The organism is Stenotrophomonas maltophilia group sp. Smal13 (assembly GCF_030236855.1).
Lineage (GTDB): Bacteria > Pseudomonadota > Gammaproteobacteria > Xanthomonadales > Xanthomonadaceae > Stenotrophomonas > Stenotrophomonas maltophilia_A.
In genome coordinates, this window is sequence record NZ_JASJSQ010000042.1 from 1 (window position 1) to 42441 (window position 42441).

The window sequence follows — 42441 nt, forward strand, 5'->3', positions numbered from 1 at the left end:
AGGTGGGGCGGTGTCGGAGTGCGGGGTGTCAGCCGCATGGATGCGGCTGCCAAGCTTACAGGGATGTACTTGCAGCGTGTCCCGCCACCCCACCCCGGTCCGACCCAGCAGGTAAGAACAGCGAGCCGACCAACCTGCTGTTGATCTTGATGTTGATCTGTAAGCAGTCGCGGCCGCAGGCCGCGCGGAACACTCACAGATGCCGCAGTTCCTGCTTCAGCGTCGCCACGCAGCGGCGGCTGACTTCCAGCGGTTGCTTGCCATGGCGCAACATCGCCTGCACCTGCCCACCCGTGCCACGACGCAGCTCCACCAGCTCATGGCGTGCCACCAGGCAGTTGCGATGGATGCGGATGAAGCGGCTGGCGAACTCTTCTTCCAGCGACTTCAACGACTCCTCGATCAGGTCCTCGCCGCGCGCGTGGTGCACCACCACGTACTTCTCTTCGGCCTGCAGGTAATGGATGTCGTCCAGCGGAATCAAGCGCAGGCTGCCGCGCAGGCGCGCGCACAGCATGCTGCGCGCCTGCTGCCCGCGGTGGTCCTGTGGCTGGCCATCGCGGCCGGCCAGGAACGTGCGCGCGCGCGCGATGGCCGCGGCCAGACGCTCGGCACGTACCGGCTTCATCAGGTAATCAATCGCGGCCGCCTCGAACGCCGACAGCGCATGCGCATCGTAAGCGGTGCAGAACACCACCGCCGGGCGCGGCTCGAAGCTGGCCAGGTGGCGGGCGGCTTCCAGGCCATCCAGCCCGGGCATGGCGATATCCAGCAGGACCAGGTCCGGCTGCAGTTCCGCGCACGCGTGCAGGGCCTGCTCGCCGTTGCCGGCCTCGGCCACTACATCCACACCGTCCTGCGCGGCCAACAGGCTGCGCAGGCGCTCACGCGCCAGCGGTTCGTCATCGGCGATGACTACCCTCACGATCGCTCCCTCACTGGATCGGCACTGTCACCTGGCAGGCATAGTAGCCCTCGCTCCAGCCAGCCGTCATCCGCGCGGCGCTGCCGAAGCGCCAGGCCAGCCGATGGCCGATGCTGTGCTGGGCATGGCCGGCACCGCGCGCCAGGGCCAGCCCGGGGGCCTGCGGGTCGGGCGCCGGATTGCGCACGCAGATCTGCAGTTCATTACCCTCGCGCATCAGCTGCAACTCGATGGTGCCACCCTCGGGCAGCCGCGAGATGCCATGCAGCACGGCGTTCTCCACCAGCGGCTGCAGTACCAGGCGAGGCAGGGGAAGATCCCAGGGCAGCGGTTCGTCGTGCTGCCAGCGCACCTGCAGGCGCTCGCCCAGGCGCAGTGATTCGATCGACAGATAGCGCTCGGCCAGCTCGCATTCGTCACGCAGGGTGGAATCACCCTCGCCCGCCCCCAGCGCGGCACGGAACAGATCGGACAGGTCCAGCACCGCACGCTCGGCCACGACCGGGTCGCGATGCAGCAGGCTGGCGATCAGGTTCATGCTGTTGAACAGGAAATGCGGGCGGATCCGCGCCTGCAGGGCATCGGCCTGTGCGCGTGCGTTGGCCTGTACCTGCGCGGCCCAGCGATCACTCACATAGAAGTAGCGCAGGGCCAAGGCAGTGATCAGCGCCGTCGTCGCCGCGCTGCCCAGCGTGAAGCGCCAGAAGCTGATGCCGCGGGCGAAGTTGTCGCCAAGCACCGCGTACAGGGCATGCACGATGCCCGCGCAGACCACCGCGATCAGCGTCGCCAGTGCGATGGCCGAGACCGCCCCCAGAACCTGTGGCAACCTCGACAACGCGTTCCGCAGCAGGCACAGGCTGGCCGTTACGGCCAGCGCCAGCCACAACGCGAAACCACTGGCCGACAGCAGTTCGCCCACAGTCCAGTGGCGGCTGCCATCCGGGGCCAGGGCCAGCACCACCACCACCAGTTCGGCCAGGCCGAGCATCGCCGCCAGCCGCGGCAGGCGGCACAGTTCCGGCATCCAGGGCGGGGCGCTGGCCGGCGGCATGGGTCAGGCAGCGCCCAGGCGTTCCTGCAACCAGTCACCCAGCGCCTGGATCTCTTCGGCGCAGACCTGGTGGGCCATCGGGTAACTGTGCCATTCCACCTCCAGGCCCAGCGCCTGCAGTGCCTGCGCACTGTGTGCGGCCACCGCCTGCGGAATCACCGGATCGCTGCTGCCATGGGCCATGAACACCGGCACCTGCACGGCGCCTTCAGCGCGCTTTGCGCCGTCGGCTTCGGGCAGGTAGGTGGACAGCGCGATCAGGCCGGCCAGCGGCGCAGTGCGTGACAGCGCGGCGGTCAGGATGATCGCGCCCCCCTGCGAGAAACCGGCCAGGAAGATCTTCTCCGGCGCGATGCCACGCTCGATCTCGCGCGCGATCAGCGCATCCAGCTGCACCACCGATTCCTGCACGCCCACCATGTCGGCGCGCGATCGGAAATCCATGCCGACGATGTCGTACCAGCCGCGCATCGGCACGCCGTTGTTGATCGTGATCGGCCGCACCGGTGCATGCGGGAACACGAAGCGCAGCGCCGGCCAATGCGGACGCACCAGCTCCGGCACGATCGGCGCGAAGTCGTGGCCATCGGCACCGAGGCCGTGCAGCCAGATCACCGACCACTGCGGCGAGGCGCCGGTCTCCTGTTCCACCGTTTGCAGCATGATGCGGCTCCTTCAAGTTCGAGCCGCATTATGCCGCTGCCGCGGGACGATCAGTACAGCGGCGGTTGTTCGGCCGCTTCCCGGCGCAGCTGCGCGGCGCGTACCAGCACCGGCGGCGGGATGTTCTCCTCGGGGATATCAAGCAGGCCAAGACGGTGCAGGAAGGCGCCGGGGCCACGCGAAGACGTCAGTGCCACCACCGGTACCGCCAGCACCATGCCGATCACCACCGGCGCCATCCACGCGGCCAGCGATGGCGACACCGCCCAGGCCAGCATGCCCATGAAGGCGCCGAACACCCCCAGCCCACCGTAGCCACGGATCAGCGCCAGCCACGAAATGCCACCATCGTCACGCTGCTGCGCGTCCCACCCCGAATCGCGGCCGGACAGCACTTCGGCCACGCCGCGCGACTGCACGTACATCACCACCGGCGCCATCAGCGCGGCCAATACGGTTTCCACCAGCATCGAGACGAACGCGCGCAGGGCACCGCCACACCCGCGGCGGTCGACCGGGTCCAGCAGCATCGCCAGGTAACCCAGCACCTTGGGCAGCAGCAGCACCGCCATGGTCGCCGCGAACAGGCGCACCACCTGTTCCTCATCCTGGGCCCGCCAGTACACGCTGGGCGACAGGTGCAGCAGCGCGTTGAAATCGATGCCTTCCTGGAACAGCGGGATGGCGATGCCGATCAGCATCAGCATCGCCCACATCGGCGCGGTGAAGTAATGACCGATGCCGATCAGCATGTGCATGCGGCTGATCCAGTGCAGGCCACGGCTGCCGACCACCTTGCCGTGCTGCAGGTTGCCCTGGCACCAGCGGCGGTCGCGCACCAGCAGGTCGGTCAGGGTCGGCGGACCTTCTTCATAGCTGCCGCCCAGGTACGGCACCATGTGCGCGGCCCAGCCCCCCCGACGCATCAGCGCCGCTTCGACGAAGTCATGACTGAGCACGTGGCCACCGAACGGCTTGCGCCCCGGCAGCGCCGGCAGCCCGGCCTGATCGGCGAAGGCGCGGGTGCGGATGATGGCATTGTGGCCCCAGTAATTGCTCTCGGCACCGTGCCACCAGGCCACGCCACGGGCGATCACCGGACCGTACACACGGCCGCCGAACTGCTGCATGCGCGCGAACAGGGTGCGCCCGCCGATCACCGACGGCAGGGTCTGGATCAGGCCGACGTCGGCGTTGTGCTCCATGCCCGCGACCAGGCGCACGATGCTGTCGCCGGTCATCAGGCTGTCGGCGTCCAGGATCAGCATCTGCGGGTAGGCGCCGCCGAAGCGGCGGACCCAGTCGGCGATGTTGCCGGCCTTGCGCCCGCTGTTGTCGCCACGGCGGCGGTAGAACAGCCGCGCCTGGCCATCGGGCACGCGCTCGCGCAGTTCGGCGAACACCTGCTCCTCGGCCCGCGCGATGTCTTCGCGCCGGGTATCACTGAGCACGAAAAAGTCGAACCGGTCGAGCTGGCCGGTGGCGGCCACCGACTCGTAGATCGCCTGCAGGCCGGCCAACAGCCGGCGCGGATCTTCGTTGTAGGTCGGCATCAGCAGCGCGGTGCGGCTGTGCACCGTCGGCAGTGGCTTGTCCGGGTCGATGCCGAGGCGATACCCCCGGTCGAACACGGCAGTCAGGAAGCCGGCCACGGCGCTGGCGAAAGACAGCGCGATCCAGGCGAACAGGCCGACAAACAGCACCAGCAGGCAGGCCTCGAGCACGCTGATGCCATTGGCCGACAGCACCCGCCACATCATCCGGGTAGCGATGGCGGTCATCGCCAGCGTGCCGCCGAAGATATAGAACCGGCGCAGGCCGATCAGCCGCGGCGAGGTGCGGTGGCGGCGAACCTTCAGCTGGCCTTCGCGCAGGGTCTGCTCAGGCATCTGCAACGGCGATTCGGCCGGCAGCAGCGTCCAGCCGGCATCAAGCCGGGACGTATCTGCTTCCGCATGGATGGTCTGCACCTCCATTGCCGCCTACTCCGCGCAGTCGGCACGGCCGGCCATCCCGGCCGGGCTGCATGCACCAAGGTTCCCGGCGCGCTTTCCCGGCGCCCGCACTTGTCCTGGCTGCGTCGGCGTCACGCCACGCAGTCGCTGTCTGTCACTACCGGAACCCACACGATCTCCAACGGGGCGGAATCGAAAATGCGGCTCAGTCTAGGGCGCCGGATGTAAGCCGAGTGCGAAGGTCTACGCCGGGATTTATCCCCATTCAGCAAACAGCAGGCGAGTGCCGGGGCAGGGGAACGGATGTCACTTGGTCGCCCCAGGTACTGGATCGTAACAAACGCGAACGGTTATCATTTCATTAACCAGGCAGGTCACCGTCTTCCGCACGGCCGAGACCCACCCAGCTGCGCCGGTTCCAACCCAGCGCCCAACGACCCATGGAAGGGGGCTGCCTGCTGTCTGCGTGCGCCTGCTGCTTCCACCGGGTCCCCCTCCTCCGATGGAAGCCGTCATGTCCCTGTCGTTCCGTACCCCTTCCGCGCGCCTGCCGCGCACCCGCCTGGCCTGCGCTCTGGCCACCGCCTGCCTGCTGGCCCTGCCCGGCCTGGCCGCCGCAGAGGCCAGCGCCGATGCCTCCACCAAGGATCTGGATACCGTGGTGGTCACCGCCTCGGGCAACCAGCAATGGATCAAGGATGCACCGGCCAGCATCAGCGTGATCAGCCGCGAGGACATCGAGCGCCAGCCGGTGCACGACCTGGCCACCCTGCTCAGCCGCGTGCCGGGCGTGACCGGTGGCCTCAGCGCGGTCGGCGAGCAGTCCAAGATCAAGCTGCGTGGCATGCCGTCCAATTACACGCTGGTGCTGGTGGACGGCAAGCGCATGGGCAGCTCGGCCTCGACCAACTACCGGCCCGACCTCGGCCGCCAGGATCTGAACTGGATCTCGCCCGACCAGATCGAACGGATCGAGGTGGTGCGCGGACCAATGTCGTCGCTGTACGGCTCCGACGCCATGGGCGGGGTGATCAACATCATCACCAAGCGCATCGGTGATGACTGGAACGGCAGCGCCACCCACAGCTATACCCGCCCGGGTGATGGCAAGCGCGGTGATACCCAGCAGATCGGTGCGACGTTCTCCGGCCCGCTCGGCGACCGCTTCGGCCTGCGCATCGGTGCCAACAGCATGCGCCGCGACTCCGACCGCTCCAACGGTGGTGTCTATGGCAATGCCTACGCCGGCGAGAAGGACCGCAATGTCGACGCGCTGCTGCAGTGGAAGCTCAGCGATGCGCAGGAACTGTCGCTGGAAGCCGGCCACGGCGTGCAGCAGGCCTTCATCGACGCGTCGCTGGAAAAGCAGGACGAAGGCGCCTGGGGTGCCAGCGAACTCAAGCGCAGCTCGCTGGCGCTCAACCACGATGGCAAGTGGAGCTTCGGCAACTCGAAGCTCAGCGCCTACTGGACCGAGTACAAGAACGACATCGGCGCCACCGGCCGCTCCGAGGCGACCGATACGATCATCGAAGGCAGCCTGACCACGCCGTTCACCCTGGGCGTTGAACACCAGTTCGCCGTCGGTGGCCAGTGGAAGCGCCAGGAACTGACCAATACCGATACCATCGGCCGCGCGCCGATCGACTATGCCGGCAATGCCGTCAGCGGCTCCAACCTGGAAGTGGATACCTGGGCACTGTTCGTTGAGGACGAACTGAAGCTGCACCGCACGCTGGCGCTGACCCTGGGCGCACGCCTGGACCACCATGAGAAGTTCGGCAGCCACGTCAGCCCGCGTGCGTACCTGGTCTGGCACCCGGCCGAACAGTGGACGATCCGCGGTGGCGTCTCCAAGGGCTTCCGCGCGCCCAGCCTGACCGAGAATTCGGCCACCGCGGCCACCCAGTCCGGCGGCCGCGGCTGCACCTCGCTGATTCCGCTGGGCTATACCCGTGGCGGCTGCTACATGGCCGGCAACCCGGACCTGGACCCGGAAACCAGCACCAACCGCGAGATCGGCATCAGCTTCGACAACGACCTGCTCGATGCCGGCCTGACCTACTTCCATACCGACTTCAAGAACAAGATCGAATACGCGCCGCTGGGCGAGTTCAACGGCATCTGGTGGACGCGCATGAGCAACGTGCAGCGCGCACGTACCAGCGGCATGGAAGGCAACCTGAACTTCCGCTTCGGCGAGCAGTGGCGCTGGCGCACCTCGGCCACCTGGATGAAGGAAGCCAAGAACCTGACCACCGGCAGGAACCTGATCGATACGCCGGAGTTTTCCGGCTATTCGTCGCTGGACTGGACGCCCAACACGGTGTTTTCCAGCAGCCTGTCGGCGCAGTACACCGGCAAGCAGACCGGTACGGCCACGACCTTCCTCAAGGCCTACACCCTGTATGACCTGACCGCTGCCTGGAACGTCAACGAGGTACTGACCCTGCGCGGCGGCGTCAGCAACCTGGCCGACAAGAAGCTGTATGCCGAAGGCTCCACCGACTATTTCGTGGCCGGGCGCAGCTACTTCATGAGCATGACCGCGCGGTTCTGACCGGCGGCGCGCGCCGCCATCGCGCTGGCAGCACGCCAGCGCGATCGGCGGTGTTGCGGATTACTCGCTTTCCAGCGCGGCCGCGGCCGCGTTCTGCGTAGCGGCCGTGCGTGCACGGTCCATCGCTACCGCCAGTTGCTGGCGTGCGAGCAGTTGTTGTGCCTGCACCACTTCAGGTGTCGGCAGGAGCACCGGTCCCGGTGCGTTTTCCGGTATAGCAGGTGTGGTCATGCAACCTCCATGGACATCCCACCGCCGCCCGGGTTCAGCTGGGGCGGCAGCGGAACTGCGCACCCTATCCTAAAAACAAGGCGGATGGGTGACGGTGCGGCGCCCCGCCGCAGGCCTGCACATGCCGGGCGCGTCACATTTTTGACGGTTGAGGGTAGTTTCCTGAACCGTCGGCCTCGTATCATGTAACCGTTTTCCTACAAGGACGTAATCGTCAATGAACGCCGTCGACCTCTCCCGCTTCAGCCCGAAGTGGCAGTTCCGCTTCAATTTCTTCCAGCAGCACGGCGCTCCGAAGGAGCCGCGCTTCAAGGAAGCCTGGAAGGCGCTGTCCTTCGGCGACCGCCTCAAGATCAACATCAACTTCTTCGCCTTCTTCTTCGGCTTCATCTACCTGTTCATTCTGGGCATGTGGCGCAAGGCGCTGGTGGTGATCGGCATCGGCCTCGTGCTGGGCATCGTGTCCCTGTTCCTGCCGGATATCATCGCGCGCCCGCTGTTCATCGCCATGAACTTCCTGGTTGCCGCCAGCACCAACTACAGCTACTACCTGGAGCAGGTGAAGGGCAAAGCCAGCTGGAATCCCTTCGAGGGCATGTTCTGACGCGATGCTGCCGCCGCACTCCGGCCTGGCATAGCATCAAGCAGAAATGAAGACGCCCGGCCTTGGCCGGGCGTCTTCATGTGCGCGCAACAGGATCAGGCCGCGCGGCGGACCGTAGCCACCGGCTCGGCCTGCAGGCGGAAGCGCGAGACCGCCACCGCCAGCTGCTCGGCCTGTTCTTCCATCGCACGCGCGGCGGCACTGGCCTCTTCCACCAGTGCGGCGTTCTGCTGGGTGGTCTCGTCCATCTGCACCACGGTCTGGTTGACCTGCTCGATGCCCGCCGACTGCTCGCGCGAGGCTGCCGAGATCTCGGCCATGATCTCGTTCACTCGGCCGACCTGGCCGACGATTTCCTGCATGGTGCGGCCCGCGCCGTGCACCAGCTGCGCACCGGCACCGACCTGCGCCACCGAGGCGTCGATCAGCTCCTTGATCTCCTTGGCCGCGCCTGCCGAGCGCTGGGCCAGCGCACGCACTTCGCTGGCGACCACGGCGAATCCGCGGCCCTGTTCGCCGGCACGCGCCGCTTCCACCGCCGCGTTCAGCGCCAGGATGTTGGTCTGGAACGCGATGCCATCGATTACCGAAATGATCTCGGCAATGCGCTGCGAGGAGGCCTCGATCTGTTCCATGGTCTGCACCACCTGGCTGACCACCTGCCCGCCTTCGCTGGCCACGCCCGCTGCGGAGCCGGCCAGGGTGTTGGCCTGCAGCGCGTGGTCGGCATTCTGGCGCACCGTGGAGGTCAGCTCTTCCATCGAGGCCGCGGTCTCTTCCAGGTTCGCCGCCTGCTGCTCGGTGCGGCGCGACAGGTCACTGTTGCCTGCGGCGATCTCACCCGCCGCCAGGCGGATGCTGGCCGCCGACTGCTGGATCTGGCCAACGATCTGGGTCAGCTGATGCACGGTGCTGTTGGCATCGTCGCGCATCACCGCGAACACGCCGTGGAAGTCGCCCTGCATGCGCGCGCTGAGGTCGCCTGCGGCAATCGCGCGCAGCAGCGTCGACAGCTCGGCCAGGTTGTGGTCGCTGACCTGCATCATGGTGTTGAGGGTTTCCACCATGCGGCGGAAGTCGTGGTCGAAGCGCAGCGTGTCGCCGCGCACCGCGAAATCGCCGGCCGCTGCGGCGGCGGCCAGCTGCTGGATCTGATCGTTGATCGCCGCCAGGTTGCTCTTGGTGGTGGCCATTGCAGCGGTGAACACCGCCTTCTCGCCCGGCAGCGCTTCCATGTCCACGCTCAGGTCACCCACCGCATAGCGCTGCATCACGTCGACCAGGCGCTGGGTGACGGCGTTGCTGGAGGCCACCAGCTGGTTGCTGTCAGCCACCATCCGGCCGTACTCACCGGGGAACGCCGAGGCGTCCATGCGGTAGCTGATTTCACCGGCGTCATGGCGACGCGCCATTTCCACCTGCGCCGCCATCACCGACTGCAGCTGCCCCCGCATGCCCTGCATCGCGTCCAGCAGGCGGCCCACTTCGTCGTTGCTGCGTGCCGGCAGGGTGCTGTCCAGCTTGCCCGCGGCGACGTCGCCGGCCACGCGCACGGCTTCGGCCAGTGGGCGGATCGCCAACCGGCGCAGCAGCACATAGACACCGGCACTCAGCGTCAGCGCGGCCACCACACCAACCAGCAGGGTCAGCCACAGCAGCTGGCGCGCCTCGGCCACGATCACCGCGTGCGGCATCACCACACCCAGTGCAAAGCGCTGCGGCGCATCGCCCACACGCAGCGGCACGTATACGCGCACGTTGCCGGCGGCATCCGGAGTGAAGGCTTCGAACCGGCGGTCGGCGGCGATGTCTGCCAGCATGCTGCGGGTCAATGCGTCGCCACGCGGCTTGCCGATTTCGGCGGCATTGGCCGAGGCCAGCACCACGCCATTGGGCGAGAGCAGTTCGACGCGCCCGGCGCCCATCGGCTTCAGCGTGGCCAGGTGCTTCTGCAGCGCCGCCAGCGAGAAGTCCACAGTGAACACACCGAGGAACCGGCCGTTTTCGATGATCGGCGTGCTCAGCGTGCTCATCAGCACCTGCTGGCCACCGATGTCATAGGCGTAGGGCTCGCTTACCTTCGCCAGCTTGTCGCGGCTGGGCACCATGTACCAGTCACCGGAGCCACTGGCCGTCTCGGTGTAGTCGGTCATCGTCGACTGCTGCGGCCTGCCGTCGTGCCAGGCCCAGTAGCTCATGTAACGACCGGTGGCATCGTGCGCTTCGGTGTTGACGAACTCGGCATCCTTGCCATCGAAGGCGTCGGCCTCCCACATGGTGCTCTTGCCCAGCCACTCGGGGTGGGTGCGCAACTGCTCGCCCAGCACGGCAGCCAGGCTGGCACGGTCCGGAACATCGCCGCGCGCGCGCTGGGCGAGCACGGCCTCGACCATGGCGTCGTTGCTGGCAAAGGCGGTGCCCAGATCGGCCGCGACCTGGCGGGCTTCCGCGGTGGCTTCGCTGGCCATGGTCTGGCGCGAGGCGTCGATCAGGCTGGCGCTGGCCTGGCGGTAGATCAGGAACGCAGTCAGGCCGAAGCACAGCAGCGCGATCGCAGCGGTGCCCAGCATCAGCTTGTGGGCGATGCTGCCCGGGCGGCGGGCAGCGGCGGAGCGGGGAGAAGGCATGGAAGGATCCGCAAGGCAGTTCAGGACGACCGGCACCGCGAGGGCACCGCGCAGGTGCGCGATCCGTCGCGCAGGCCACCGGCCGCCGGGACACGCCCGGCGCTGGAAGCGCACCGGGTTAGCGGCCGCCTGCGAACGAGGTTGAGGCGGTCCATCTGCACATTCCTGAACCTGCTCAGGGTCGGGTCAGGAACCCGCCCCGCTGCCGCCCTATTCGGCCACGCGGTCCTTGATCCATTCCGCCCGCGGCAGCACCTCGATGCTGCCAACCGCGTACTGCTGCAGCACGTCGTCCGGGCCGAAGCGCGGCTGCCAGCCCAGTGTGCTGCGCATCAGTGCACTGTCGTAGACGCGGTCAATGCTCAGCGGCAGCGGCCAGCCACGGCGCTCGAACTCGGCCAGCAACTGCGGGGCACGGCGGGCCAGCACCCTGCGGGGCTGGGTCGCCAGTTCCAGGCAATCCTCACGCAGGAACGGCGTCGGTGCGCAGGCAATGTAGCGTGCGAAGGCAGCGCCCTCATCGTGCAGCAGCGCGGCATGTGCGCTGGCCACGTCGCGCGCGTCGATACCGCGGTGCAGGCGGAACATCGCCATCCGCTCCGGTGGCTCGGGGAAACAGCGGGCCATGCGCAGCACGCGCACGCTGAAGCCCGGCGCCGCAGCGGCTTCAGCCAACGCCTCGGCCTGCAGCTTGCTGCGATGGTAGATGGTGCGTGGCAGCGGCTCGGTATCTTCATCGATCCAGCGACAACCGCCCGCCACCACCGCATGGCCATACAGCGCCGTGGTGCTGGTCAGCACGAAGCGGCGTGCACCGGCCTCGCGGGCAGCCTGCAACAGGTGTGCAGTCGCCTCCACATTGATCTGCTGGAATACCGCATCCGGCACCAGGCCGACATGGGGTGCGTGCAGGGCGGCGGTATGGATCACCGCGTCGACGCCCTGCACTGCCCGGATCACGGCCTGACGATCGGTGACATCGGCAATGATGCGGGTGGTGGCGAATGGGCTGCGATCCAGCCCCACCACTTCGTGGGCCGCCGCCAGCGCGCCGAAGATCGCACGCCCGATCCGCCCGGAACTGCCGGTCAACAGAATCTTCATTGAGTCCATTCACTCGAAGCGCCCGGGAACTACCGGGATGCATCGATTCTAGGCACGCTGCATGTCGTCTGCGATAGGGCGCGGTTGCAATTGTGCGTTCATTCTGGCGATGCCGATCGGGCGAGCAGCTGCCGGGCGACGAACAGCGGATCGTCACCGCCTGCTGCATCAGGCGTGACGCCGGTGCGTTCCCAGTTGGTTCCGGTACGGAGGTTGATCGGCTGCCGGTCGGGAATGCTGATCTGATAGCCATCCGGCAGCAGCACTGGATCATCGAACATATGTGCCGCACCGCCACTTCGACTACCAACGACACGTGCCCGCCCCTGCGCCTGCAGCGAGTACGCGACGAATTCGGCGGCCGACCCGGTGCGGCGGTCGATCAGCACCACCAGCGGCTTCAGGTACAGCCCCAGGCTCGCCGGTGGCAACGGTACCGGACTGCGCTGGCCACGGCGTTGCAGTGACTGCACCTGGGTGATCTCCGCCGCCAGCAGGGTCCGCACCAGCAGGTCCGCACTGCCGTCATCGCCACCACCGTTCTGGCGCAGGTCCAGCACCAGGCCATCGGTGTCGGCCAGCAGGGTGAAGGCAGCAGCCAGCTTCGGCCGGGCCAGATCGAGCGGATAGAAGGTGCTCAGGCGCAGGTAACCGATGTTGCCTTCCAGCACCCGCACCTCGCGCACGCCCGCACCATTGCTGCGCGCATCCGCGCGCCAGGCCATCAGCCAGTCGTCCTGGCCGGCGCGGGCATCCACCCGCTCGACATGGAAGTGGCCATCGAACACGTCCAGATCCTGGTTCAAGCGTGCGCTGAACGCCTTGGGGTCCGCGCAGCTGTCCACATAGCGCTGCTGGGTGGACCAGCCGCGCACGGCCTCGGCAATGTGCGCGCCTTCGGCCACGTCCAGGTACTGCGCCTGTATCGCCGTGGCCGCCGCCTGCAGCACCGCGTCCTGGGCCGGGCAGGACGCCGCCAGCAGCGCGCCCAGGATCCACGAAACCGCCATGACCGCACCCCATGTTGATGATATGTAAGTGCTTATATATCATCGCCACCATGGATCTCCAACATGCCACCCTGGGAACACTGCTGCGGGCCCTGCTCGACCAGCTGGACCCGGCGGTCGAGCAGGCCTACCGCGACCTGAAACTGGACTACCGGCCGCGCTACACCCCGGTGCTGCGCACGCTGATGGCGCAGGGACCCTGCCGCATCAAGGATCTCGCACTGGCCTGCGGGCTCAGCCATTCGGCGCTCAGCCAGACGGTTTCAGCAATGGTGCGCGACGGCTGGCTGCACGCTGCGGTCGGTGAAGACAGCCGCGAGCGCATCCTGCAGCTGAGCCCGCGCGCGTTGCAGGCGTTGCCGGCGCTGCAGGCGCAGTGGCAGGCCACGGCACGCGCGGCGCGCAGCCTCGATGCCGATCTTGGACAGTCATTGGAGCAGGTGCTGCGCGACGCACTGCAGGCACTTGAACAGCGGCCGTTCGCGCAGCGACTGCGCGGCACGCCCCAACGCTGAGGCGCTTACTGCTCGGCCGCCATCTCGATTTCGCTGAGGAACGTCCAGCTGCCATTGGCCAACCGCAGCTCCAGCGTGCGGCACTGCGCGGCCAGCGGCGCGGCGTTGCCCAGCACGTATTCCTCTTCGGTCGAACCGCTCAGTCCGGCCTGGGGGAATGGCGCCGACAGCACACCGATCTTCACCGCAGCGGCGCCCGGCTCGGCACACATCACCTCCACAGCTGTCGGCGTGACGATGCCCCACGCCGGGCGGGTCATCGTATGCAGGCCGATCCAGTCCACCCGCCGGCGCTGGCCCAGGTCGATGGTGATGCTGGCGTTGCCATGCACGCCTACCCAGCCGGCATCCATCGGGTTGCGCGGATCCCCCACCCGGCGATCGAACAGCTCGTGGCCACTGCTGTCCGGATAGTTTGCATCCGGTGCCACGCTGTAGCTGTACGTGGTCTGCACCGGATCGACGAGGTAGGACGCGCCGAGCCCATACAGCCCGCGATAGGTGTTCATCAACCGCGGAGATTCGGCATAGCCCTGGCCGGGGCCGACCACCTCGGACATGTGGTACTGGTTGAGCCAGGCAACGCGCTTGCCGGCCGAACGCGCGCTCCACAACTGCTGGTTGATGCGCTGCACCGACGCGGAGCGATAGGCACCGGACAATCCGTTGCCGGTTTCCAGGAACAAGGGACTGCCATGGTTGAACAGTTCGATGTCGGCCCACAGGCCGCTGGCCCCCAGCGCCGCCGACAGCGCCTCGTAATACGCCTCGGTGGAATGACCCGGGCGATCCCACTGGAACAGGCGTGCATGCGAGGCGGCGCCGATGCCGTCCTGCCAGATCTGCACATCCACGCCGGTGGCCGTACGGAACTGTGCAGCAGCCCGGCCCACGCTGGCCGGATCCACGCTGGATGACGCCAGGTAGGGGGCCACCATCACCGGCCGCGAGGGTGTACTGCCTTTGAGCGCCGTCACGATCGCACGGTAGAACGGCGCGCGATCAGCCGGCACCTGTGCTGGCTCGTCGGTGATGTACCAGCCAGCGAACGCCGGATGCGATCCGTACTGTTGGCCCAGCTGGGCCAGCGACTGCGCCGCATCCTGTGCCACGGCCGTTGCGTTCTGCCCCTGCCAGAAGGTGGCGCACTGCCCCGAGCTGTAGGTGGTGCCGACCACGACCTTCATGCCGCGCGCGGCCGCCGCATCGAGCACGGTGCCGAGCTTGCCGGGAAAGCCGGCAATCCATTCGAAATCCTGCACGCCGCTGGCGCAGCCGACGCCGGCACGGGTGGCACGCACCTGACCGAGGATGATCGTGTCGTTGCCCAGGTCCTGCAGTTCATCCAGGAACAGCGGCAACTGCGCGGCCGGCAGTTGTTCGTCGCTGCCCGAGTAGCCAACGTGGACGAAGCTGCCGGACAACAGGGGGCTGGCCGCATGGACGGGGGCGGTACAGGCCAGCACTGCGATCAATCCAATCCTGTTCATGTTCTACGTCCCTGTCGTGGCCAGGCGAGTGGCGTTGTTGCGCATCCTATCAACAGCAACGGTGGCCCCATCATGATCACCGGTGGATGCACGTGTGCTTCTACGCAACACTCCATCCTCACTGTCTTCCTGCGGCCCTGCTGCCGCAGTTGAGCGAGATCGCCGCAGCGAAGGCAGCGCCCGCCTGAATGGCTGCCTGATCAGCCCCGTGCGCAGGGCGCGTGAAAACCGGGGCGAAGATGGCGACCTGGACTTAGCGTGCGATGGCCAAGCATGGACGCCGTCGTCTACGAAGGCGACGCCCACACCGCAGGAGATTTCACATGACTGAGCAGAACCCGCGCAGCTCCAACCGGGGTTTCGCATCAATGGACCAGGAAAAGCAGCGCGCGATCGCTGCCAAGGGCGGGCGCGCCGCACATGCCTCCGGCAACGCACATGAATTCAGTCCGGCCGAGGCACGTGTCGCGGGCCGCAAGGGCGGCGAGGCGATCAGCCGCAACCGCCAGCACATGGCCGAGATCGGTCGTGAAGGTGGACACGCTCGCCACGCCAATGCGCGCCAGCAGCAACAACAGCCTCAGGAGATCGAACGCACGGCAGCGGGTCCGCAACGCCAGCAGGGCTGAATGCAGCGCGTCAGGCCGGTGCGCGCTGCCGATACAGCCCGAGCGCCGCAAGCAGGGCCAGCGCACCGGCCACAGCCATCGCCCATCCGAAACCACTGGCCATCGCACTGCGATACCACGTCAGCATCTGCGGCGTGGCGTGCATCGAGCCCGGTTGCAGGATCAGTTCGCGCGCCTGTGCCACCAGCCCCCGCTGCCCGGCCGCCTGCGCGGACGCGGCGAACTGCTGCACGGCGCGTTGGCCCATCAGGCTGCCCAGCAGCGCGATGCCCAGGCTCATGCCTGCCTGACGCAACGCGTTCATCGTGGCTGAGGCGATACCCGCGCGCTCGACCGGCGCGCTGGCCATGACCGCCATGCCGGTCGCCGGCACTGCCAGCCCCATTCCAATGCCAAGCAGCACCAGCACAGCACTGGAATAGGCGTGCGAAGTAGCCGGTTCGAACGTGGCCATCGCGCACAGCGCCGCCCCGGCCAGGGCATAGCCCAGCACCAGCGCGGCGTGCAGCCCGAGGTGGGCGACCAGACGCCCGAACAACAGCGACACGGCACCCATCAACAGGAACTGCGGGGCCAACTGGGAGCCTGCCAGCGCAGCGTTGTGCCCCTGCGCCTGCTGGAAGAACAGCGACAGGAAGAACAGGCTGGCATAGGCAGTGAAGCCCAGCACGAACGAGGCCAGGTTGAACATGCCGAAGCGGCGGTCGGCAAACAGGTCCAGCGGCAGCAATGGGCGTGCCACCCGGCGTTCGACGATGCCGAACAGGATCAACCCGGCAGCTGCCACGCCCAGCGCCAGCAGCGTCACCGGGGCCAGCAGGCCATGCGCGCCGATCGCGATCAGGCCATAGCTCAGCGCACCCAGCGCGACGACGCTGAGCAGCTGCCCGGCAGGGTCCAGCGCAGCGTGCTGCGGATGCCGCCGCTCCGGAATTCCCCAGGCGCCCAGCGCCAGCGCGAGCAGGCCCAACGGCAGGTTGATCAGGAAGATGCTGGGCCATCCGACGCGCTGTACCAGCACGCCGCCCAGCAGCGGGCCAAGCACCAGGGCCAGCGCACTGAACGCCGACCAGCCACCGATCGCACGTGCACGTTGGCGCGCGTCGGGAAACGCGTGGCTGAGGATCGGCATTGCGGCGGGAATCAACAAAGCGCCCGCGATGCCCTGCACTGCACGCCCGGCTACCAAGGTCGCAAGATTGCCGGCACAGGCGCACAGCAGCGACCCCAGCGTGAAGGTGGCGACGCTGAGCAGCCACATCCGCCGATGACCGTAACGGTCCCCAAGCGGCCCCGCCGACAGCATCAACGCCGAAAGCGCGATTGCATACGCATTGATCACCCACTGCAGGCCGGCCATGTCGGTATTCAACGCCTGCTGCAGGGTCGGCAGGGCGACGTTGACGATGCTGATGTCCAGAGAGGCGAGGAATGTGCCGAGGTAGGCCGCCAGCACCAGGGCCGGCCGCTGGAAACGTCGCATGTACGGCTCCCGGGGGAAGGATGTGTGCGCATCCTAGCCATTGACTGACCGTCGGTCAATGACTGACGGTCAGTCGGTGCCACAGGCCAGCTAGAATGGCTCCCGTCGCACCCGGATCCCTCCCACATGCAGACCCCAGCTGTCGCCAGGCCACGCACCAAACCTGCGGAAACCCGCCAGGAAGAACTGATGGACGCCGCGCAGGCGCTGTTCCTGTCAAAGGGAGTGGATGCCACCACCATCAGCGACATCGTCGCCGCAGCCGACGTTGCCAAGGGCACCTTCTATACCTACTTCGCCTCGCGCACCGAGATTCTGCAGGCGCTGGCGCAGCGCTATACCCAGCGTTTCATGGAAGACGTCGACCACGCCGTGCAGCGCTACCCGGCCAGCGATGGCGTAGCACGCCTGCGCGCCTGGATCCGCGCCAACATCGAACTTTATGTGCGCACCCATGCACTGCACGACGTGGTGTACGCCAACCATCATCACCACCAGCGTGGCAACGCCGAACGCAATGCGATCCAGCAGCAACTGCTGGGCATCCTCGAAGCAGGCAATGCCGCAGCTCTGTGGCAGCTTCCAGCGCCCAAAGTCACCGCCTCGTTGATCTATGCCGGCGTGCACGGCGCCACCGACGACCTGATCGCCATACCCGCACAGGATGCCGATGCCTTCATCGCCGCCGTGGTGGATGATTGCCTGCGCATGGTCGGCGTGCCACCAACCGGTGCCAAACGTCGCTGACGGGCTTTCTGCTGCTCAGATGTGGGCGAGGATGTTCAACAGCCGCCCGAACGGGTCACGGACGAAGAAGCGGCGCACACCCCAGGGCTCATCGGCGGGGCCATATTCCAGCGGGATGCCGGCCGCGCGCATGCGCTCCAGTACCTGTTGCAGATTGTCGACTTCTATCGACAGATCCGGCACCGCCGTGCCGGATCCCCCTTCAGTGGCAAAGCTGACCTGCGCCAGCGCGCTGCCCTCGCCGCCATGGGTGATGATCCAGCCGTGGTCCATCACCACCGGCATGCCCAGCAGCTCGCCATAGAACGCTGCGGCACGCGCAGGGTCAGGCGTGGCGATGTTGGCGACGACACGTTTGACGGCCATGTGCAGCGGCTCCGATGCGATTCCCCATCCTCGCCGCTGCGTGCATGGCCTGCAAGCGGGCGGCGCTGAAACAGAAGAGCCCCGTCAGGGACGGGGCTCGTCATCAATCCTGCATTGCCACTGCTTACACAGCGCCGCAGCGATCCATGATGCAACGATCGTATTCGTACTGGCATTCCATCGCATCACCGCCACCGGACAGACACGCCTGGTAAGCCTTCCAACAGGGAAGATCGCATGGCGGAATCGGCCCAGCCACAGCAACCGAACCGCTGCAGGCCAAGGCGAACACCGCACCCACGATCATTTTCCTGAAAGTACGCATCGACATCACTCCTTGATAAGCCTGGTGAGCCCAGGCCGGGCCACGGTAGCGAGGCCTCCGGGAGATGGAGTGAACGCAAGCGTCACGCCCAATTAACGTGTTCATAAAATTCCTGCCACATAGCTGGGGGGTATCGCCGTGCCTTGGCGTTAACGGCTTTGTAGTCCGTCATCCAAGGAAGTTGTCCGATGAATCACCCGCTGCACGGCCGTTCGTCCCACTCCCGTTCTCCGCTGCATAGCCGCCTCGCACTGGCTGTAGCCAGTTCCCTGCTGCTGGCTGCTGCTACGCCCGCCATCGCCAGCGACTCACTCGACACCTGGCAGCAACAGCGACAATTGCAGGCGGCCTGGGCGCAACCTGCCACCTCGGCGCCCTCTTCCACGCCCCTTCAGTTGCCGGTTGCAGCAGCCGCAGCAGCAGCCAGCACCACTTCGATTCCCGGTAAGCCGGGTGACCCGGCCAGCTGGCGCACGGACGAATTCAATGCCGACTGGGGTCTGGGTGCAATGAATGCCCAATTTGCGTACGCGCGGGGGCTGACCGCCACTGGCGTCCGGCTGGGGGTGTTCGACAGCGGCACCGGCTTGGATCACCCGGAATTCGCCGGCAAGAATCATCGCAGCATCACTATTGCTGATCTGTTGAGCGATGGCAGCCGGTGTACGAACAGGACTGCATTGACGGGTCCGGATGCATGCTTCTCCAGTGCTGGCGATGAGGTGCAGGTTCAGCGGTATACGCTTGATCCCAAGATGCCCAAGTTCATTGCCGATCTGATTCTGCGCGACCCGCAGATTAGCGAGCTCCTGCGAAACGCATCCTATGAGGATCATGGCACCCATGTGGGTGGCACCATCGCTGCCAATCGGGATGGCGCAGGCATGCATGGCGTGGGATTCGGTGCAGATCTGACCGTCGCCAGATTGTTCTTTAACAGCGTCACCGAGATCTATCTCAAAGGACTCGGTCTTGATACGCGGGTTAAGTCCACAGGGCCAGAGAATTCGGCGCTTGTCGATCTATACGATCAGATGAACACCCAGGGCGTGCGTGCGATCAATCACAGCTGGGGATTGGCTGAAGAGCCCAAGTCAGCAGCTGAATTTGATAGCCGATACAGCGATCCCGAATGGCTTGAGAGACTCTCCATCTTCGCGGACGGCGCACGCGCCAGGGGCATGATTCAGGTCTGGGCAGCCGGCAACACTGATGTGGAAATTCCCACGCCTGAGGAAAGTCCGATTGCCGGCATATATGCAACCTTGCCGCGAGCCCTTCCCGACATCGAGCGGTACTGGCTCAGCGTGGTCAACGTCCAGGAGGACTTGACGCTGAGCAATCGATCAAACAAATGTGGCCTGAGCGCCAACTGGTGCATTGCGGCGCCTGGGACAGACATCAACTCAACTACCTACGACCCCTCTGCCCCGCCAACGGCAGATATTCGCACCGATGCGAATGGCAACATCTCGCTTGACGTAACTCAGCGCGTGCCGACGCACGGCTATGGAGAGAAGAGCGGAACGTCCATGGCGGCCCCGCACATTACCGGTGCTCTCGGGCTGCTTTTTGAGCGCTTCCCCTATCTCGATAGCGCACAGGTCCGCGACGTGCTGCTGACCACCGCCCGCGATCTGGGCGATCCGGGCGTCGATGAGATCTACGGCTGGGGCATGGTCGACCTGCGCAAGGCCATCGAAGGCTACGGCTCGCTGCGCGTGGACACCAACGTGGTGATGAACCAGAAGGCCGGTGGCCTGAAGGTGTGGGAAGGCGATGCCTGGGATGACTGGACCAACGACATCGGCGGCCCCGGCAAGCTGACCAAGTCCGGCATCGGCTGGCTGCGCCTGAGTGGTGGCAACACCTTCAACGGCGCAGTGCTGCAGGACGGCACGCTGGAATTGAACGGCACCAACACACTCACGTCAGCGGTCGAGGTCCAGGGTGGCCAGTTCCTGCTCAACGGCTCGCTGGTCTCCACCGCCCTGAACACCACCGGAGGCGTGAGCACGGTCAGCAGCAGCGGCCTGCTGAAGGACAGCAACCTGACGGTCAACGGTGGCGTGGTGTCCTTCAACGGCACGCAGACCGGCGGCACCACCACGGTCGGTGCCAACGGCCTGCTGAAGGGCATCGGCACGCTGGGCAACACCCGTGTGGACGGCATCATCGCGCCCGGCAATTCGATCGGCACGCTGACCGTCAACGGCAACTACGTGCAGGGCGCAACCGGCGTCTATGCCGCCGAACTTGCCCCGGGCGGCCGCAGTGACCAGTTGCACGTAACCGGCACCGCCACTCTCGGCGGCACCCTGGTCGCACTGCCGGAGCCGGGTACCTACTACCTCGGCGAGCAGTTCAATTTCATCCGCGCCGACGGCGGTGTCAGCGGCCAGTTCGCGAAAACCGACTTCAGCGCGTTCTCGCCGTTCCTGCAGTTCAGCCTGGCCTACGGCGCCAATGGCACCCGCATCGACGTGACCCGGGGTGCCTCGCTCGCCAGCGCCGCCACCACGCCGAACCAGCGTGCGGCCGCGGCGGTGGCCGATGGACTGGCGATCAACCAGGGCCTGCCCAAGCCGCTGACCCAACTGTTCCCGCAACAGGTGGGTGGCGTGCTCGATGGCCTCAGCGGCGAGCTGCATCCGGCCACGGCGCTGGCCCTGGTCGAGGGCAGCCGCTATGTGCGCGATGCCGCACTGTCACGTCGTGCCGGCGCCGCCGCACCCGGTGCCGATGCGGGTGATGCCACCGGCGCCTGGGTGCAGGCACTGGGCGGCAACAGCAAGCTGGATGGCAACAGCAACACCGCGCGCACCGACGCCAACAGCAACGGCCTGCTGGTCGGCATGGACCGCGAGTTCGGTGGCTGGCAGATCGGCGTGCTGGCCGGTACAGGCCGCACCGACGCGAAGCAGCAGGAGCGTCGTGCCAAGTCGAAGATCGACAACACGCACTTCGGCGCCTATGCCAGCCACACCTGGGGCGGCTTCGGCCTGCGCGGTGGCGTGGCATGGAGCCGCAACGAAGTGAAGAGCACGCGTGATGTTGCCTTCGCCGGCTTCAGCAACAGCCTCAGCGCGCGCTACAACGCACGTACGCGCCAGGCCTTCATCGAAGCGGGCTACCGCTTCGGCAATGCGGAAGGTGGGCTGGAGCCGTACCTGCAGGTCGCCCGCGTGGAAGTGGACCTGAAGCAGGTCAACGAGCGTGGCGGCGCGGCCGCACTGCACGGCAAGGTGGACGACACCGGCACCACCATCGCCACCGCTGGCCTGCGCTTCGACAAGGGCCTGAAGGCATCGTTCCAGCAGGACAGCTGGCTGCACCTGCGCGGTGGCGTGGGCTATCGCCGCGCCTTCGGTGACCGCAGCCAGGTGGCCAACCTGGCCTTCGCCAACAGCAGCACCACCTTTGCAGTCGAGGGCGCACCGATTGCCGACAACGCCGTCGTGGCCGAGCTGGGCCTGGCGGCGTGGCTGACCCCGCGGCAGCAGCTGGAGCTGGGCTACAGCGGCCAGTTCGGCAGTGAAAGCCGCGACCATGGCGCCACCGCACGCTGGTCTGTGCGCTTCTAAACACGTGCTCTCTTGACGGGTTGGGGCGGCCTTGCGGCCGCCCCCTTTTTTGCCCGCCACCCAGCGTTATGCGCGATGCCGCAGCGCGGCGGCACCTGCCAGGCTGGCAAGTGGCAACAGCAACCCATAGGCCACCAGCGGCCACACGGTATCGCCGGGCGGCACGAGGGTAACCAGCGTGCCGATGCCTGCCACGATCAGGCTCTGCACGGCGTAGTACAGGGCCACCGCCGTACCTGACGCATCGGCGAAATCACGCAGCGCACCGCTTGCAGCCACCGAAACCACCATCACCAGCCCCACCGCGATGCCCCACATGGGCAGCACCACTCCGACGAACGAGGGAGGCCACGCTGCGGCCAACGCCATCAGCAGTACTCCGGCCACCATCACCCACAGACCACGCAGGAAGGTACCGCGTAGGTTCCAGCGGGCAATGCACACGTTCGCCATCCGCGCCGTGACGATCATCACCAGCGCCACCGTGGCGAAGGCCAGGCTGAACGACAGCGGCGAGTACTGCATGCGCCCGACCAGCAGCCGGGGCGCGACCGAGAAGAACACGAAGAACGTGCCCATGCCCGCACTGAAGCCCAGCGTGTAGACCCAGAACGCGCCGCTGCCGAGGATGCGTCGTAGCGCGGGTCGCGACGCGTCCCGGCACTGCGGGCGGGTTTCCTGCCAATGCCGTACCGCGCGCATGCCGGCGATCATGCCCAGTACGCCGAGCAGAACGAAGATCGCGCGCCAGCCGAAGGCGCCTGCCAGCAGGGCGCCGAGGATCGGTCCCAGCGCCGGCACGAAGGCCAGCATCGAGGCAAACAGCCCGTACAGCGACGCGCCTTCGGCTGTATCAGCATACACATCACGCACCGTGGCAAAGGTCGCCACCAGTGCCGCCGACGCTCCCACCGCCTGCACGGCTCGCCAGGCCAGGAATGCTGCGCCGCTGCTGGACATGGCGAGCGCGAACGACGAAAGCGCGAACAGCAACGCCCCCAGCAACAGGACCGGCCGCCGCCCGATGCGGTCGGACAACGGGCCGAACAGCAACTGGCCGAGGCCAAGTACCAGCAGGTAGATGCTCAAGGTGAGCTGCACCAGCGTCGGTGATGTCTGCAATGCCTGCGGCATCACCGGTACCACGGGAAGATAGATATCCATGGCCAGCGAGGCCAGGAGGTCGAACGGCGCCATCAGCGCAATGGCCGATGGCAGGGTATGGGCCCAACGCGGGGCCTGTCGATTGAACATGGGGAGTCTCCGCCCAGAGTGAATCCGGCGGTGATCCATCCAATTCGCGTGCATCGCAGGGATGATCACCGCAACAACGTCTGCATCGTTGTTGCGGCTCAGCGAACTGTCTGCGGACCGTTCCCGTTGTTCATGGTGTCCATCGAATGCGAATGCAGGTGGCACCAGTGTAGCAATCGTCCACCTGCCGCGCGGCGCTCAGGCCAGGGGCAACATGTCGATGCGCCTGCACGGTGTCTCCTTCACCTGCTCGATCAGCCGCCGCACCACTGGCGAAGTCTCTGCCCGCCGGTACTGCACAGCGATGGTCGAGACGATGGTGGGGCCGGCCAGTGGCAGATAGATCATTCCGGGCAGCACCAGCGTGCGTTGCAGTACCGATGGCACGATCGCCACCGAACCAACGCCGACCGACACCTCAGCCAACACCGCCGCCAGATGCCCGGGCTGGGAACGGATACGTGGAATGAACCCGCCGCGGCGCCCGACTTCCATTGCGCCCACCGGCTGCTCCGGCATGACGAAACCCTCCCGGGCCAATGACGCCGGCTGCACCGGCGACCGGGCCTGCGCCAGCGGATGGGTTTCCGGCAGCGCCACGCAGAACTGGTCTTCGACCAAGGTGTGTTCGCCGAAACTGTCGGGTACATCCATCGGAGGCCGGCAGAACACCACATCCACCCGTCCTTCCTGCAGCAGCTGCGGGAGCTCGCCCATCGGCCATTCGCTCACCTGCAGTTCCACGCCCGGGTAGCGGCTGCGGAACCGCCTGAGCTGATCCTGCAATGCTCCGGCATACAGCGCCGAGCCGACGTAACCGATCTCGATCTTGCCGATCTCACCCCGCCCCGCGCGCCGGCCCAGGGTCTCGGCCTGTTCGAACCGGCGCAGCACATCGCGGGCTTCCGCCAGGAACACCTCGCCTGCCGAGGTCAGCAGCACCTCGCGCCGGCCGCGGTCGAACAGGCGCGTGCCGAGCCGACGCTCGATGTCCTGGATCTGCACGCTCAGCGTGGGAGTGGCAATTCCCAGGCGCAGGGCCGCACGACCGAAGTGCAGCTCCTCGGCCAGAGTGACGAAGTACTCCAGGTGACGGCGTTCCATGGGCGACATTTCGTTAGGTTCAAGCTAACGTAACCAGAAAACACCGAGAATGAAACAAACACCGATCATTGATGGAATGGCCGTCCTCCCCTTCCTGCGAGTGACCGGTGCCGCCCTCTCCTCCCCCTTCGCCTGCACGGCACACGCTGCCTGACGCGGTCCTGCTGGTGGCCTCGCTGGGCTGCACGATGACCGTGCTGGAGACCAATGCCGTCGCGGTCGCATTGCCCAGCATCGCACGTGACCTGCACGCCGGATTCGCGGATATCGAGTGGGTGATCAGTGCCTACATCCTGTCCTTCACCTCACTTCTGCTGCCCGCCGGTGCGGTCGCCGACCGCTACGGCCGCCGCCGGGTGCTGCTGATCGGCATCAGCCTGTTCGCCCTCACCTCTCTGCTCTGCGCACTGGCGCCCGGTGCTGCCCTGCTCTACCTGGCGCGGGCTCTGCAGGGCATGGGTGCAGCCTTTCTGCTGGCACCCTCGCTGTCGATCATCGGCCACACGTACCACGAGGGGGCCGCCAAGGACACTGCATGGGCGTTCTGGGGCACAGCCATGGGCGTGATGATGGTGCTCTCACCGCTGATCGGCGGCGTGCTGTCCGCACTCTGGGGCTGGCGCGCGGTGTTCGTCGCGATCCTGCCGTTCCTGGGCCTGCTCGGCTACGGCACGCTGCGCTGGATACCCGAGTCGTCAGACAGCGTGGTCCGCCCGCTCGATCCGCCCGGCATCATCACGTTCAGCGCTGCCATCTTCGGCATCGTGTTCTTCCTGGTGGAAGGACTGGCAGAAGGATGGACATCGGCCCCGGCGCTGATTGGGCTGGGCCTGGCCATCATCATGGCTGTTGCCTTCGTCATCGTTGAACGGGCACGGTCACATCCCATGGTCGATCTCGGGCTGCTGGCCAGTCCGCGTTTCGTCGGCGCACTCATTGCCATGGTCGGCTATTCGGTCAGCGCACAGGTGATGGCATCGATGCTGCCGCAGTACCTGCAGAACGGCATCGGCCTGAGCGTACTGGCTGCCGGTGCTGGCATGCTTCCGTTCGCTGCGGCGATGCTGCTGTTTCCCAGCGTGGGCCGGCGGCTCGGTCGCCATCTGACCAGTCCGGCGGTGCTGGCGATCGGGCTGTCGGTCACCGCCGCGGGCAATGCCGTGGCCGGACTGGCCGCGTGGCAGCACCTGCCTTGGCTGGCACTCGTCGCAATGGTGGTGATCGGTGCCGGCGGCGGCATCCTCAATGGCGAGACATCCAAAGCCATCATCGGCGCGGCACCGCGCGAGCGCGCCGGCATGGCCTCCGGCATCAGCGCGACCACGCGCTTTGTCGGCATCCTGCTCGGATTCACCGTACTGTCCAGTGCCTTGAGCCTGGGCATCCGCAGCGCACTGTCCGCGGCGGTTCCCGCGCGCAACGTACTGCCCATGGCCGATGCGATCGCTACCGGCACCTTCGCCGATGCGCGCACCGCCGCCTTCGCACAGGCGATCTACAGCCATGGATTTGCCAGTGCACTGTGGACGTCGGCCATCGCCGCGCTGCTGGCCAGCCTTGCGGTGTTGCTGCTGGGCCGTAGCCGGTCTGCGGCAGAAGCACCATCCCTCCTGCAACGCCCGGAGCCGCGCGCATGCGACTGAACCTCCCGCTGATCCTGTTTCTGTTCGCCATGCCGGTAGCCACCACAGGGGCGGCATCGTCCAGTTCTCCCATCGAACCACCTCGTGCAGCGCTGCTCAGCCAGATCGACCAGGGCATGGCGAACGCCGTGGCATGGGAGTACGCGTTCAACGCCATCGCCTCCTGTGATGTCGCACGGATCGACCGCACCCTGCGCAACCAGCACGACAGCCATCCCGTGCAGGTCCAGCCGCTGCTGGATGCCGGCTACACCGCAACCTATCGCACGGCCGAACCCTATCCGGTCCTGCAGGACCGGCTGGCCACGCTGCGCGATGCGGAGATCGCCTGCATGGCTGTTGCCGATGGCCGCAGCCACGCCAATGTCATCGACCGTGCTTCCGCACTGCTAGCCTACATCGCCGGGCAACCGCTGTAACCATTGTCTCGATGCCCCATCGCATGCGCACCCCCACCATGGCGCGACGCCGCGCGCGTGCCCATGACTTCCGACGCCGCTACCGCCTGACCTGCGCCGCACTGGCCGTGCTGGCGGGCCTGCTGCTGGCGCGGGCCGCTGACGTCCAGATCATCCATCACCACTTCTACCGGCACCAGGCCGAAGCACGGATGCTCCGCCACCATCCGCTGCGCGCGCATCGCGGAACGCTGTACGACCGCCACGGCATCGTCATTGCCGGATCGGCTCCTGTAGCATCCCTGTGGATCGATCCGCGCGCCTTCTTCGACGCATCAGGTTCAGTCGAGCAGCTGGCCTCGGTACTGGATGCCGATGCGACGGTGCTGACCAGACTGCTGGCGCGCAACCGGCAACGACGCTTCGTCTATCTGCCTGGCTTTCGTCGCGGCGATCCAGCCCGCCTTGAAGCACTGCAGGCCAGGGCCCCCATAGGCGTCCACCTGCAGCAGGAGTTCAAACGCTTCTATCCACAGTCGGAGCTGTTCGCGCAGACCGTCGGCGTCACCGATATCGAAGGCCGTGGGCTTGAAGGCCTTGAGCGCCTGTTCGACGCGCGCCTGAGCGGACAGGCCGGCTACCGTGACGTCATCATCGATCGCAAGGGCCGCCCGGTCGAACTGCGCGACCGTGGCTGTCCGGCGCGTCCCGGCGAGGACATCGTGCTGTCGCTGGACAGCCGTATGCAGCACATCCTGCAGGCAGGACTCGGACCGGCAGTACAGCGCTACGGCGCGGCTGCCGCCAGCATCGTGGTGCTGGAAGTCGGTACCGGCCAGATCCTGGCGATGGCCAACTGGCCCACCTACAACAGCAATGCGCCCGGTACCGGCGCCGCCGATGCACGCCGCAACCGTGCGGTGACCGATGTGTTCGAGCCCGGCAGCACGGTGAAACCCTTCACCGTGGCTGCAGCGCTCGAGGCCGGCGTGATCACGTCTGCCAGCACGTTCGACACCCACCCAGGCTGGATCCGCAATGGGCGCTTCACCACCCGTGACTATCGGGATCTGGGCGTACTGGATACCAGCGACGTCCTGAAGAAAAGCTCAAACGTGGGCATATCGTTGATTTCGCACCGCCTGAGCCGCGAGCAGCTGCACGCGATGTTTGCCGCACTGGGCGCAGGGCATGTCTCGGGCAGCGGATTTCCCGGCGAGCGCAACGGTGTGCTGGCCGCTCCTGCTGCATGGAGCGGCACCAGCAAGCAGACCCTGGCTTATGGGTACGGGCTGTCGATGACCACGCTGCAGCTGGCCAATGCCTACGCGACGCTGGCCAACCATGGCCTGCGCGTGCAACCGACCTTCGAGCATTGTCGCGCAACAGCGGTGAGCCGTGCCATGCCTGCAAACGTGGCCGACCAGGTGATGGACATGATTGCCACCACCACCGAGCCCGGCGGCACCGCGACGCGGGCCCGCATCAGCGGCTATGCCATCGCCGGAAAGACCGGAACCGCGCGCAAGGCGGCTGCCGGTGGATACGCGCGCCACTACATGTCCCTGTTTGCGGGGGTCATACCAGCGCGACATCCACGCTATGCGGTCGCCGTGGTAGTGGACGATCCCGATGCACGCCGCGGAGGCTACGGTGGTGGAGCGGTCGCAGCTCCCATCTTCAGCGAGCTGATGGGGCGCGTTCTGCACCTGCAGGACATCGCGCCCGATGCGCCACGCTGAGTCCTGCACGCCGCCTCCAGGTTGGCCGGGGCAGCCACGCTGCCCCGACCGTGGCGGCCCCGGGGAGAAGGCCGCCGATGATCGTCAGGCCGCCTTCATGGCGTGCTTGCGAGCACGCATCACGTTATGGCACTCCTGCACTTCAGGCAGAAGCTGGGTGACTTCCTGGCGCACAGCCGGCGGCAGTTCGTTGTCCTTCAGCACGTCCTTGAACGCGCCAAGCAGCCGGTCTTCGGACTCTTCCAGCTCGGCCACGTAACCATAGTTGGTGTCGCCGAATGCAGCGCGGACCTTGCCATAGAACTGCTGCATCGAACCGACCACGGTGCCGTGCTCGGCCGGCTTGCCACCGCTGGCAGCAACGGAGCCACTCAGTGCGGCGACGATGCGGCCCTTGACGCCGGCAATACGAGTGAACAGGGCCGACAGTTCGGCATCCTTCACCTTGGTCGCAGCTTCCTCGTAGAACGACTTTCCGTCGCGGGCGATCTCGATCAGGTCGTTGAGGCGGTGTTCGATGGTGGACTGGGTGCTCATGGAATCGCTCCTGTGTGCTCGATGGTCTATGGAGAATGACAGCGCGAGTGCGTTGCCTTCGGGACCACTGTGGAGGTTTGAATGTGCCGATTGGGTGAGTACGAATTGATGCATGCATCACCACCCTCAACGCGCCCTGACTCCTTCATCCCGTCGCATTTCCGCGTTCACGGTACCTGAGCAGAACGCCGACGATTCACCATGGCGCGATGACGATGATCAGCGTCACCAACAGTGCGATGGCAAGCACCAGCAACAGCACATGCCACTGCTTCCACGTGGGTCTTGGTTTGCCGGGGGTATTCATCGGATGTCTCCTGGAGTCTGTCATCAGCCCGCAGCCAGACTGAAGCAGAGCACCCTTGGTGCGCGTCGCGGTTTCGTGCATGGCCTGTGCATGAACGCTGTATCCGGCGCGCGACGATAACGCGTCCATAACGTAATCGAGTTGTAAACGGAGTGTTAGGTTCCTTCCGATTCCGCACAGCGGGATTTCAGATCGGTTTCCACGCAGCGATGCGGAAACCCATTCAACTGGATTTGGAGAGAGCCAAATGCACTACAAGTACACCCTGCTTTCCCTGGCAGTGGGCACGGCCTTGGCCGCTGCCTGGTCACCGGCCGCGCATGCGCAGGATGACAGCGATAAAACACCGAAGAACCTCGATCGCATCCAGGTTACCGGTTCGGCCATCCGCAGCGTGGATATCGAAACGCAGCAGCCGATCATCGCCATCACCCGCGCGATGATCGAGCAGCAGGGCTTCACCACCATCGCCGACCTGCTGCAGAACCTGACATCCACCGGCGCGCCGACCATTTCGCGTGCGCGCGCGTTGGCGTCCGGCGAGAACGTTGGTGGCTACTACGTCAACATCCGCAATCTGGGTGCCACGCGCACCCTGGTTCTGGTCAACGGCAAGCGGCTCGGCGCCACCACCAGCGGCCTGCAGGATCTCAGCCAGATTCCGATGAGCGCGGTGGAACGCATCGACGTGCTGAAGGACGGCGCCTCCTCGCTGTACGGCTCGGATGCAATCGCTGGCGTGGTCAACATCATCACCCGCAAGAACTACGAAGGCCTGGAAGTGTCCATGCAGCACGGGCAGTTCAGCCAGGGCGATGGCAAGGACAGCACGTTCTCGCTGGTCACCGGCGCACGCGGCGAGCGCGGCGGTTACACCCTTGCGCTGGAATACCAGAAGTCCGATCCAGTGTTTGCCCGCGACCGCGAGTTCTCCCGGTACGGCGGCGCCGGCCCCAACTACCCGGGCGCGGACTGGAGCAACATCAGCCAGAACGGTTCGTGGTGCGACCCGGCGCTCTACAAGTGCAATACCGGTGATGCCGTATTCAAGACCCTCAATCGTGGCGGCGATCCGAAGAACCCGAACGACTACCACCCGATCACGCCGGCCGAGTTCGCCAACGGCAACGACCAGATGCACCTGCAGACCGGCATCGAGCGCCGCTCGCTGTTCCTGAGCACGGACTATGCGCTGACCGACCAGATCAAGTTCACTGCCGACATCGGCTACAACGAGCGCACCACCGACCAGCAGATCGCGGGCTACCCGTACCAGTCGACCAAGTTCGGCACGCCCCTGGACGCGGCCAGCGTATTCAACCCGCTCGACCACGGCATCGCGTTCAATCGCCGCCTGTGGGAAGTGCCGCGCACGACCGAAAGCAAGCTGAAGTCGCTGCGGGTTGCACCCAGTCTGTCCGGCTACTTCGAGCTGGGCACCAAGACGTACGACTGGGAAGTCGGCGCGTTGTTCAACCGCAATGAAGTTACAAAAACAGGCCGTGGCGACATGAGCCTGATCGCTTCCCGGCAGGCATTGGGGCCCTCCTACCTCGATGCCAACGGTGTGGCCCGGTGTGGCACGGCGGCATCGCCGGTCTCGGGTTGCCTGGCCTGGAATCCTTTGCTGCCGTTCGGGGTCGCGGGGGCTGGCTCTCTCTCCGATCCCGAACTGCAGCGCTTCTTGTTCCCGACGTTCAACGATACCGGCATCACCAAGACCCGCAGTTACTTCGCCAACATCTCCGGCCCGGTGATCGAACTGCCTGCCGGTGACCTGTCCGTCGCCCTGGGGTATCAGTACCGCAAGGAAGAAGGCCGCTTCGTGCCCGATGCCTTCGCCCAGTCGCGCCAGAGCACTGCACTGGGCGCATCCACCACCGCCGGCGACTACAGCCTCAACGAGTTCTTCGCCGAAGTGAACGTGCCGATCCTGCGCGACCTGCCGTTCGCCAAGGAACTGACCGTGAACCTGGCTACGCGCTACTCCGACTACAGCAACTTCGGCAGCACCACCAACTCCAAGGCGAGCTTCGCCTGGCGTCCGATCGAAGAGCTCATGATCCGTGGCACCTTCGCCGAAGGCTTCCGCGCACCGAGCATCTCCGATCTGTATGGCGGCCTGGGCACCAGCTTCGAAACCTATGTCGACCCGTGCGGCATCGGCGCCACCAACAGCGTCAACGGCAATGCCGCCTGCAACGCCGCCGGCGTCCCGCTGGGCTACCAGCAGCTGAACCAGAGCCTGAAGCCCTGCGCCAGCTATCCGTGCGCCACGCCTGACGAGTTCACCACCGGCTCCGATCCGAAGCTGCGCCCGGAAGAGTCCAAGAGCAAGACCGTGGGCGTGGTCTGGAGCCCGCGCTGGGTGGACGGGCTGGACATCAACCTCGACTGGTACAGCTACAAGATCACCAACATGATCATCCAGGACAGCGTCGACCGCATCCTGCGTGACTGCTACGTGCTCGGCAACGCTTCGCGTTGTGGCAGCGTCAAGCGCGCTGGCGATGGCCACATCACCAGCATGTTCTACGGTCTGGCCAATCTGGGCTCGATGGAAACCGAAGGCTGGGACCTGGGTATCCGCTACCGCCTGCCCGAGTTCTCGTTCGGCCGCTTCACCATCGACCTGCAGAACAGCTATGTCTCCAAGTACGACGAGGAGAACCAGAACTCGGCCGGCGATACGATCATGATGGGCCGGATCGGCCAGCCGGGCATTTCCCGCCTGCGCTCGAACCTGGGTGTGAACTGGCAGCTCGGCAATTTCAGCACGCAGTACACCGTGCGCTACTACTCCGGCATGGTTGAAAACTGCGTACCGAACCGTCCGTGCACCCTGCCCGACCGCTACGCCTACGGTGAACCGGATGCCCTGCGCAAGGTCGGCTCCAATGCCTTCCACGACATCCAGGTCAGCTACAAGCTGCCGTGGGACGGCACCGTGGCGCTGGGTTCGAACAACGTGTTCAACCACCAGGGACCGATCATGTTCTCCAAGCCGTCCAGCTCCTTCCCCTATTACGGTGGCTTCGATATCGGCCGCACCGTGTACGTGAAGTACTCGCAGCGCTTCTGACGGGCAGGTCCGTGCTCGTGGCCGGCGGAAGGGGAGTCCGCCGGCCACGATGCACACCGCCTCCACCCAATCTCCATCGTTTTTCGACGGAATCTCCAAGGTTCCCGGCAACACTTGATGTCATGACGGCTAAGGAGCAGGACCGCATGGATCGCCACGCGCCCCGACACTGCACACCCGTCTCCAGGTTCACCACTGAATGTGACGGTGTGGCCGGGTTCCGATCTTCCGGACATGCCGCCGCAAGGGAAGTACGAGATGACGACGGCAGTTCGCACCGGCCTGACCGACCTGGTCGCTGACGCGCAGCGGTACCTGCGCAGGATTCTCCCCGGGCTCGCCTCGGCAGTGCATCCACTTGCTTCATTGCATGCCATTCCCCACGCGATGGCATCGCGCTACCACCTCGCCGGGCTGATGCTGTACGGGGAAACTCCCGCCATGCTCGCCGTGGCCCGCGAGCCGGGCGAATCCAGCACCCGCGTGATCCAGGATGTGCGCTGCCTGCGCTCTGCAGCGAATGCACTGGTGCTGTACGTCTCGCCCTATCTCACGCCGACCCAGCGCCGCTTCCTGGTCGAGAACCACATCGACTTCGTGGTCCCGCACACCCAGTTGTTCGCGCCGAGCCTGGCCATTGAGTTCCGCGACGACCCCGATCATGAGAAGAAAGCCATCTCGCTGCTGCCTTCGGCGCAGGCCGTACTGATCCACGTGCTGCTGAGCGGCCAGTCGCGCTGGTGGTCGCCGCGCGAGATCAGTGCCGTCGCCGGCTACACCTCGATGACGGCGTCGCGCCTGTCTGCCGAACTGGTCGGTCGCGGCCTGGTTGAACGCTCCACCGGGGGCCGCGAGCGCTTCCTGAAGCTGGCCGGCAACCGCGACGAGGTCTGGGCCAGGGCACAGCCGTTCCTGCGTTCCCCCATCCTGAAGGAAGTGGATGTCTGCTGGGGCCCGACCGCCGAGGCACTCCGCGATGCGGGGCATCCGGCGCCGACGGCCGGCCTCGATGCGCTTGCTGAAACGTCACCGCCCCCGATCGGTGGCACCCGCGCACTGCACATCGATGCGTGGCGGTTGCTGGGCGCACTTCCCATGCCCGGCCCGGACTGCCTTCAGAGCGCACGGCTGCAGATCTGGGCCTATCCGCCGGCATTCACCAGTATTGGCGATGTGGTGGACCCGCTTTCGCTGTATCTCAGCCTGCAGGGCAAACGCGGCCATGACGCAGACGCGCTGCAACAGCGGGTGGAACACGCGCTGAGTGGAGACACGCATCCCGCATGACCGAAGCCCTATGCGGGCTGCTCGCTCGGCACTGCGGCGGCGCGCCTGGCGCTGTACTCAGCGAACACCACGCCGGACACCGCCAGCAGGCCACCGCCCAGTACCCAGCCACTGAGCGATTCTCCCAGCAGCAGTACAGCCAGCGCGGCGGTCACGATCGGCACCAGGTTGAAGAAGCCAGAGACGCGCGCAGCGCCCAGGCGTGACAGTCCGGTCATCCAGGTCAGCGGCGCCAGGATCGAAGCGCACACGGCGGCGAAGCCGATGCAGCCGACCGCCGTGAGGTTGTTCACCCCGGTGCCGACCAGCAGCTGTACCGGCAACAGGATCAGCGATGCAGCGGTGGCCTGCAGGAACAGCGACTCCAGCACCGACAGCGGAATCTTCCAGCGCTGCATCAGCACGTTGTAGGCGGCGAAGGCCAATGCACCGATCAGCATGATCGCGTCGCCGCGGTTCAGGCCCTGCGCCGCCAGCCGTGCCAGGTCGCCCTGCGAGACCACCGCCACCACACCGGCAGTGGAGATCACCGCGCCAAGAATGGAAGTGCCTCGCACCGGATGGCCCATGAACACGCGCGACAGCGCCAGCGCGATCAACGGAATCAGCGCCTGGATCACCCCCATGTTGGTGGCCGAGGTGAAGTGCGCCGCATAGTAGGCCAGGCACTGGTACATCACCCCACCCAGGCAGCCCAGCACCAGGAAGCGCCCGAGATTGGCGCGCACGGTCGGCAGGTTTTCGCGCAGACGTGGCAGCGCCAACGGCAGCAGGACCACCGCCGCGACCAGCCAGCGGAAGAAGCCGATGTCGATGGGGCCGACCGAGTCCGAGGCGAGCTTGGTGACGATGGTGTTCGCGCCCCACAGCAGGCAGGCGAGGATCGGGAAAAGATAGTTCACGGAACGCGGGTGTACGTGGGGGATTGCCCAGCGTACGCTTGGCGCATATCGAGGACATCCCGAAAATGCGCCACACCGACCCCGGCTTGCGGCAACCGATGGAGCCAATCCCCACCTTCCGCCAGCTGCCCGGTCCGATCTACTTCCGGCAGGGTGCGATGGAGCCCACGGACTGGGGCACGCACAGCCATCCGTGGGGCCAGTTCAACTTCGTCGCGCAGGGTGTGATGGAGATGAAGATCGACGGCGAATGGATGGTGTCCCCGCCGCACTACGCGATCTGGATTCCACCGGGAATGGCCCACTACTCGCGCAACCGCTCGCAGCTGGCCTACCGCTCGGCCTATCTGTCGCCGGCCTTGTCACGCCGCTTGCCTGATCGCTGCCGTGCACTGGAAGTCAGCCCGCTGCTGCGCGAGCTGCTGCACGAACTGGCACGGCAGGGCGTGACCGATCCGCAGACCCCGGCCCAGCGGCGCATGGCCGCCGTGGTGATCGACCAGATCGTCAATGCGGCCGTACTGCCCAGCTTCCTGCCGATCGCCAGCAGCGATGCACTGAAGCAGGTGATGGCGTACATGGAGAAACACCTGTCGGTGGCCGAATCGGTTGCCGAAATCGCGCAGCGGCACCATATGAGCGTGCGCAAGCTGGAGCGCATGGCACGCAGCGAGCTGGGCATGTCGCTCGGTGACTGGCGTGGACGGGTGAAGTTCGTGCGCGCCACCGAGGCGCTGTGCACCCGCCGGCCGATCAGCCGGATCGCCGAGGAGCTTGGCTATTCCGGCGTCAGCGCCTTCGCCGAGATGTTCAAGCGGCACGCGCAGTGCACGCCGGATCAGTACCGGAAGCTGCATCGGGCGGGGTGAGGGCGGCCTAGAGAGCGATCAGCAGGTGCACAAGCAGCCTCGGCAGGAACAAGGCGGCCAGAACGCAGGCGAACAGGATGAGAATGACCTTTGCCGTCAATGGGCGACGGCGGGGATTGCTGAAATAGAGGTGCAGATCGCGCAGTTCATCTTCCAGTCCCCTCCGCACGCCTGCGTTCTGTGTACCGGGTTCGAGCAGCTGTCGCTCAAGCGCCTTCAGGCGCTTCATCAGCTCACGCGGCGGTGTAGCCCGCAGGATCAGCTGATTGAGCTCCTGAAGCCGGCGCGCCTGCGGCATCAGCGCTGCCACGAGATCATCCGGCGGAAGCTGTGAGACCCATCGCTGGGCGTCCGCATCCATCTCAGCCTGCAGCACATCGCGTTGCTGCTGCAGTTCGGCCAAGGAAGTGCGGCGCTGCCACATGAGGAGGCACAGGTGTGGTGGGTGGCGGGCAGTGTATCGCCCGCCGTCCCGGGAAGGGTGTCGATTTCCCGCCCCGTCGTTCGTCGGAACAGGAAAGGCAGGCCCTTCGACCTGCAGGAGTGCCACGATGTGCCCGATCCTCACCGCCTTCGCCACTTCCCCGGACCGCGGCCAGGGCCTGGCCCGTGACATGCGCGTGCGCTGGGCGCTGGAGGAGCTGGGCGTGCCCTACAACGTGCAGCTGCTCGGCTTTGCCGAGCTGAAGCAGCCCGCGCACCTGGCCCGCAACCCCTTCGGGCAGATCCCCACCTGGCAGGACGGCGGCCAGATCCTGTTCGAATCCGGCGCGATCGTGCTGCACCTGGCCGAGCAGCATGCCGGCCTGCTTCCTGCTGATCCAGATGCACGCATGCGCGCGATCATGTGGGTGTTCGCTGCATTGAATACGGTGGAGCCGCCCATCGTCGAGCGCTCGATGGCCTGGGTGCTGGAGCACGAGCAGCCCTGGTATGCGCAGCGCCTGCCGATGCTCGATGAGCGTGTGCGTATGCGGCTGGCGCAGCTGTCCGCCTGGTTGGGATCGGCGTTGTGGCTGGAGGGCGAGTTCAGCGCCGGCGACCTGATGATGGTTTCGGTGCTGCTGCGCCTGAAGAGCAGCGGCCTCCTCGATGAGTACCCGCAGGTGGTGGCCTATGTGGGCCGTGCAACGCAGCGCCCCGCCTACCAGCGTGCGTTCGCCGCGCAGCTGGCGGTGTTCCAGAACGCCTGACGCTACGCCCGTGGGCAGGCCTCAGTGCAGACTGCGCCGGCATGCGGCCTGCACCAGCATCAGCTGCGCCACCAGGATCAGCATCGCGCAACCTGACAGCAGCCACGGGTCGATGTACCACTGCGCGTTGAAGCTGAAATCTCCGGCGGAAATGCGCTTCCAGCCGTTGAAGTGCTGCATCGCCGCGACCACGAACGCGAAGCCGCCTGCGGTGTACGACAACCAGGGCACGATGAAGCCGCCCGGTCGTGCGAACAGCATCAGCACGCCCAGCACGCCGATGACCGTGCGCTGCACGCGGCAGTACGGGCAGACATAGGCCATCCCGCTCCATTCCACCGCCCAGGCCAGCAGGCTGACCAGCACCGCCGCGCCTGCCGCGATGTAGAGGACTCTGGGTGAGATCGTCATGCTGCCATCGTGTGCCATCCCGTGTTCCTTCGTTCAAAGACCCCGGCAGGGTAGCAGCGCGGCAGGTTCAATCCTTCTTGAAAACCGTGCGCTTGCCGATCGGGCTGCTCTTGCGCGCCGTCGGCCGGGCCAGGCCGGGAATCAGGAAGTCGGTCACCTTGTGGCCCTTCTGCACCTTGGACGCCAGCCAGCGCGGCATGCGCCCGCGGCCGGACCAGGTCAGGCGCTTGTACTCCGGGTCACGGTACTTGGCAGCCACTTTCCCGGTTCTGCGCCGTGCCGGTTTCCGGTGGGGAGCGGCCTCTTCGTTCACCTCTCCGCCGAACAGCTCTTCGAGGGTATACCCCGCTTCTGCTGCTGCGGCCTTCAACATCCGCCGTACCGCACTGGCCGGACGGCGGCTGGAAATCAGCTGTTTCCGCTGTTCAGCGGCAACCACCAAGGCGCCCAGCTCCCGAAGGCTGAGCGATTCAATATCAATCGTCATGGGAGAAAGGTCTCCTGCGGACGGCCAGCTGTCAAGGCGCCTTGCCCTTGGCGTAGACACGGGCTTCACTGCCGGTGGGCTCCGATCGCCTTCGCCGGCCATCTCCGAGGACACCGACGTGAGCCACTCATCCCATTCGCTCGCTTACCTGCTTGCACGCATCCTGCTGATGGCGCTGTTCCTCATCTCCGGCCTGGGCAAGCTCGGTGATCTCAGCGGCACCCAGGGCTACATGGAAGCGATGGGCGTGCCCGGCATCCTGCTCTGGCCCACCATCGCCTTCGAGATCGGCAGCGGACTGTGCATCCTGTTCGGCTTCCAGACCCGGCTGGTGTCGATCGTGCTGGTGGGTTTCAGCCTGGTCACCGCTTTCATCTTCCATCACAACTTCGCCGACCAGACCCAACAGATCATGTTCCTGAAGAACCTGGGGCTGGCCGGTGGCTTCCTGCTGCTGGCCTGCACCGGGGCCGGGCGGTACAGCATTGATGGCAGGGGGCGGCGCGGGTAAGCGCCGATCGGCGCCCCCCACGCGCTAGCGCCGAAGCTCAGCCTCCGGCGCCAATGTGTGGATCACCTTGCCCTGCGCATCGAGGAACTCGATCGCACCGTAGCCTTCCGCAGTGACAGTCAGGCGCAGTCGCGTGCGGTCTGCCTTGTCGTTCAAGGCGATGGCCGGCGTGCCGTCAGGCCCGACCACCAGACCGATGCGGGTCGGTGCTTGCACCCCAGGAATCAGCTTGTTGCCCAGCGCAGGCTCGCGGATCAGCTTCGGCGCCTGGTTGATCGAAAAACTCACCGCGCCGTCCGGCGATACCCGCCAGCCGATCGCATCCATCGCCGGATGGTCCAGCGCAAGCACCGCCATGCCGCCGTCGACATCGGCGGTGCCCAAGCCACCGCGTTCGCTGCCCTTGTCGTCGTACAGCACCATGCCGGCCACGTTGAAGGCGCGCTTGTACTGCAGGCCATCGATGATCGGTGCCGGTGTCTTTCCGGACAGCGTCATGCGGATCACCCCCGTGTCATCGACGATATCGATGCGCCGTGCGGTGATGCGCTCGTGGTCCGGTGTTGCTACGCGCGTCTGCGGTGCCTTGTCGACGATCAGGCGTTGCAGGGTGTCAACCGACGGGCGCCTGGGTGAGTCGGACGGCTCGGCAGCGGCAGGCAGTGCCGCAAGGGTAGTCAGGGCGACGAACATACGGGCACTGCGCTTCATGCGGGCTCCTTGTCGTACGGATCGGCGGAAGCCGCATCATGCCACCCTTGCAGCGCCCTCTCATGAGGGAGGCGGAATTTCCGGCAGCTGGAGCCCCTGTGCCAGGGCGAATGCACGTGACGCGCGCCAGTACGCCTCAGGCGGCCTCTGCAGTTCGGGCCGGCTCCAGTAGTCATTGATGTGCAGTACGCTCATCACGTCGACCCATGCAGCGCGCGCATCGTGGACGCACATGCGCCAGCGATGATGCGGCGGAAAGTACGCGTAGTACTCAAGCGCCTGCCGCTGTGCCTGCTCTTCGGCAATCCCTGCCTGATGGATCAACGTCCACGCATGCATATGGCGCGCGTGCGCAAGCGCACCGAGATACTCATCCTCATCCAGCAAGGGAATCGGCTCGCCGCGCGCCAGGCACAGCGCGTCCAATTCGGTGTCGTACTCCAGCGACGGCTGCAACAGTTCCGGGTTCTGGTGCCAGTACCCTTCGCCCAGCACATGCAGCATCGCCCAATGCCAGGGCTCGTCGTGGAAGAGCAGTTCGTGCTCGTATTCGTGGCCGGCGGCCTGGTCCGGATAGCGTTCGCGTGCCTGTTCGATTGCCAGCGCTTCGGGAATCTGGCCGTAGCGCACCAGGCACCGGGCGAACAGATGCCGGCTGTCTTCGATTTCAGTGGTGAAGTCTTCCACCGGGGCGCGGGTGTCGGGCATGTTCGATCCTTGCGTGTGGATCAGATGTTGCCTTGAAGGCAGACCAGCAGCCGTTCATGCATGCTGGGTTGGTGGGCCCACCAGGATTCGAACCTGGAACCAAGGGATTATGAGTCCCCTGCTCTAACCGTTGAGCTATAGGCCCTATAAGGGTTTCAGGCGGTTTTGCGCGATCGCCGTTGTAATTTCGGTGTAACCGCGCTGCCTGAGAGCTGTTTCTGCAGGGCCGCCATAGCGTCCTGCATCGAAGCCGCGTGAGTGTACCGTTCGGCCATAGCTCTTGTCTTCCAACCGCCCATCGCCTGGATGGTGGCCGCATCGAGTCCAGCATGCGCAGCATTGGTCGCCGCGGTGTGACGCATGGTGTGCGGCGTGACGTGCTTGGTGATGCCGGCGGCGCGCACGCACCGCGCGAACACGGAGTTCATCTGGTACGCACGTCCGCTGCCGGCGCGTGCTGAGGGGAACAGGTAGTCGTCGGCCTTCATGCCCTTGATGACCTTGGCCAAGTACTCGGCCAGCACCTGCGGCATCGGCTGCTCGCGCCGGCCGGCCTTGTCCTTGCCGATCCACAGGATGCGCCGCTGCACGTCGACATCGCCGGCGCGCAGGTTGAGCGCCGCGCTGTGCCGCAGCCCGGTGTAGAGCGTCACCATCACGAACCGATGTGCCAATGGCGACAGATCCTCCTGTGCGGCCAGCAGCAGCCGCTGTGACTCCTCCGGGGTCAGGTAGACCAGCTTGCCTTGTGGCTCGCGCTGACGGGCCAGCAGCGGCGCAGCCGAGAGGATCTTCCGCCGCCGCATCGTGTTGAGCATGTGCAGCAGCGCCGAGCGCTCACGGTTGATCGTGCCGGCGCTGGCGCCCTCGCCTTTCCTGGTGGCCACGTAGCCGAGCCAGTCGTCATCGGTCAGCCTGGCCACCGGCCGGCGCCCGAGGTGCGGTTTGATGTGATCGCGGAACCGCCGCTCCTTGGTGTCGATGTCCTTGCCGTCGTGCAGCCGCAGGTAGGCCAGGTAGTCGTCTGCTGCCTGAGCGACCGTCTGTGAGGCGTTGCCCTTGCTCCCCTGCACCCCATGCGCTGCAGTGCGCTTGGACGCCTTCAGCGAGGCCACAACGTCCTCGGCCTGCGTGCGGGTGTACCCCTCCGACTCCAGCCCGATCACCTGGTGGTGGCGACGGCGGCTGACCATGACGTTCACCGACCAGCGGCCATCGCCGTTGGCAGTGCGCGTGTAGGTGATCCCGTGCTCGCTGAGCGACTGGCCAGGCTTCAGGCCACGCATGCCGGCGCGGGTGAGCTTGGTGAACGAACTCACAGATCGGGTATTCCGTCAGGGAACAACCTGTCGGCGACCCGGTCATGCAACCTGCAGAGGTCGAGAATCAGATCGGCCACCCGACGGGCCTCACGCATCTCGCGCACCGTTGCTTCCGACCAAGCTCGCTGTGTGAGCTCCTTCTCGCGCAGCTTCGACGGATCGGTCTGATCGCCCCCTGAAGCCTGCACATAGAGCCAGTACGCCGCCTCAGTTGCCTTTTCCGCCGCTGACAACGAGGCCATTCCCGCCATCAGCTCGGAGGCCTCAGGGCCTGCGGCAATCGAGTCCTCTAAACGCTGGACGATCTCCGCGTTCGTTGAGCGCCCTGCGGATTGCGCGACCTCGGTGACTCGGTCCTTCAGCTCAGCCGGGATTCGTAGATTGATTTGGGGGTCAGTTCTGGCCATGTGCTGGATTGTAATACCTCGGTGGTTGACATGTGCGATATGGGGTGCCAATCTCGCCACATGTGCCACCGTAATACCACGGGGGTACCACTGAGGAAGCCTGAAAGATGAACGACAAGATCGCCGTTACCGACCTGATCACACGCCTGAAGGGCCCGGACGCGGCCGCGTACCTCGGGCTTAGCCACAGCACCCTGGAGAAGATGCGCCACATGGGACGCGGCCCCCGGTACCTGAAAGTGGGCGGCCGGGTCTTTTACCGCCAGTCCGATCTGGATGCCTATCTGGAAGCCGCCGTCGTCGAGACGACCGATAGCCGCAGCCATGCCGGCTGAAAAGAAAACGGCCCGGGAGCGCGAACTCCCGAGCCGTCGAAGCCACCGAACCCGCTGAGGAACGTGACCATGCGAAATACTCTACACCAATCCGTCGTCGGATCCATCGCGCATTCCCCCGCCGCGTATTCAGAGACCCCTGACCTGCATAAGTTCTGGAGCGGCGAAGGCGACTACCTGATACACCCGTCCACGACCTGCCGGGCGGCCCTTGGCGACCTGCGCTGGATCCTGGCCGGTACCGAGCAGGTTCTCCTGCTGATGCTGGAAGACGCACGCGAAGGCGACCTGTACCTCTACAGCCTGCTCCTGCAGCAAGTGCAGATGGGGCGCAACCTGGTGCGCGAGGCCGAAAGGTTGCAGGACCTGCAGGAATGTGCTCCCCAGCAGGTGGCGGCATGAGCACCACGGCCAAGTATCAGCGCCCCGCCGGCGCCACCACCGCGATCGAGTTCGCCTTCGTGTTCGTTCGCTGGGCGCGTGGTCGCCAGCGCCCGCTGCGCCCGCGCGACCTCGAAGACCGGTTCGGCATGAGCAGAGCCACCGCGTGGCGCTACCTGCGTGCATACCGCGATGCTCAGCTGGAGGACCGCTCATGAACTGCGTCGTGATTCCATTCCCGGCTGCGCGCATTGTCCGCCTGCCGAGTGACCGAGGCGACCAGCAGCGGCCATCGACCGGGATGTCCGAAGAACGTCTGCAAGCGCTCGCTGCCCGCATGGTAGAGGCAATGCGAGCACAGGAGGCCCGAGCGTGAACGTCATCCTGCGCGACGAGCTGGCCGACCTGCTACGCGAGCACATCGCGCCCGACTCCACCCTCCGCGAAGCCGCCAGGGGCGCCCTGCGCGCCCTGGAGTGGGCCTGCGCCCTGCGCCCCGACTTCGCCCCCAACCGCGACGCCCTGCGCGCTGCACTGCATGAGGCCAAGGAGGCTTACCGATGAGCAATGTCACCCCTATCCGAGCCCCGAGCGAGGGCGATTTCCCGGAGCTGAGCGTCTTCCGCGCACCGGGCATCTACCTGCACCTGATGGTCATCCCTGACAGGAGGCTGTCGGCCAGCCTAGTGCTGACCGATCTCCGATCTGATCGAGGGCTGGAGGTCGGCCTAATGATCGCGGATGCCCCATTTGATGAGGTGGGCATTCGCAATGACATAGCACCTGCATCCCTCGATGTTGGCGAGGCCATGTTTGTCCTACCGGACTTCATGGTCAACGAGGTTGAACAGTTTCTGCGCGAGGTGACCCCGTGAAGCGTTCCAAGAAGAAGCTGTTCCGATCGCCGCCTGGCACGCCGCCGGTCAAGACCATGCGCGACACGCTGGCGATGATCCAGGCCACCGACCTGACGCTGCT

Annotated in this window: 42 protein-coding genes and 1 tRNA gene; 19 read left to right on the forward strand and 24 right to left on the reverse strand. The window is 66.0% G+C overall.

Annotation, left to right across the window (positions count from 1 at the left end; genetic code table 11):
* Positions 1-193: 193 nt before the first annotated feature.
* From QRO95_RS14545 to mdoH, 4 genes are read right to left on the reverse strand one after another with little or no spacing between them, the layout of a single operon-like run.
* Positions 194-925: a LytTR family DNA-binding domain-containing protein gene (locus QRO95_RS14545; RefSeq protein WP_010481294.1), complete on the reverse strand. Its 732-nt coding sequence runs from the start codon at positions 923-925 to the stop codon at positions 194-196.
* 10 nt (positions 926-935) lie between these two features.
* Positions 936-1979: a sensor histidine kinase gene (locus tag QRO95_RS14550; RefSeq protein WP_285302864.1), complete on the reverse strand. Its 1044-nt coding sequence runs from the start codon at positions 1977-1979 to the stop codon at positions 936-938.
* A gap of 3 nt (positions 1980-1982) precedes the next feature.
* Entirely contained in the window at positions 1983-2642 is a 660-nt protein-coding gene (locus QRO95_RS14555) for an alpha/beta hydrolase (protein WP_080291776.1), read from the reverse strand.
* 50 nt (positions 2643-2692) lie between these two features.
* On the reverse strand, positions 2693-4618 hold the full coding sequence (gene mdoH, locus QRO95_RS14560) for a glucans biosynthesis glucosyltransferase MdoH (RefSeq protein ID WP_032128590.1): 1926 nt from the start codon (positions 4616-4618) through the stop codon (positions 2693-2695).
* A gap of 493 nt (positions 4619-5111) precedes the next feature.
* Here mdoH and QRO95_RS14565 point away from each other — a divergent pair, with 493 nt between their 5' ends.
* On the forward strand, positions 5112-7157 hold the full coding sequence (locus tag QRO95_RS14565; protein WP_285302865.1) for a TonB-dependent receptor domain-containing protein: 2046 nt from the start codon (positions 5112-5114) through the stop codon (positions 7155-7157).
* Between the two features lie 60 nt (positions 7158-7217).
* Here QRO95_RS14565 and QRO95_RS14570 read toward each other — a convergent pair whose 3' ends face one another.
* Positions 7218-7388 carry a hypothetical protein gene (locus QRO95_RS14570; protein ID WP_165929944.1) on the reverse strand — a complete coding sequence of 57 codons (171 nt, stop codon included), beginning with the start codon at positions 7386-7388 and terminating at the stop codon, positions 7218-7220.
* 217 nt (positions 7389-7605) lie between these two features.
* Between QRO95_RS14570 and QRO95_RS14575 the strand changes: the two genes are divergently transcribed.
* Positions 7606-7992: a DUF2628 domain-containing protein gene (locus tag QRO95_RS14575; RefSeq protein ID WP_071227807.1), complete on the forward strand. Its 387-nt coding sequence runs from the start codon at positions 7606-7608 to the stop codon at positions 7990-7992.
* Positions 7993-8087: 95 nt separating this feature from the next.
* Here the strand turns inward: QRO95_RS14575 and QRO95_RS14580 are convergent, their stop codons facing one another.
* From QRO95_RS14580 to QRO95_RS14590, 3 genes are all read right to left on the reverse strand, one after another.
* Positions 8088-10619 carry a methyl-accepting chemotaxis protein gene (locus QRO95_RS14580; protein WP_285302866.1) on the reverse strand — a complete coding sequence of 844 codons (2532 nt, stop codon included), beginning with the start codon at positions 10617-10619 and terminating at the stop codon, positions 8088-8090.
* A 210-nt stretch (positions 10620-10829) separates the two neighbouring features.
* Positions 10830-11723: an NAD(P)-dependent oxidoreductase gene (locus tag QRO95_RS14585; protein ID WP_164080613.1), complete on the reverse strand. Its 894-nt coding sequence runs from the start codon at positions 11721-11723 to the stop codon at positions 10830-10832.
* Between the two features lie 98 nt (positions 11724-11821).
* Positions 11822-12733: a S41 family peptidase gene (locus QRO95_RS14590; RefSeq protein WP_032128585.1), complete on the reverse strand. Its 912-nt coding sequence runs from the start codon at positions 12731-12733 to the stop codon at positions 11822-11824.
* Between the two features lie 50 nt (positions 12734-12783).
* Between QRO95_RS14590 and QRO95_RS14595 the strand changes: the two genes are divergently transcribed.
* Positions 12784-13248, forward strand: coding sequence for a MarR family winged helix-turn-helix transcriptional regulator (locus QRO95_RS14595; RefSeq protein WP_032128584.1), 465 nt, complete (start codon positions 12784-12786; stop codon positions 13246-13248).
* A 5-nt stretch (positions 13249-13253) separates the two neighbouring features.
* Here QRO95_RS14595 and QRO95_RS14600 read toward each other — a convergent pair whose 3' ends face one another.
* Complete coding sequence (locus QRO95_RS14600) at positions 13254-14738, reverse strand: DUF4434 domain-containing protein (RefSeq protein WP_182266741.1); 1485 nt, start codon at positions 14736-14738, stop codon at positions 13254-13256.
* Between the two features lie 323 nt (positions 14739-15061).
* On the opposite strand from QRO95_RS14600, the gene QRO95_RS14605 reads away from it, so the two are divergent.
* Entirely contained in the window at positions 15062-15367 is a 306-nt protein-coding gene (locus QRO95_RS14605) for a KGG domain-containing protein (protein ID WP_032128582.1), read from the forward strand.
* 10 nt (positions 15368-15377) lie between these two features.
* Here the strand turns inward: QRO95_RS14605 and QRO95_RS14610 are convergent, their stop codons facing one another.
* Complete coding sequence (locus tag QRO95_RS14610) at positions 15378-16850, reverse strand: MFS transporter (protein ID WP_285302867.1); 1473 nt, start codon at positions 16848-16850, stop codon at positions 15378-15380.
* 126 nt (positions 16851-16976) lie between these two features.
* Here QRO95_RS14610 and QRO95_RS14615 point away from each other — a divergent pair, with 126 nt between their 5' ends.
* Positions 16977-17597: a TetR/AcrR family transcriptional regulator gene (locus QRO95_RS14615; RefSeq protein WP_279912451.1), complete on the forward strand. Its 621-nt coding sequence runs from the start codon at positions 16977-16979 to the stop codon at positions 17595-17597.
* A 15-nt stretch (positions 17598-17612) separates the two neighbouring features.
* Here the strand turns inward: QRO95_RS14615 and QRO95_RS14620 are convergent, their stop codons facing one another.
* On the reverse strand, positions 17613-17963 hold the full coding sequence (locus tag QRO95_RS14620) for a VOC family protein (protein WP_285302868.1): 351 nt from the start codon (positions 17961-17963) through the stop codon (positions 17613-17615).
* A 124-nt stretch (positions 17964-18087) separates the two neighbouring features.
* On the reverse strand, positions 18088-18288 hold the full coding sequence (locus tag QRO95_RS25320; protein ID WP_317618051.1) for a hypothetical protein: 201 nt from the start codon (positions 18286-18288) through the stop codon (positions 18088-18090).
* 188 nt (positions 18289-18476) lie between these two features.
* Between QRO95_RS25320 and QRO95_RS14625 the strand changes: the two genes are divergently transcribed.
* On the forward strand, positions 18477-21872 hold the full coding sequence (locus QRO95_RS14625) for an autotransporter domain-containing protein (protein WP_285302869.1): 3396 nt from the start codon (positions 18477-18479) through the stop codon (positions 21870-21872).
* 66 nt (positions 21873-21938) lie between these two features.
* Here QRO95_RS14625 and cml read toward each other — a convergent pair whose 3' ends face one another.
* The gene (gene cml / locus QRO95_RS14630; protein ID WP_285302870.1) at positions 21939-23126 is read right to left on the reverse strand and encodes a CmlA/FloR family chloramphenicol efflux MFS transporter; all 1188 of its coding nucleotides are present in this window, start codon (positions 23124-23126) and stop codon (positions 21939-21941) included.
* A gap of 198 nt (positions 23127-23324) precedes the next feature.
* Positions 23325-24230 (reverse strand): LysR family transcriptional regulator, encoded by a 906-nt coding sequence (locus QRO95_RS14635; protein ID WP_121504495.1) that lies wholly within the window; start codon positions 24228-24230, stop codon positions 23325-23327.
* 107 nt (positions 24231-24337) lie between these two features.
* Here QRO95_RS14635 and QRO95_RS14640 point away from each other — a divergent pair, with 107 nt between their 5' ends.
* Genes QRO95_RS14640 through QRO95_RS14650 form a run of 3 tightly spaced genes read left to right on the forward strand, consistent with a single transcriptional unit; the run spans position 24338 to position 28013 of the window.
* Positions 24338-25873 (forward strand): MFS transporter, encoded by a 1536-nt coding sequence (locus tag QRO95_RS14640; RefSeq protein ID WP_285302871.1) that lies wholly within the window; start codon positions 24338-24340, stop codon positions 25871-25873.
* Entirely contained in the window at positions 25864-26292 is a 429-nt protein-coding gene (locus QRO95_RS14645) for a hypothetical protein (protein ID WP_285302872.1), read from the forward strand. Before QRO95_RS14640 ends, QRO95_RS14645 begins: the two co-directional genes overlap by 10 nt.
* 23 nt (positions 26293-26315) lie before the next feature.
* Positions 26316-28013: a penicillin-binding protein 2 gene (locus QRO95_RS14650; protein ID WP_285302873.1), complete on the forward strand. Its 1698-nt coding sequence runs from the start codon at positions 26316-26318 to the stop codon at positions 28011-28013.
* An 84-nt stretch (positions 28014-28097) separates the two neighbouring features.
* Here the strand turns inward: QRO95_RS14650 and QRO95_RS14655 are convergent, their stop codons facing one another.
* On the reverse strand, positions 28098-28550 hold the full coding sequence (locus QRO95_RS14655; protein WP_005419568.1) for a PA2169 family four-helix-bundle protein: 453 nt from the start codon (positions 28548-28550) through the stop codon (positions 28098-28100).
* Between the two features lie 554 nt (positions 28551-29104).
* Here QRO95_RS14655 and QRO95_RS14660 point away from each other — a divergent pair.
* Positions 29105-31939 (forward strand): TonB-dependent receptor, encoded by a 2835-nt coding sequence (locus QRO95_RS14660; RefSeq protein WP_032128574.1) that lies wholly within the window; start codon positions 29105-29107, stop codon positions 31937-31939.
* Positions 31940-32197: 258 nt separating this feature from the next.
* Positions 32198-33226, forward strand: coding sequence for a hypothetical protein (locus tag QRO95_RS14665; protein ID WP_285302874.1), 1029 nt, complete (start codon positions 32198-32200; stop codon positions 33224-33226).
* A gap of 8 nt (positions 33227-33234) precedes the next feature.
* On the opposite strand, the gene QRO95_RS14670 is transcribed toward QRO95_RS14665, so the two are convergent.
* A complete protein-coding gene (locus QRO95_RS14670; protein ID WP_049423736.1) occupies positions 33235-34128 on the reverse strand; it encodes a DMT family transporter in 894 nt (297 codons plus the stop codon).
* Between the two features lie 65 nt (positions 34129-34193).
* Here QRO95_RS14670 and QRO95_RS14675 point away from each other — a divergent pair, with 65 nt between their 5' ends.
* The gene (locus QRO95_RS14675) at positions 34194-34997 is read left to right on the forward strand and encodes a helix-turn-helix domain-containing protein (protein WP_049401083.1); all 804 of its coding nucleotides are present in this window, start codon (positions 34194-34196) and stop codon (positions 34995-34997) included.
* Between the two features lie 7 nt (positions 34998-35004).
* Here the strand turns inward: QRO95_RS14675 and QRO95_RS14680 are convergent, their stop codons facing one another.
* On the reverse strand, positions 35005-35421 hold the full coding sequence (locus QRO95_RS14680) for a hypothetical protein (RefSeq protein ID WP_285302875.1): 417 nt from the start codon (positions 35419-35421) through the stop codon (positions 35005-35007).
* A gap of 127 nt (positions 35422-35548) precedes the next feature.
* Between QRO95_RS14680 and QRO95_RS14685 the strand changes: the two genes are divergently transcribed.
* Positions 35549-36190 (forward strand): glutathione S-transferase family protein, encoded by a 642-nt coding sequence (locus QRO95_RS14685; protein WP_049461990.1) that lies wholly within the window; start codon positions 35549-35551, stop codon positions 36188-36190.
* Between the two features lie 21 nt (positions 36191-36211).
* Here QRO95_RS14685 and QRO95_RS14690 read toward each other — a convergent pair whose 3' ends face one another.
* Positions 36212-36619 carry a hypothetical protein gene (locus tag QRO95_RS14690; RefSeq protein ID WP_285302876.1) on the reverse strand — a complete coding sequence of 136 codons (408 nt, stop codon included), beginning with the start codon at positions 36617-36619 and terminating at the stop codon, positions 36212-36214.
* Between the two features lie 49 nt (positions 36620-36668).
* Positions 36669-37088: an H-NS histone family protein gene (locus tag QRO95_RS14695; RefSeq protein ID WP_285302877.1), complete on the reverse strand. Its 420-nt coding sequence runs from the start codon at positions 37086-37088 to the stop codon at positions 36669-36671.
* A gap of 118 nt (positions 37089-37206) precedes the next feature.
* Here QRO95_RS14695 and QRO95_RS14700 point away from each other — a divergent pair, with 118 nt between their 5' ends.
* Positions 37207-37599: a DoxX family protein gene (locus QRO95_RS14700; protein ID WP_032128569.1), complete on the forward strand. Its 393-nt coding sequence runs from the start codon at positions 37207-37209 to the stop codon at positions 37597-37599.
* Positions 37600-37623: 24 nt separating this feature from the next.
* Here the strand turns inward: QRO95_RS14700 and QRO95_RS14705 are convergent, their stop codons facing one another.
* The 5 genes from QRO95_RS14705 to QRO95_RS14725 form a co-directional block, all read right to left on the reverse strand.
* Complete coding sequence (locus QRO95_RS14705) at positions 37624-38310, reverse strand: hypothetical protein (RefSeq protein WP_248858325.1); 687 nt, start codon at positions 38308-38310, stop codon at positions 37624-37626.
* A 60-nt stretch (positions 38311-38370) separates the two neighbouring features.
* The gene (locus tag QRO95_RS14710; RefSeq protein ID WP_285302878.1) at positions 38371-39018 is read right to left on the reverse strand and encodes a hypothetical protein; all 648 of its coding nucleotides are present in this window, start codon (positions 39016-39018) and stop codon (positions 38371-38373) included.
* 69 nt (positions 39019-39087) lie between these two features.
* Positions 39088-39163, reverse strand: a tRNA-Ile gene (locus tag QRO95_RS14715).
* Positions 39164-39173: 10 nt separating this feature from the next.
* Positions 39174-40337 carry a tyrosine-type recombinase/integrase gene (locus QRO95_RS14720; RefSeq protein WP_285302879.1) on the reverse strand — a complete coding sequence of 388 codons (1164 nt, stop codon included), beginning with the start codon at positions 40335-40337 and terminating at the stop codon, positions 39174-39176.
* On the reverse strand, positions 40334-40747 hold the full coding sequence (locus QRO95_RS14725; protein ID WP_111188963.1) for an Arc family DNA-binding protein: 414 nt from the start codon (positions 40745-40747) through the stop codon (positions 40334-40336). The genes QRO95_RS14720 and QRO95_RS14725 overlap by 4 nt, the downstream gene beginning before the upstream one ends.
* 107 nt (positions 40748-40854) lie before the next feature.
* Between QRO95_RS14725 and QRO95_RS14730 the strand changes: the two genes are divergently transcribed.
* The 5 genes from QRO95_RS14730 (at position 40855) to QRO95_RS14750 (ending at position 42338) form a co-directional block, all read left to right on the forward strand.
* Positions 40855-41082, forward strand: coding sequence for an AlpA family transcriptional regulator (locus tag QRO95_RS14730; protein ID WP_111188962.1), 228 nt, complete (start codon positions 40855-40857; stop codon positions 41080-41082).
* Between the two features lie 69 nt (positions 41083-41151).
* Positions 41152-41484 carry a hypothetical protein gene (locus tag QRO95_RS14735; RefSeq protein WP_285302880.1) on the forward strand — a complete coding sequence of 111 codons (333 nt, stop codon included), beginning with the start codon at positions 41152-41154 and terminating at the stop codon, positions 41482-41484.
* Entirely contained in the window at positions 41481-41681 is a 201-nt protein-coding gene (locus tag QRO95_RS14740) for a hypothetical protein (protein ID WP_111188960.1), read from the forward strand. The genes QRO95_RS14735 and QRO95_RS14740 overlap by 4 nt, the downstream gene beginning before the upstream one ends.
* 154 nt (positions 41682-41835) lie before the next feature.
* A complete protein-coding gene (locus QRO95_RS14745) occupies positions 41836-42027 on the forward strand; it encodes a hypothetical protein (protein WP_285302881.1) in 192 nt (63 codons plus the stop codon).
* The gene (locus tag QRO95_RS14750) at positions 42024-42338 is read left to right on the forward strand and encodes a hypothetical protein (protein ID WP_285302882.1); all 315 of its coding nucleotides are present in this window, start codon (positions 42024-42026) and stop codon (positions 42336-42338) included. The genes QRO95_RS14745 and QRO95_RS14750 overlap by 4 nt, the downstream gene beginning before the upstream one ends.
* Positions 42339-42441: the final 103 nt, after the last annotated feature.

What these genes read in the sequence shown, in the direction of transcription:
- QRO95_RS14725 (WP_111188963.1), bottom strand. Translation starts at nt 40,747, where the DNA reads ATGGCCAGAACTGACCCCCAAATCAATCTACGAATCCCGGCTGAGCTG.
- QRO95_RS14685 (WP_049461990.1), top strand. Translation starts at nt 35,549, where the DNA reads ATGTGCCCGATCCTCACCGCCTTCGCCACTTCCCCGGACCGCGGCCAG.
- QRO95_RS14730 (WP_111188962.1), top strand. Translation starts at nt 40,855, where the DNA reads ATGAACGACAAGATCGCCGTTACCGACCTGATCACACGCCTGAAGGGC.
- cml (WP_285302870.1), bottom strand. Translation starts at nt 23,126, where the DNA reads ATGTTCAATCGACAGGCCCCGCGTTGGGCCCATACCCTGCCATCGGCC.
- QRO95_RS14705 (WP_248858325.1), bottom strand. Translation starts at nt 38,310, where the DNA reads ATGAAGCGCAGTGCCCGTATGTTCGTCGCCCTGACTACCCTTGCGGCA.
- QRO95_RS14565 (WP_285302865.1), top strand. Translation starts at nt 5,112, where the DNA reads ATGTCCCTGTCGTTCCGTACCCCTTCCGCGCGCCTGCCGCGCACCCGC.
- QRO95_RS14550 (WP_285302864.1), bottom strand. Translation starts at nt 1,979, where the DNA reads ATGCCGCCGGCCAGCGCCCCGCCCTGGATGCCGGAACTGTGCCGCCTG.
- QRO95_RS14650 (WP_285302873.1), top strand. Translation starts at nt 26,316, where the DNA reads ATGCGCACCCCCACCATGGCGCGACGCCGCGCGCGTGCCCATGACTTC.
- QRO95_RS14710 (WP_285302878.1), bottom strand. Translation starts at nt 39,018, where the DNA reads ATGCCCGACACCCGCGCCCCGGTGGAAGACTTCACCACTGAAATCGAA.
- QRO95_RS14750 (WP_285302882.1), top strand. Translation starts at nt 42,024, where the DNA reads ATGAGCAATGTCACCCCTATCCGAGCCCCGAGCGAGGGCGATTTCCCG.
- QRO95_RS14625 (WP_285302869.1), top strand. Translation starts at nt 18,477, where the DNA reads ATGAATCACCCGCTGCACGGCCGTTCGTCCCACTCCCGTTCTCCGCTG.
- QRO95_RS14665 (WP_285302874.1), top strand. Translation starts at nt 32,198, where the DNA reads ATGACGACGGCAGTTCGCACCGGCCTGACCGACCTGGTCGCTGACGCG.
- QRO95_RS14615 (WP_279912451.1), top strand. Translation starts at nt 16,977, where the DNA reads ATGCAGACCCCAGCTGTCGCCAGGCCACGCACCAAACCTGCGGAAACC.
- QRO95_RS14680 (WP_285302875.1), bottom strand. Translation starts at nt 35,421, where the DNA reads ATGTGGCAGCGCCGCACTTCCTTGGCCGAACTGCAGCAGCAACGCGAT.
- QRO95_RS14580 (WP_285302866.1), bottom strand. Translation starts at nt 10,619, where the DNA reads ATGCCTTCTCCCCGCTCCGCCGCTGCCCGCCGCCCGGGCAGCATCGCC.
- QRO95_RS25320 (WP_317618051.1), bottom strand. Translation starts at nt 18,288, where the DNA reads ATGCGTACTTTCAGGAAAATGATCGTGGGTGCGGTGTTCGCCTTGGCC.
- QRO95_RS14690 (WP_285302876.1), bottom strand. Translation starts at nt 36,619, where the DNA reads ATGGCACACGATGGCAGCATGACGATCTCACCCAGAGTCCTCTACATC.
- QRO95_RS14595 (WP_032128584.1), top strand. Translation starts at nt 12,784, where the DNA reads ATGGATCTCCAACATGCCACCCTGGGAACACTGCTGCGGGCCCTGCTC.
- QRO95_RS14660 (WP_032128574.1), top strand. Translation starts at nt 29,105, where the DNA reads ATGCACTACAAGTACACCCTGCTTTCCCTGGCAGTGGGCACGGCCTTG.
- QRO95_RS14635 (WP_121504495.1), bottom strand. Translation starts at nt 24,230, where the DNA reads ATGGAACGCCGTCACCTGGAGTACTTCGTCACTCTGGCCGAGGAGCTG.
- QRO95_RS14695 (WP_285302877.1), bottom strand. Translation starts at nt 37,088, where the DNA reads ATGACGATTGATATTGAATCGCTCAGCCTTCGGGAGCTGGGCGCCTTG.
- QRO95_RS14610 (WP_285302867.1), bottom strand. Translation starts at nt 16,850, where the DNA reads ATGCGACGTTTCCAGCGGCCGGCCCTGGTGCTGGCGGCCTACCTCGGC.
- QRO95_RS14555 (WP_080291776.1), bottom strand. Translation starts at nt 2,642, where the DNA reads ATGCTGCAAACGGTGGAACAGGAGACCGGCGCCTCGCCGCAGTGGTCG.
- QRO95_RS14570 (WP_165929944.1), bottom strand. Translation starts at nt 7,388, where the DNA reads ATGACCACACCTGCTATACCGGAAAACGCACCGGGACCGGTGCTCCTG.
- QRO95_RS14575 (WP_071227807.1), top strand. Translation starts at nt 7,606, where the DNA reads ATGAACGCCGTCGACCTCTCCCGCTTCAGCCCGAAGTGGCAGTTCCGC.
- QRO95_RS14655 (WP_005419568.1), bottom strand. Translation starts at nt 28,550, where the DNA reads ATGAGCACCCAGTCCACCATCGAACACCGCCTCAACGACCTGATCGAG.
- QRO95_RS14590 (WP_032128585.1), bottom strand. Translation starts at nt 12,733, where the DNA reads ATGGCGGTTTCGTGGATCCTGGGCGCGCTGCTGGCGGCGTCCTGCCCG.
- QRO95_RS14675 (WP_049401083.1), top strand. Translation starts at nt 34,194, where the DNA reads ATGCGCCACACCGACCCCGGCTTGCGGCAACCGATGGAGCCAATCCCC.
- QRO95_RS14585 (WP_164080613.1), bottom strand. Translation starts at nt 11,723, where the DNA reads ATGAAGATTCTGTTGACCGGCAGTTCCGGGCGGATCGGGCGTGCGATC.
- QRO95_RS14600 (WP_182266741.1), bottom strand. Translation starts at nt 14,738, where the DNA reads ATGAACAGGATTGGATTGATCGCAGTGCTGGCCTGTACCGCCCCCGTC.
- QRO95_RS14740 (WP_111188960.1), top strand. Translation starts at nt 41,481, where the DNA reads ATGAGCACCACGGCCAAGTATCAGCGCCCCGCCGGCGCCACCACCGCG.
- QRO95_RS14735 (WP_285302880.1), top strand. Translation starts at nt 41,152, where the DNA reads ATGCGAAATACTCTACACCAATCCGTCGTCGGATCCATCGCGCATTCC.
- QRO95_RS14605 (WP_032128582.1), top strand. Translation starts at nt 15,062, where the DNA reads ATGACTGAGCAGAACCCGCGCAGCTCCAACCGGGGTTTCGCATCAATG.
- mdoH (WP_032128590.1), bottom strand. Translation starts at nt 4,618, where the DNA reads ATGGAGGTGCAGACCATCCATGCGGAAGCAGATACGTCCCGGCTTGAT.
- QRO95_RS14620 (WP_285302868.1), bottom strand. Translation starts at nt 17,963, where the DNA reads ATGGCCGTCAAACGTGTCGTCGCCAACATCGCCACGCCTGACCCTGCG.
- QRO95_RS14645 (WP_285302872.1), top strand. Translation starts at nt 25,864, where the DNA reads ATGCGACTGAACCTCCCGCTGATCCTGTTTCTGTTCGCCATGCCGGTA.